The sequence below is a fragment of the Rhizobium sp. YTUHZ045 genome (assembly GCF_051124255.1).
Taxonomy (GTDB): domain Bacteria; phylum Pseudomonadota; class Alphaproteobacteria; order Rhizobiales; family Rhizobiaceae; genus Rhizobium.
Genome location: NZ_CP101434.1, coordinates 1 through 57,671, shown reverse-complemented (window position 1 = coordinate 57,671; position 57,671 = coordinate 1). Strand labels below are relative to the sequence as shown.

The following is a 57,671-nucleotide window of genomic DNA, read 5'->3' as shown; positions in this document are numbered from 1 at the left end:
AGATATATTCTCTGGCGCATCGCCGCCATGGTGCCGACGCTCTTCGTCATTTCGGCGCTTGTCTTCACGATCATCGAGCTGCCGCCCGGCGACTTCTTCGAGAGCCAGATCGCCGAGCTGCGCGCCTCCGGCGAGACCGCCAACCTCCAGGAAATCGAGGAAATGCGGGAGCAATACGGCTTCGACAAGCCGGAGATCGTGCGCTACTTTTACTGGGTCGCCGGCATGCTGCACGGCGATTTCGGCTATTCCTTCGAATACCAGCTGCCGGTCTCGGACGTGGTCGGCGAACGGCTGTGGCTGACGATCCTCGTCTCCTTCACGACGATCCTGCTCACCTGGCTGATCGCCTTTCCGATCGGCATCTATTCGGCGACGCATCAGTATAGCTGGGGCGATTACGGGCTGACCTTTCTCGGCCTGCTCGGCATCGCCGTTCCGAACTTCATGCTGGCCCTGATCCTGATGTATTTCGCCAATGTCTGGTTCGGGCTGTCGATCGGCCACCTGATGGACCAGCAATATCTCAACGCACCGATGAGCTGGGAAAAGGCGAAGTCGATCCTTGCCCATCTCTGGATCCCCGTCATCATCGTCGGCACGGCCGGCACGGCCGGCATGATCCGGCGGCTGCGCGCCAATCTTCTCGACGAGATGCAGAAGCAATATGTGACGACGGCCCGCGCCAAGGGCCTGCATCCGATGCGGGCGCTGGTCAAATATCCGCTGCGCATGGCGCTCAATTTCTTCATCGCCGACATCGGCTCGATTCTGCCGTCGATCATCTCGGGCGCCGAGATCGTCGCCATTGTCCTGTCGCTGGAGACGACCGGGCCGATGCTGATCAAGGCGCTGCAGAGCCAGGACATGTATCTGGCCGGCTCCTTCCTGATGTTCCTTGCTTTTCTCAACGTCATCGGCGTGCTGATCTCCGATATCGCCCTCGGCTTCCTCGATCCCCGCATCCGACTGCAAGGCAGGAGCACCAAATAATGTCGCCCCTTCCCGCACCCGGCGCGCCGCTGCCGCATTACGTCTCCACCGCGCCCTTCGATCCGCACGCGACCGAGAGCATGACGGCGGCGCAATCGCGCATCCATCTCGCCTCGCAGAAACAGCTGATGTGGTGGAAGTTCAAGCAGCACAGGCTCGCCTTGATCTCCGGCATCTTCCTTGCCGCCATCTACCTGATGATCCTGATCGTCGAGTTCCTGGCGCCCTACGGCCTGCACACGCGCAATGTCGATTTCATCCACGCGCCGCCCCAGCGCGTTCATTTCTTCGACAAGGGTGAGTTCGTCGGTCCCTTCGTCTACGGCCGCAGCATGACGCTCGATCTCGACACGCTGCACCGCGTCTATACCGACCGGCCGAACGACGTTCAGCCGATCCGCTTCTTCTGCCGCGGCGATTCCTATAAGTTCTGGGGCCTCGTCGCCTCGAACTATCATCTCGTCTGCCCAGCGATCGGCGGCCAGATGTTCCTGCTCGGCACCGACCGGCTCGGCCGCGACGTGCTGTCGCGCATCCTCTACGGCGCGCGCATATCGCTGACGATCGGCCTGATCGGCATTTCGATCAGCTTCGTCCTCGGCATCGTCATCGGCGGCCTTGCCGGCTACTGGGGCGGCGTCTTCGACCTCATCGTCCAGCGCCTGATCGAGGTGCTGCAATCGCTGCCGAGTCTGCCGCTGTGGATGGCGCTCGCCGCCATCATGCCGGTGACCTGGAGTCCGATCGTCATCTATTTCGGCATCACCGTCATCCTCGGCATCATCGACTGGACCGGGCTGGCGCGGGCCGTGCGCTCCAAGCTTCTCGCGCTGCGTGAGGAGGATTACGTACAGGCCGCGCAGCTGATGGGCGCCAGCACGCCGCGCATCATCGGCCGCCATCTGGTCCCGGGCTTCATGTCGCATCTCATCGCTTCGGCGACGATTTCGATCCCCGGCATGATCCTCGGCGAGACCGCGCTCTCCTTCCTCGGCCTCGGTCTTCGGCCGCCGATCACCAGCTGGGGCATTCTGCTGACCGAGGCAAAAAGCGTCAGCGTCATCGCCTTCTATCCTTGGCTGCTCTTTCCGATCATTCCTGTTGTTCTTGTCATTTTGGCGTTCAACTTTCTGGGAGACGGCTTGCGCGATGCGGCAGATCCCTACAAATAGCGGGAAGCTCGGCGGCGCCTTCCGGCACCGCGCCCGCCTCTTGGCCTCCGGACGGTGGGGGTACTAATTCATGTTGTTCACCCCGGAGGGAACACCCATGGCCAGACGTCTCGAAGATGCTCGCATCCTCATGTACAGCCACGACACGTTCGGCCTCGGCCACCTCAGGCGCTGTCGCACCATCGCCCATGCGCTGGTCGAAGACTATCGCGGCCTCAACATCCTGATCATTTCGGGGGCGACGATCGCCGGCGCCTTCGATTACCGCGCCCGCGTCGACTTCGTGAAGATCCCGAGCGTCATCAAGCTGCGCAACGGCGAATATACGTCGCTTGCCAGCCATATCGATCTCCACGAGACGCTGAAGATGCGCGAATCGAGCATCCGCCATACGGCCGAGACCTTCCAGCCGGATATCTTCATCGTCGACAAGGAGCCGATGGGATTGAAGGGCGAGGTCGAGGATACGCTCGCCTATCTCAAGGCCCGCGGCACCGTGCTGGTGCTGGGGCTGCGCGAGATCATGGACGCGCCGCATCTGCTCGAGGCCGAGTGGAAGAAAAACAGCATCATGCAGAAGATCGACCAATATTACGACAGCGTCTGGGTCTACGGCCCGCCTGACTTCTACGATCCGCTCGTTGGTCTCGACGTGCCGGCCAGTCTGCGTCGGAAAATGGATTTTGTCGGCTTCCTGCAGCGCAGCGTTTCCAAGGGCAAGAGCTCGATCAACGCCCGCAAGGACAATTACCTGCTCGTCACCACAGGCGGCGGCGGCGACGGCTCCGATCTCGTCCACGACGTCATGAACGCCTACGAGGCCGATCCGACGCTGACGCAGAAGGCGCTCGTCGTGCTCGGGCCCTATATGCCGGCCGCCGAGCGCGCCAAGCTGGTGCAGAAGGGCGAAGCCATTCCCTATATAGAGGTGATCGAGTTCGACAATCATATGGAAGAGTTGATCGCCGGCGCCACCGGCGTCGTCGCCATGGGCGGCTACAACACCTATTGCGAGATCCTCTCCTTCGACAAGCCGGCCCTTATCGTGCCGCGCGTCAAGCCGCGCGAGGAACAGCTGCTGCGCGCAAAGCGGGCAAGTGAGCTAGGCCTCGTCGACATGCTGCTGCCGGAACAATCGGCCGATCCGGCCATCATGGCCGCGGCGCTGAAGCGCCTGCCCTCCCGGCTGCCGCCGTCGAAAAGCGGCAGCAATATGCATCTCGAAGGGCTGGACCACATCTCGCAGACTGTCGGCCGATGGCTCGACGGCCGCGCCACCCGCCTTGCCGTCGTCGGCGCAGAATAGGGCACAGAATTGCCGCCACGCCGCAAGATCCTCGTCGTGCTGAAAGGCTATCCCCGCCTTTCCGAGACCTTCATCGCCCAGGAACTGCTCGGCCTCGAAAGAGCCGACTTCGACCTGACGCTGATTTCCATGCGCCGACCGACCGACAAGAAGCGCCATCCGGTGCATGACGAGATCAAGGCGCCTGTCGTCTATCTGCCGGAATATTTGCACGAGGAGCCGATCCGCGTGCTGAAGGGCCTCGCCGCCGCCTACGGCAAACCCCGCTTCAAAGCGCTGATCAAGCGCTTCTTCGCCGACCTAAAGCGCGATCTCTCCCGCAACCGCTTCCGCCGCCTCGGTCAAGCGCTGGTGCTGGCGCGCGAATGGCCGGATGGAGGCGAGTGGCTGCATGCCCATTTCATCCATACGCCGGCCTCGGTGACGGAGTATACGAGCATCCTGACGGGCACGCCCTGGACCTGTTCGGCCCATGCCAAGGACATATGGACCTCGCCCGACTGGGAATTGAAGGAAAAGCTGAAGAGCGCCCGCTGGACCGTCACCTGCACCCGGACCGGCTACGAACACATGCGCATGCTGACATCGCGCAAGCAGGCCATACATTTGAGCTATCACGGCCTCGATCTCGCCCGCTTCGGCCATTTTTCCGGTGCACATTCTGAGAGAACCGGCAACGACCCGGCCGATCCGGCCTTTATTCTCAGCGTCGGCCGCGCGGTCGAGAAGAAGGGCTACGACGTGTTGCTGCGGGCGCTGGCGCTGCTGCCGGCTGATCTCCATTGGCGCATGGAGCATATTGGCGGCGGCGACGAGCTTGCCAGGCTGAAGGCGCTCGCAGCCGAGCTCGGCCTCTCCGGCCGCATTGTCTGGAAGGGCGCCATGGCACAGGAAGACGTGCTCGATCACTACCGCCGCGCCGATCTCTTTGCGCTCGCCTGCCGCATCGCCGCCAACGGCGACCGCGACGGTTTGCCGAACGTGCTGGTCGAGGCCTCGAGCCAGCGCCTCGTCTGCATCTCCACCACGGTATCCGGCGTGCCGGAACTGCTGACGGACGGCGAGAACGGCCTCGTCGTGCCGCCGGAGAACCCGGCACTGCTTGCCAGCGCGCTGGAGGCGGCGATTCGCGATCCGGCGCTGCGCCAGCGCCTTGGCGACGCCGCCGAAAGGCGGGTGCGCGAGGACTTCGATTATCATTCCAGCATCAGGCAGCTCGCCGGCCTGTTCGAGGCCGAATGGCAGAAGGCGTCATGACGGCACCGCGCATCTTTTTCTATGTCCAGCATCTGCTCGGCATCGGCCACATCGCCCGCGCCAGCCGCATCGCCAATGCACTCGTCAGGGATGGCTTCGACGTCACCGTCGTGACCGGCGGCCTGCCGGTGCCGGGTTTTCCCGGCGAGGGTGTGAAGACCGTCGCCCTGCCGGCGGTCGTCGCCAGCAATGCCGGTTTCTCCGGCCTTGCCGATGCCGATGGCCGGCCGGCCGGCGAAGAATTCCTGGCCGCTCGCCGGAACTTGCTGCTCGACGCCTTCCATGCCGCAAGGCCCGATGTCGTCATCATCGAGGCCTTCCCCTTTGGCCGGCGGCAGATGCGCTTCGAACTCCTGCCCCTGCTTCAAGCGATCGAAGAGGCCGAACCGCGGCCAAAACTCGTCAGCTCGGTGCGCGACATCCTGCAGGAAAACCGCAAGGCCGGCCGCGACGCCGAGACGGTCGCCCTGGTCAAGGATCACTTCAATGCCGTGCTCGTCCATGGCGATCCCGGCTTCATCAGGCTCGAGGATACCTTCCCGCTGACGCCTGAGATCGCCGACAGGCTGCGGTATACCGGCCTCGTCGCGCCGCCGCCGGCGCCCGAACCGACGGAAACCTTCGACATCATCGCATCGGCCGGCGGCGGCGCGGTCGGCGCCGAGCTGATCGGCGCGGCGAAGGAGGCGGCGGCGCTGCTGCCGGGCGATCTTCGCTGGCTGCTGATCTCAGGTCCCAACCTGCCGGAGGCCGATTTCGCCAGGCTGTCGCGGGACGCAGCCCCGAATGTGACGCTGGTGCGCTTCCGTAAGGATTTTCCCTCGCTCTTGCGCGGCGCCAGGGTGTCGATCTCGCAGGCCGGCTACAACACCGTCGGTGACCTCCTGCGCACCCAGTGCCGGCCGATCCTCATCCCCTTCGTCGCCGGCGGCGAGACCGAGCAGACGGTGCGCGCAGAACGGCTACAGGCGCTGGGTCTTGCAGATATCCTGCCGGAACAGGGGCTGACCTCAGGCCATGTGAAAGAGGCTGTCGAAAAGGCGCTGGCAGCGCCTCGCCAGGAGCCGGTCTCGCTCGATCTCGACGGGGCGGAGAAGACGGCCGCCATCATTCGCTCCATGATTGCCGAATCCCTCGCCTAATTTAAAAATCCTGTGATATAAGCAGAGTTCCGGCGAGAATCGGCCTTTCTGCAGCCGGTCCCTTCGCCTTGTTTTGATTGCGATATCGGCGGTCCGGCTGCATGGTCCTGTTCTCAAGAATCCCTCCCGTCCCCGCGCCCCCATCCCGTTTCCCAGCAAGCTGACGGTTAGCCATGGAAAAGAGCCTCGCCCGCTATATCTGGAAAAACACGCGGCTGCAGCAGCTGTGGATCCTGGCTGTCGTCGCGGCCTCGATGATCCCCTATTTCCTGTCCTTCGATCTGCCCAAGCAGATCGTCAACGGACCGATCCAGGGCGACGGCTTTGAAGGCCCCGGCGCAACCCAGACCTTCATGCATATCGCCTATGACATTCCGCTGATCGGCCATGTCGAATTCTTCAAGGGCGTGCAGCTCGACCGTTTCCAGATGCTGATGGCTCTCAGTCTGGTATTCCTGGCGCTGGTGGTGCTGAACGGGCTCTTCAAGTTCTACATCAACACCTATAAGGGCCGGCTCGGCGAACGCATGCTGCGGCGCATCCGCTTCGAACTGATCGACCGGGTGCTGCGGTTTCCGCCGGCCCATTTCAAGCGGGTGAAATCGGCCGAGATCGCTACGATGATCAAGGACGAGGTGGAGCCGATGGGCGGCTTCACCGGCGACGCCTTCGTCTCGCCTGCCCTACTCGGCGGCCAGGCGATCACCGCGCTCGCCTTCATCATCGTGCAGAATTTCTGGCTCGGCATGATCGCCGCCGCCATCGTCGGCGTCCAGGCGGTCGTCATCCCGCGCATGCGCAAGCGCCTGCTGGATCTCGGCCGCCAGCGGCAGCTGACGGCGCGCGAGCTTTCCGGCCGCGTCGGCGAAATCGTCGAAGGCATCGGCACAATCCACGGCAACGACACATCCAACCTCGAACGCGCCGATATCGCCTGGCGGCTCGGCCGCATCTTCTCGATCCGCTACGACCTTTACCAGTGGAAGTTCCTGGTGAAGTTCATCAATAACTTTCTCGCCCAGGTCACGCCTTTCCTGTTCTACGCGATCGGCGGTTATCTCGCGCTGCAGGGCCGGCTCGACATCGGCCAGCTCGTCGCCGTCATATCAGCCTACAAGGACTTGCCCGGGCCGCTGAAGGAGCTGATCGACTGGGACCAGATGCGCCAGGACGTGCAGGTGAAATATCAGCAGGTCTACGAGCAGTTCAACGTCGAGCCCTTGATCGAGAGCCACATCCAGGAATTGGCGACCGCACCCGTGGGCCCACTGACCAGCGCACTCGTCGTCACCAATCTGACGCTCTCCGACGACAGCGGCGCCCGCCTTGTCGACCACGTCTCGGTCGAAATCAAGCCGAACGAGACTGTTGCGATCGTCGGCCCGAACGGCAGCGGCGCCGAAGCCTTCGCCGAAGCGCTCGGCCGGATGATCTGGCCCGACTCCGGCCGCATCACCATCGACGGACGCGACCTGCTCGAGCTGCCGGAATCGATCACCGGCCGCCGCATCTCCTATGCCTCGGCCGACACCTTCTTCTTCCATGGCACGCTCGCCAGCAATCTGCTCTACGGCCTCAAGCACGCGCCGATGATCGACGCCGTCTACGACGAGAAGGAAGCGCAGGAGTATAAATGGCATTCCATCGAGGCGGTGAAGGCCGGCAACCCGACGCTCGACCTCAACAGCGATTGGGTGGATTACCAGGCGGCCGGCGCCAATGGGCCGGAAGATCTCCTGAAAGCGATCCGGCCGGTGCTCGACGCCGTGCAGATTTCGCAGGACATCCTCGATCTGGCGCTGCGCTCGAACGTCAATACCGAGGTGCATGTGGCGGTCAGCGACCATGTCGTGGCGCTGCGCGCGTCGCTGCGCGACCGGCTGCGCGACGAAGGTCTTGACGGCATCGTCGTGCCTTTCGATTTTGACGCCTACAACGCTCAGGCGACGGTCGGTGAAAACCTGCTCTTCGGCACGATGAAGCGGCCGCTGATGACCAATCGCCGGCTGGCCGCCCATCCCTATTTCCAGCAGCTGTTCCGCGAGACGGGCCTCAGCACCGATCTCTACGCCATGGGCCTCGAGATCGCCGAAAACGCCGTCGAACTCTTCCACGACCTGCCGCCGGATCATCCTTTCTTTCAGCAGCTGACGTTCATGACGGCGGACGACATTCCGACCTATCAGGCGCTGCTGCAGAAGCTGCAAAGCCGCCGCTTCGAGGATGCGACACCTGAGGAGCGCTCCGCCATTATCCGGCTGAGCTTCGCCTATATTGAGCCGCGCCATCGCTTCGGCCTTTTGACCAACGAGCTGATGGACAAGATCGTCAGCGCCCGCAAGCAGTTCCATGCGCATATTCCGGCCGATCTCGCCGAGCTGATCGAGCGCTACGACGCCGAGCGTTTCACCCCGTCGGCAAGCCTGATGGACAATGTGCTCTTCGGCCGTATCGCCTATCAGCAGGCGGACGCCTCCGACCGCATCCGCGCCATCATGGGCGAGCTCTTCGACGCGCTCGACCTTTATGACGATGTTCTGTCGATCGGCCTCGAATTCGACGTCGGCTCCGGCGGCAAGCGTCTGACCATGGTGCAGCGCCAGAAGCTGAACCTGGCCCGCGCGCTTCTGAAGCGCTCGGACTATTTCGTCTTCAACCGGCCGCTGTCGGCACTCGACCAGCGCGTTCAGGATCAGATCACCCGTAACATCATCGAAGACCTGCATAAGGAAGGTGAGCGCCCGGCGATCATCTGGGTGCTTTCGAATGCGCGGCTTGCCGAAATGTTCGACCGGATCCTGCTCTTCGACCGCGGCGGGCTGGCGGAAGCGGGAAACTATCCGGAACTTTCCGAGAAAAACGGTATGTTCAAGGAACTGTTATCGTAATATTCTATGGGGGCGGCGATGGTAGGCGTTCCCGGGGGAACGCCCGGAATTGAGACGCCTGGTTCCAAGAACCCTGCGTCAGGGGATTGAAACGCTCATGCTGTTGAGAGACGAAGTCGAAATGCTGCGCCGGGTGCCGATCTTTTCCAGGATTGCACCAGCGAAACTCAAGCTTTTGGCCTTCACCTCCGACCGCATGACCTACAAAGCCGGTCAGGATCTCTTCCACCAGGGCGATGTCGGCGACGCCGCCTATGTCATCCTCTCCGGCAGCGCCGATATCATCGTCTCCTCGCCGGCAGGCGAGATCAAGGTCGCCGACGTCGAGCTCAATTCCATCGTCGGCGAAATCGCCATTCTCTGCGATGTCTCACGCACGGCGACAGTGCGGGCCACCTCGCCCCTCGAAGTATTGCGCATCAGCAAAGAGCACTTTTTAAAGCTGCTGAGCGACTTCCCCGAAATGGCCGTGGAAATCATGCGCGTGCTCGCCGACCGCCTGAATCACACGACGGCGGAATTGACCGCAGCGCGGGCGGCAAAGCAGCCGCAGATGGCGCAGTAAGATCAAATCAAGATTTCGGCGGCCCTTTCTGCGCGCCACGGACGAGGCGCAGCATTTCGACCTGTTTGATGTCCTGACGTGTTGTATTTGCAATGTCCAGCAGATGCAGGCGGCAGGCCACCGCTGCTGCAGCCTTTGTGCCGCGTGGCTGCCCCTCACCCTAACCCTCTCCCCGTAAACGGGGCGAGGGGACGTGCCCAGCGAGAGGCTGGCGGGGAACAGAGGGCTCGCGGCTTGCCCCCTTCGCCCCGCAGGCGGGGAGCAACCATGTTCAATTTTTCCGGTATTGGGGCGTCCATTCGGTCTTGCGAAAGAGGATTGTGTTGGCGAGGACGATGAGTTTTCGGGCGACGGCTATGACGGCGCACAGGTGTTCCTTTCCGTTCTGACGCAAGCGCGTGTAGAAAGCGGCGAGATCCGGATTGTGCCGGGTTGCCGTGAATGCGCACATGAACAGGCTCTTTCGCAGGCGTTCGCGACCACCCTGGATGCGGCGTCTGCCGTGATATTTTCCGCTATCGTCGTCATAGGGTGCGACGCCGGCAAGGGCGGCGATCTCGGCGCGGCTGGCATGGCCGAGTTCGGGCAGCCGAATGATCAAGCACAGGGCGCTGCGCAGCCCGATCCCCTTGATGGAGATCAGCAGATCGAGCCGTTGCGCCAGGTCGCAATCGTCGCGAACCGTCTTTTCGAGCCGCAGCAGATGGGCCTTGCGGCAGGTTTCGAGGCGGGCGACCTCGCGCAGGTGGCGGCGTTTGATCGCCTCCGACAAGGCGGTCTCGGCAAAGGTCTTGACCAGCGCGATCTGCTGCTCGATCTGTTCCAGATAGGTCAGTTCGGCGGCCATCTTGTCGAAGCGTGCGTCCGGCAGCGCCGGCAACTGCTCGAGACTTGCCGTGAACAACGCAATCAGCACGGCATCGAGCCGATCGTTCTTGGCCCGCTTGAGCCGGCTCTTGGCAAAGAAGCGCAATTGCGCCGGCTGCAGACGCGCCGCCGGCCGCTTGCCGGCCCGCAGATGCGCCAGCAGCCGCCATTCATAGCCGCCGGAGGCTTCAAAGCCGATGCGGCTGACGTCATGCTCTCGAAGAAAGGCGTCAAGCGCCTTCAGGCCAGCGGTGTCGTACGTGACCCTCAGCCTTGCCTTACCGGGATGGAGGGCGATGTCGAGATGGCTTTTGCCGACATCGATTCCGGCACAAATCATGCTATTATCGGTCATCTTCGTCGTCCCTGTCTTGGATACGAACCCCAAGGTTCCTGCAACCACACGGGCCAGATGAAGAGCCGGTTGCGATCCTGCTCCCCACAGCCCAAAACGGCTAAGAAGGTGACGATCCGACAACCAGCTGCCGGGCGGGCGGCCACCCGCCCGGCAAGCATCAATATCCTACATTTTTCTTATCCAAGAAGGTGCTGGCAGGCGGATGAGGGGCTGGTGTCCGAGGCGCGAGCCCGTGTCCAAATCCGCCTATTGACGCTGCTCCAGCGCCCTGCTGAAAGGCGAGTGCTGCCGCGCGCAGATGGCGCCGGACAGTAGTAATCGACGAAATTCAGGCCGAAGCGGCCAAGCGACACAGAATACGCCCTATTCAAACGGGCCTCGGCCTTCGACAAAGGCGGCAATATCCGACCTCAACGCAGATCGCGCTGTAAGCGCATCGAGCCGATAAAAATCATGCTGCTTGCCGGCGTAGATTTTCCAGCACTGGGGAACAGCGTTGTTCCAGCTTTCAGTTGGCCGGTATGGATCGAGCTCTCCCCAGAAGACCATGGTTGGTATATCGAGGGGAGACGTTTCGAAGCGCAACCTGGTTGATGACACGCAGATCAGCGCCTGGAGTTCAAGACCCTCTCTGACCGCATTCCACAGAGCCGTCCCACCGGCGCTAAAACCGATCCCCAAGCACCCGCGTCCGTCGATCTCACGAAGTGCCCGGATCGCATGCCGCATGCCGTCCTGGTTGAAGAGATGGTCGTGAAGCGCGTCCCCACGTAGATCAGGACGCCCACTCAGGTCGGCCAGTTGCAAACCATGGCGCTGAAAGCTGCCAGCATCCAGCGGCTCGACAAAGGTTTCGGGAAAGCCGTGGATATCGCCAACGACCAAATGTTGCATTTCGACGATGCCGCTCTTCTCTGCGATAGATGCTAAGGCAGCCGCCGGTTTCCCGGCGGACTGTCTCGATCCTATTCCCGCTGTTCCAGCGCCTTGCTGAAGGCGAGTGCTGCCAGCGTGCAGATGGCGCCAGAGAGAAGGTAGTAACCGACGAAGGTCAGGCCGAAACGGCTGGAGAGGCTGAGCGCCACCAGCGGCGCAAAGCCTGCGCCGACCAGCCAGGCGAGATCCGAGGTGAAGGCTGCACCGGTATAGCGATAGCCGCGGCCGAAACGCGACGAGATCGAGCCTGTCGCCTGGCCGAAGGACAGGCCGAGCACGCCGAAGCCGATGATGACGAAAGCGTCGTGGCCATTATTGCCGGAGGCGATCAGGATCGGCCCGATAAAGCTGAAGATGGCGATGATGACGGCGCAGATGGCAAGCTGGGCGCGGCGCCCGATGCGGTCGGCGATCAGGCCCGAGGCGATGATGGCGATGACGCCGACCATGGCGCCGATCACCTGCACCACCATGAAAGTGCCGATCGGCTGGTTGCCGTAAAGGCTCATCCAACCGAGAGGGAAGATGGTGACCAGGTGGAACATGGCGAAACTGGCGAGCGGCACGAAGGCGCCGATCAGGATGTCGCGGCCGTGAACGCGCAGCACCTGGAGGATCGGTGCGGCCTCCAGCTCATGCTGCTCCAAAAGCGTGCCGAATTCCTTGGTCATGACCAGGCGCAGACGCGCAAACAGCGCCACGACGTTGATCGCGAAGGCGACGAAGAAGGGATAACGCCAGCCCCAGGAGAGGAAATCCTCGCTGGACAGGTTGGCGACGAAATAACCGAAGAGCGTGCTTGCCAGCGCAAAGCCGATCGGCGCGCCGAGCTGCGGGATCATCGCGTACCAGCCGCGGTGATTGGGCGGCGCGTTGAGCGCGAGCAGCGATGCCAGACCGTCCCAGGCGCCGCCGAGCGCGAAGCCCTGGCCGAGACGGAAGAGCGCCAGCAGGGCGATCGACCAGACGCCGATCTCAGCATATCCGGGCAGGAAAGCGATCGAGGCCGTGGAACCGCCGAGCAGGAAGAGTGCAATCGTGAGCTTCGTGCCGCGCCCGTACATCCGGTCGATGGTCATGAAGACGACGGACCCGACGGGGCGGGCGAGGAAGGCGAGCGAGAAGATGGCGAAGGAATAGAGCGTCGCCGTCAGCCTGTCCGGTGCGAAGGGAAAGACGAGCTGCGGAAAAACGAGGACCGAGGCGAGGCCATAGACGAAGAAATCAAAGAATTCCGACATGCGGCCGATCACCACGCCGATGGCGATACTGCCCGGCGAAACCGGCTTGTCGTCGTGAATGCGCCGCGCGTCGCGTTCGAGCGACGACGACGACGGTCCGTAATGCGATGTTGTAGCCATGAAAAACGCCTCCTCGTTAAGGCGCTTCCGGCAAGGCGCCCCAGGCTGATCTTGATCAAACCCGCAGGCTTATCAAGTCCGCAATATGGAAATAGTTCATCATCGCGGCGCAAATCGAGCCGTGTCAGGAAAAATTGCGTGGCCCCAGCCGCTATTTTTCCGGTGCAAAAGCTGGCCTGTCCGGCTCTTGCGGATATATTGAGGGGACATGCGCGCGCAAAAAATCCTTCTCGTGTTCATCAGGATTTCAAAGCGGTAGCGCAACATGATTTCTGCCGCGCTGCGGCATCTTTGCTGCACTGCGACTTTCCGCCTCATGTCGCTATCGGGTTCAGTGCTTTAGTCGCGGTCAAAACGAAACAACAAGAGCTTAGAGACGTGCAAAAACTCGTGAAGTTTTCCCGCCTTCTATCCGTCTTGCCGCTGCTTTTCCTGGCAGGATGCAACATGGTGGTCATGGCGCCCTCAGGCGACATCGCCGTGCAACAGCGCGATCTCATCGTCATCTCGACGGTGCTGATGCTTTTGATCATCGTCCCGGTGATCTTCCTGACGCTGCTCTTCGCCTGGCGCTACCGCCGCTCCAACACGGCCGCCGCTTACGCGCCGGAATGGCATCATTCGACCCGCCTCGAAATCGTCATCTGGGCGGCCCCCCTGGCGATCATCATTGCGCTCGGGGCCGTCACCTGGATTTCCACGCATAAGCTCGATCCCTACCGACCGCTCGACCGCCTCGATGCCGAGCGCGCCATCCCGGCCGATACCAAGCCGCTGACCGTCGAGGTGGTGGCGCTCGACTGGAAATGGCTGTTCTTCTATCCCGAACTCGGCATCGCCACAGTCAACGAGATGGCCGCCCCTGTCGACACGCCGATCAATTTCAAGATCACCGCCTCCTCGGTGATGAACTCCTTCTACATCCCGGCTCTTGCCGGCCAGATCTACGCCATGCCCGGCATGGAGACGAAGCTGCACGCCGTCATCAACCGGGAGGGCGAATATGAAGGCTTCTCCGCCAATTACAGCGGCGCCGGCTTCTCGCACATGCGTTTCAAGTTCCATGGCCTAACCCGCGAAGGCTTCGACGCCTGGATGGCCAAGGTCAAGCAGCAGGGCACGATGCTCAACCGCGACGCCTATCTGAAGCTCGAGAAGCCGAGCGAGAAGGAGCCGGTGCGCTACTATGCAGGCGCCGACGCCGATCTCTACAACGCCATCCTCAACATGTGCGCCACGCCAGGCAAGATGTGCATGAACGAGATGATGCACATCGATATGATGGGTGGCGGCGGCAAGGAAAGTGCTGAAAATCGCGAGAAGCTGCAATACGACAACCGCCATGCCGGCGAAGGCGTCGTCGAGCCTGGGGCCACCGTGCCGGCAACAGGCGTCCCGGCAAAGGCAGAGCCGCCGCGCAATTCCGGAGGCAGCATGCAGCACGACATGCCCGGCATGCCCGGGATGGATATGCAGCATGACGGCCATTCCATGCCCGGCTCGGGCAACGGCGCCGATCCGGCGCCGACGCAGCTCAACAACAACAATTAACCTGGCGCTTTGCGTCGCAAGACATAATGAACGGGTTGTTCCATGTTTTCCAATCCTGACCTCCTGAAGTTGATCTTCGGCCGGTTGACCCTCGACGCCATCCCCTATCACGAGCCGATTCTGGTCGTGACCTTCATTGGCGTCGTCATCGGCGGTCTCGCCGTGCTCGGCGCCATCACCTATTTAAAATTCTGGGGTCCGCTCTGGCATGACTGGATCTGCAGCGTCGATCACAAGAAGATCGGCATCATGTATGTGATCCTCGCAGTGATCATGCTGCTGCGCGGCTTTTCCGACGCGATCCTGATGCGCGTCCAGCAGGCGATCGCCTTCAACGGTTCGGAGGGCTACCTGCCGCCGCACCACTATGACCAGATCTTCACCGCCCACGGCGTCATCATGATCTTCTTCGTGGCGATGCCCTTCGTCACCGGTCTGATGAACTTCGTAGTGCCGCTGCAGATCGGCGCGCGCGACGTCTCCTTCCCCTTCCTCAACAACTTCTCCTTCTGGATGACCACTGCCGGCGCGATCATCATCATGCTGTCGCTGTTCATCGGCGAATTTGCCCAGACCGGCTGGCTCGCCTATCCGCCGCTGTCGGGCGCCGCCTACAGTCCGGGCGTCGGCGTCGACTATTATATCTGGGGCCTGCAGGTGGCGGGTGTCGGAACGACGCTGTCGGGAATCAACCTGATCGCCACCATCGTCAAGATGCGCGCGCCCGGCATGACCTTCATGAAAATGCCGGTCTTCACCTGGACAGCGCTCTGCACCAACGTGCTGATCGTCGCCTCCTTCCCAATCCTGACGGCAACGCTCGCGCTGCTGTCGCTCGACCGCTATGCCGGCACGAATTTCTTCACCAACGACCTCGGCGGCAATCCGATGATGTACATCAACCTCATCTGGATCTGGGGCCATCCGGAGGTCTACATCCTGGTGCTGCCGGCCTTCGGCATCTTCTCGGAAGTCGTCGCCACCTTCTCCGGCAAACGCCTGTTCGGCTATGCCTCGATGGTCTACGCCACCTGCGTGATCATGATCCTGTCCTACATCGTCTGGCTGCACCATTTCTTCACGATGGGCTCAGGTGCCAGCGTCAACTCCTTCTTCGGCATCACCACGATGATTATCTCGATCCCCACGGGAGCGAAGATCTTCAACTGGCTCTTCACCATGTATCGCGGCCGTATCCGCTACGAGGTGCCGATGCTGTGGACGGTCGGCTTCATGGTGACCTTCGTCATCGGCGGCATGACCGGCGTCATGCTGGCGGTGCCGCCGGCCGATTTCGTGCTGCACAATTCGTTGTTCCTCATCGCCCATTTCCACAACGTCATCATCGGCGGCGTTCTGTTCGGCATGTTCGCCGGCGTGAACTACTGGTTTCCGAAGGCCTTCGGCTTCAAGCTCGATCCCTTCTGGGGCAAGATGAGCTTCTGGTTCTGGCAGATCGGCTTCTGGTTCGCCTTCATGCCGCTCTACGTGCTCGGCCTGATGGGCGTCACCCGCCGCATGAGCCAGTTCGAGGACCCGTCACTGCAGATCTGGTTCATCATCGCCGCCTTCGGCGTCGGACTGATTGCGCTCGGCATCGCCGCTTTCCTGATCCAGATCGTCGTCAGCTTCATGAAACGCGAGGAACTGCGTGACGACAGCGGCGATCCCTGGGACGGCCGTACGTTGGAATGGTCGACCTCCTCGCCGCCGCCGGACTACAACTTCGCCTTCACGCCCGTCGTCCACGACCATGACAGCTGGTACGACATGAAAAGGCGCGGCTACGAGCGCCCGCTCGGCGGCTTCAAGCCGATCCACATGCCGAAGAATACCGGCACCGGCGCCATCCTGTCGGCAATCAGCGTCGCGCTTGCCTTCGGCCTGATCTGGTACATGTGGTGGCTGGTGATCGTTTCCGCCATCGCGCTGCTTGCCGTGGCGATCGGCCATACCTTCAACTACAAACGCGACTTCTACATTCCCGCCGGCAAGGTGACCGAAACGGAGGGCAAGCGCACGGCGCTGCTTGCCGAGCAGGTGTAATGACCATGAGCGATCAAACCATCGATACGGCCGAAAAGCCTGAATTCTACCTGACGGAAGACCATCATCCGGAGGGGAGCACCAATCTCGGCTTCTGGCTCTACCTGATGAGCGACTGCCTGATCTTTGCGGTGCTGTTTGCGACGCACGGCGTGCTCGGCCGCAACTATGCCGCCGGCCCGTCGCCGGCCGATCTCTTCGATCTGCCGATCGTCGCCCTCAATACCTCGATGCTGCTCTTCTCCTCGATTACCTACGGCTTCGCCATGCTGCAGATGGAGCGGAACGCCAAGGCGGAAACGCTGTTCTGGCTCGCCGTGACCGGCCTGTTCGGCGCGGCCTTTATCGGGTTGGAACTTTACGAGTTCATCCACCTGATCCACGAGGGCGCCGGGCCGACGCGCAGCGCCTTCCTCTCCTCCTTCTTCACGCTTGTCGGCACCCACGGGCTGCACGTCACCTTCGGCATCATCTGGCTGATCACGCTGATGGTCCAGGTGTCGATGCACGGGCTCATCGAGGCCAACCGCCGCCGCCTGATGTGCCTTTCGATGTTCTGGCACTTCCTCGACGTCGTCTGGATCGGCGTCTTTTCCTTCGTCTATCTGCTCGGAGTTCTCGGATGAGTTCGCAAGCACCCACCCATGAGGATGCCCACGAGGCGCATCACGGCCACAGCCACGGCCACCAGGCCGGCCATGGCACGTTCCGCAGCTATATGGTGGGCTTCGCGCTCTCCGTCGTCCTGACCGCCATTCCCTTCTGGCTTGTTATGGCCGGCGTGTTCGCCAGCCCGGCGCTGACGGCGGTGCTGGTGATGGGTATCGGCGCCATCCAGATCGTCGTCCATATGGTCTTCTTCCTGCACATGAATCCCAGGAGCGAAGGCGGCTGGACGATGATGGCGCTGATCTTTACCCTCATCATCGTCGCCATCGCGCTCTCCGGTTCACTCTGGGTCATGCATCATCTCAACTCCAATATGATGCCGATGAGCCCCGAGATGATGAAGAACATGCCGTAACGGCAAACGAAGGGCGGCGGCAGCGCCGCCCTGAGACCAATGAGCGAAGCCTCCACGCAAAAATTGGAAAGACGGCATTTCCGGGCAAAACGCGCGCTTTTCGCCGTCTGCCTGGCACTGCTAGCCGCCATCCTGTTTGGACTCGGCACTTGGCAGGTTCAGCGGCTGGGCTGGAAGCGCGACCTCATCGCCCGCGTCGATCAGCGCGTGCACGCAGCCGCCGTGCCGGCCCCGGGGCGCGCCGACTGGGACAAGGTCAATGCCGGCAGCGACGAATATCGCCGGGTGACTGTCGATGGAACGCTGGCAAACGACAAGGAAACGCTGGTCTACGCCTCGACCGTTCTCGGTCCGGGTTATTGGGTGATGACGCCGCTGATGCTCGCCGACGGCACCGCCATTCTCGTCAATCGCGGCTTCGTGCCGACGGACAGGCGCGACCCCGCCTCGCGCCGCGAGGGTCAGCTGTCTGATGTCATCGAGATCACCGGGCTGCTGCGGATGACCGAGCCGAAGGGATCGCTGCTCCAATCAAACGACGTCGCCGCCGACCGCTGGTATTCGCGCGATGTCGCCGCGATCGCCCAAAAGCGCGGCCTCGGCGCAGTCGCGCCCTATTTCATCGATGCCGACGCCGCTGCCAATCCCGGCGGTCTGCCCGTCGGCGGCCTGACGATCATCCATTTCCCCAACAACCATCTCGTTTATGCGATCACCTGGTACGGGCTGGCGGTGATGGTGCTGGTATTCCTGGTGTTTGTTGTTCGCGGTGAGATCGGAAGAGGCCGCCGGACGTAAGTCGCTGCCGCTTTGCAGCGGTGCAAGCGCTCCGGCAAGCAACAGTTGCACAGCGGTCGTCTCCGCGCTTCGGATTAATCTCTTGTAAAGCGATGTCCGATACTGCTTGCCTGAACAGAACATATAAAGCTGCACATGAGCCGGCCGGATTACATCCCCAGTCTCGATGGTCTGCGCGGTCTCGCCGCGATTCTGGTCGTGCAAGCGCATATCGGGCTTGTCTTTCCAAACACAGGTTTGCATTTCATCACAATGGGCAGCGAAGCCGTCGGCCTGTTCTTCGCCCTCAGCGGCTTTCTGATGGCCCATCTCTACGGCTCACGACCGGTCACCAAGGAAACCGTCCTGGATTTTCTTGTCAGCCGCTTTGCCCGCATCTATCCGGTCTATCTGGCTGCAGTCCTGCTCGTGGCGGCGCTGTCCGGCATGCAAAGTCTAAACTTCGTTCAGCCGATCATCGGCGGCACGGAGTTTCTCCGCCATGTCTTTCTTATGGGCTCGAGCGGGGTTTTCTGGTCAATTCCACCTGAAATTCAATTCTATCTGTTCTTCCCGATCCTTTGGCTCTGCTTGACCCGCCCGCAGCGATATAGCGGTGTGATCGCAGGTTTGGCGGTGCTGGTCGTGGTGGATGGTCTGCTCGAGCTGCCGGGACCAGGTATACTGCTTCTTTCCAAGCTCCCCTATTTTCTGTTCGGCGCGCTTGCCGGGGCGATGCATTCCTGCTGGGAAAGGTGGAGGCCATCCGCCTCCACCGGCGCTTTCACGCTGTTCCTTCTGGCGGTGTTCTTCACGTACAGGCATGTCTTGCCCGGTTTCTCCCATGAATTCTGGGGGCTTCAAAGTGCGCTCGCGGCAGCCGTCATCGTGGCGCTCGCCGCTCGACAGCCTCCGATCGCAGCCCATGTCCTGGCAGCGGCACCCATGCGGTTCTTCGGGGCGATCAGCTTTTCGCTCTATCTTTTCCACGTCCCCATCACGTTCCTTGTACGCCGGGCTTTCGACGGTCTGATTCCGGAACCGGTACTCGTCCTGGTGGCGCTTGGCGTTGCGGCTGCAGGAGCATGGTTCATTCACGAGACGATAGAAGTCCCGAGCCGACGCCTGCTCGTCGCGTGGTGGCGGCATCATCGGCGGCGCGCAGCCTCGCGCGAAACTCCGGCTGAGACGATCGAACAGGCGATCCTCGACCTGCAAGAGACCGAAAAGCGCTTGCTGGACGGCGCAACTGCGGCCACGACGGGTAAACAGCAAATTCCGACGACCTCAGAACTCGGAGCCGGCCGCACTGTCATTCAGGATAATGGCGACGAGAAGCTTCGCGCCTAAAGCGCCGGTCAGCTTACGGCTAAACCGCAATCCGACTGATCGCTTCGGCAAGCTGCGCCTGCGAGAAGGGCTTGCCCAGGCGGGGCAGATCGGCGGCACCGGGCCCATCGGGCAGATCGGCGTAACCGGTGGCGAGAATGATCGGCATCTCAGGCCACTCGTTGCGAATCGCTTGGGCGAGCTGCGCCCCCGTCATCCGTGGCATTGCGTGATCGCAGATGACCAGATCGACCGGTTCCTTGCGCAGAATGTCGAGCGCCTCCGGACCGGCCATCGCCTCGAAAACGGTGTGGCCGAGATCCTCCAGCATCAGCGTCGTATTCATCAGGACCAGGCCGTCGTCATCGACGGCGACAATGCGCAGCCCCTGCGGTGCGTTATCCGGTTTTTGCGGCATGTCGGCCGGTGCTTCGGCAGTCTGTTCGGCAATGACGACAGGAAACCATAGCTCGGCCGTCGTGCCTTCGCCCAGCGTGCTCTTCAGGATGAGCCGGCCGCCGGACTGGCTCGCGAGACCTTGCACCATGGAAAGGCCGAGGCCCGTGCCCTTGCCGACACCCTTGGTAGTGAAGAACGGCGTGACCGCCTGCTCCAGCGTCTTCGCATCCATGCCCTCGCCTTCATCGATCACCGCGATTCTTATATAGCGGCCAGCCGACAGCGGCCCCTTGCCTGCGGTTATCGTTTCCTCGGATGCGCGAAGCATGATGCGGCCGCCGGAAGGCATGGCGTCTCGCGCGTTGACGACGAGATTGAGGATCGCCATCTCCAGCTGGTTAGGGTCGGTGAGGATTGTCGGCAGCCTGACCGGGAAGGACGTCTCGATCGTGGTGAGGGGGCCGAGCGACCGGCTCAGAATTTCCATCATGCCGCGCACCAGGCCCGGGACGTCGATCGGCTCCATGTGCAGCTCCTGCCGGCGGGAAAAGGCAAGCATGCGCTGCGTCAAGGCAGCACCCCGCTGGGCGCCCTGCATGGCATTGTCGACCAGCGACGTCAGCGAGCGGTCCTGCGGCATGCGCTTCTTCAGGAGTTCGAGACTGCCGAGCACGGCCATCAGCAGATTGTTGAAATCATGGGCGATACCGCCGGTCAATTGGCCAATCGCCTCCATCTTTTGCGATTGGAAAAGCTCTTCGCGCGCCTGCTCCAACGCCCGCTGCGTCTCCATCTTTTCGGTGATGTCGCGGGTGATCTTGGCGAAACCTAGTACTTCGCCGTCTTCGTCGCGGATAGCGTCAACGACGACACTCGCCCAGAAACGGCTGCCATCCTTGCGGACACGCCAGCCCTCCCTTTCGAACCGTCCTTCGGCGCGCGCGACCCGGAGCGCCTTCTCCGGCAGGCCGGCCGCGCGATCCTCGGGCGTATAGAAGGTCGAGAAATGCCGGCCGATGATTTCATCGGGCCGATAACCCTTGATGCGCTCGGCGCCGAAATTCCAGCTGCTGACATTGCCGTCAGGATCGAGCATGTAGATCGCATAGTCCGAAACGCCCTGAATCAGACGGCGAAATTGCTCCTCGCTCTGACGGATCGCGTGTTCGGCGGCCCTGCGTTCGGTCAGATCGCGGGTGATCTTGGCAAAGCCAACCAGTTCGCCGGAGGGATGGCGGATGGGATCGATGACCACATGCGCCCAGAAGCGGCTGCCGTCCTTGCGCCGGCGCCAGCCCTCCCCCTCGTACCGGCCCTCTTCCACCGCCGTGATAAGCGCGCGCTCGGGGATGCCCGCGGCTCGATCCTCGTCCACATAGAAACGGGAAAAGTGCTCGCCGAGAATTTCCGAAGGTTTGTAGCCCTTGAACCGTTGAGCGCCGGTATTCCAGCTGGTGACGATGCCTTCCGGGCTCAGCATGTAGATGGCGTAGTCGGTGATGGCATCGACCAGAAGGCGAAAGCGTCCCTCTTCATCAAGAGACGTATCATGTCGATCCAGCACTTCCATCTGCCCCTCTCGGTTACCAGCGCTCTTAACGCTACACCGGGCAGAAGGTTCCGAAAATATCACACTTTTCACATGGCCCTGACCTGTGGATGGAACCGCTCACCGATGTGCTCGGCAGCAGCATAGGCCTGCGAGACGATCTCCGGCACGAGATCGATATCGGGAAGACTGCCGAGGCCGAGCGGACCGACGGCAAAAAGCCCGGCAACCGTCGAACCGTCCGCCAGGAAGGGCTCGCCGCGCGCATTGACCGCCAGCCCGAGCGAAAGTTCGTCCGGCATGGCGAGACCGGCGGAAAACAGGCTCTGCATCAGCGGCGCGGAAAGATCCGGCGCCCGGCAGCGGCAATCGATGATGCGCTCGGCATGGATGACCTCTTCGACAGAGGAGCCGGCCGGCGTGAAGAACAGGCCGCTCAGCCCCTGGCGGCCGGCCCGGCCGCGGCGCAGCACCGTGCGGCCTTCGGCAAGCTCGCGTTTCAGGCGCAGGTGCATGGCCTCCGGCAGGCGATTGCGGTGGCTGTCGTAGATCGCCCGCAAATGACGGTTGAACTGATGTTTGTCGCGGGCCGGCAGCGATCTCCACAGAGAGCGGGCATGTTTCCTCAGACCGTTCATCACCGATTGCCAGCTTCGCCCCTCTTCTTCCGCCTCGCGACAGGCCTGGCGGATGAAACGCACAATGTCGGGCAGGCTCTCCGGCAGCGCTTCGGCCGGAAACACCGGATCGGCGGAATTCGGCGTATGGCTCTGGGGCAGGAAGCCGCGCCGGGAAATGATCGTCACCTGGCCGGCATAACCAGAATCGCGCAGCTGCAGCAACTGATCGACGACGCGAATGCCGCTGCCGAGCAACACGGCATGCGGCCGCGCGACGAGGCGCTGGGCCCTGACCGGCGACGCGCCCGGCCCCTCGGCATCCGGATCGCCCAGGCCGTAGCCGGTGGCGAGAATCACCGTATCGAACAGCGGATTGGCTGGATTGGCGCTTTCGAGCAGGAAGCGGTTGCCGTGGCTGCGGCGGATCGCCACCACGGGATCGTTGCAGACCTGGACGGTGATGTCCCGGCGCGCCGCGAGCGCTTCCGAAAAGCGCTGGTAGACATAATCGCTGAAGATCTCCTTCGGCACGAAGATCTGCCGGAAACCGGGAATGGCGGCCGGCACGGCGGCGCGGAAAGCGGCGTTGCTACAGAGCCAGTCGTTGAAATCGTCGCTGTCGCCGACCGAAACAGAGAGATCACGCACGCGGGTGTTGAGGATCGTCGAGGCGCGGGCCGAGGCCAGCGCCTGGCCGCCGCTGACCGACGAATTCGGATCGAACAGTTGCAGATGGAAGGGTGCGCGCACCGTCTTCATCAGCGCAATGGCCGTCATCATTCCGGAGAAGCCGCGCCCGACGATCGCTATGCGCGGCACGGCCGAGATCTGCGCTGCCGCCTTGGCTCTTCCGGAAAAAAGTCCCTGAACCGTCATCGCAACTCCTTTGCGCTTCATTCGCAGCCTGGGGTCGATCGAGGTTTCAACGCGTAAACAGCGGATCACGCGTTGATGAGGGTCACGCGGCCATTGACGCCGCAGCTCGGGGTCCAACCGGGGAACCCCGCCAAGAACACGAGGGATCCCCTCGCCGATAGTCTATTAAACTGGTCGTGTATGAAAGCGCTAAACGGCATCCCTGGCAAGGGCTTTTATTATTTGTTACCATAAATCATTGATATAATTGTAAGTTTGTGTGAAGCCCTCAGCTGCCCTCGCCCGGATATTGCTTCGCCTTCAGGAGACCCGCCAGATGCGCCGTGTTGCGCGCCAGCATATCGACGGCCTTCGTCACGACCTTCGGCACCTTGTCGAGATCGACGAAATTGGTGGAGCCCATCGCCTCTCCGACCCAATAGGCGACGGCATTCGCCGGAATGGTGAAGCCGACGTCGTTCAGCGCCTGGTAGAGTTCGGCCGACACGTGATGGGCGCCGTCCTCGTTGCCGACGACGGCAACGGCCGCGACCCTGCCGTAGGACACCATGCGGCCCTGATCGTCCGTCTCGTCGAGGAAGGCATCCATGCGCTCGAGCACCCGCTTGCAGACGCTGGATGGCTGGCCGAGCCAGATCGGCGTCGCCATCAACAGGATATCCGCGGCGAGGACCTTGGCGCGAATATCGGGCCAGTCGTCGTCAGCGCCTTCGTCCGAGGTGACGCCCGGCTTGATGTTGAAATCGGCAAGCCGCAGCACTTCGGTCCTAACGCCGTATTCAGCCATCGCCTTGTCGACGAGAGCGATCATCCGCTCGGTCGACGACGGATCCTTGGCATCGCTGGCCTTCAGCGTCGCGTTGAGAGCAAGGGCTTTCAACGGCATCGGTCTCTCCGTAACGGTTGCCTGACAGGGGTTTGCTGCTGCAACCCATCCGAGCGCCGATTGTTCCCGCGGGGACGCGGGGGAACCTCACGTAAAAATAACCAGTTGGTGAATTCTTTACTTGAACGCCCGGTTGGAATCGGCAAAAATGACGGTGCTATCAATCCCTTCATGGATTTGCCGTCTTTTCGGGCCAGCGTCCGAGCACCACATCTATTGGAAAAATACCGTGAGCAGCGATGCGTCAACACGCGCGACGAAGCCTTCGGCTTCGATGGCGCTTGCAACTGCGGCAGGCTGGGGCAGAGGCCTCTATACGCTGGTGCGCATCACCGTGATGGCCTTCCGCCATCCCTGGCAGGCCGGCTTTGCGATCGGCGCCACCCTCATCGCCTCGACCTTCCAGCTGATGATTCCCCGCCTTCTCGGCCAGGCCGTCGACCACACGCAGACGGCGATGGGCGGCGGCGCGGCAGGTCAGGCGGCGCAGGACGCGCTTCTGACCACGGCGCTGCTGCTGCTCGGCGCCAGCGTGCTGCGCGGTCTCTTCACCATGGTGCAGAACTATTTCAGCGAATCCGTCGGCCACCACATGGGCTACGAGCTGCGGCTGGCCTGCTACGAAAAGATCCAGCGCCTCTCCTTCAGCTTCCATGACACGGTCCATTCCGGCGACCTGATCACCGTCGGCCTGCTCGATCTCGAAGGCGTGCGCATGTATTTTTCGACGGCGCTGGTCCGCATGATCCTGCTGTCGATCCTGATCGGCATCGGTGCCTATATGCTGCTGTCGACCGACGTCGTGCTCGGCCTGCTGGCGCTGTCCTTCGTGCCTTTTGTCGGCTGGCGCTCCTCGGTGACGCAGCTCAGGCTGCGCGCCACCTGGCTCGACCTGCAGGAGCGGCTTTCGGTGCTGACCCGCATCATGGAGGAGAATCTCGGCGGCATCCGCGTCGTGCGCGCCTTTGCCGCACAGGAGCACGAATTGTCGAAATTCGAGGCGGCCTCGAAGAACGCGCTGGCGCTCGCCCATCAACGCGTCGGCATCCGTGTCGTCAATACCAGCGCCATGACCTTCTCCTTCTTCGCCGCCATGGGCCTTGTCCTCTGGGTCGGCGGGGGCAAGGTGATGTCGGGCGAGATCACCGTCGGCACGCTTGCCTCGTTTCTGACCTTCATGACCATCCTGCAGATGCCGGTGCGCCAGCTCGGCCTGATGGTCAACGCCTTTGCCCGCGCCTCCACCTGCGGGTCGCGCCTCTTCAACCTTCTCGACCTTGACATCGCGATCAAGGACGCGCCGGATGCCAGAGAATTGGCGGTGACGGACGGCGTGCTGCGCTTCGAAAATGTCAGCTTCGCCTATCCCGGCGCGGAAAAGCGCACCGTGCTTCACGACGTCTCCTTTGAAGCCAGGCGCGGCCAGACCATCGGCATCGTCGGCCCTCCCGGCAGCGGCAAGTCGACCATCGCGCATCTTATTCCGCGCTTCTACGATGTCAGCCGCGGCAGGATCACCATCGACGGCCAGGACATCCGCAAGGCGACGCTGCAGTCGCTGCGCCGTTCCGTTGCGGTCGTCCAGCAGGATTCCTTCCTGTTCACGACGACGATCGAGAACAACATCGCCTATGGCGATCCCTGGGCGAAGGAAAGCCGCATCGAACGCGCCAGCGAAAGCGCTCAGCTGCACAATTACGTGCTCGGCCTTCCCACCGGTTACGGCACCGTCGTCGGCGAGCGCGGCGTGTCGCTCTCCGGCGGTCAGCGGCAGCGGCTGTCGATCGCCCGCGCCCTGATGCTGAAACCGGCTGTCATGGTGTTCGACGATTCGACGGCGGCGATCGACGCGGCCACCGAGCAGCGCATCCGCAGCGCCATGCGTCGCTATGCCGCCGACCGCGTGACGATCATCGTCGCTCATCGCCTGAGCTCGCTGATGCACGCCGACCTGATCCTGTTCGTCGAAGACGGAAGGATCGTCGAGCGCGGCACGCATCAGACGCTGCTTTCGCTCGGCGGGCGCTACAAGGCGCTCTACGACCTGCAGGTGCGGCCGGGCGACGAGGTGTTGAGCGCGTAATCATACCCGCTTCTCCCCAACTGGGAGAAGTGCCGAGCAAAGCGAGGCGATCAGGGGGCGAGGCGCGACGAGTGTCTTGAGCGGAAGCGAAGGGCAAATAGGGCGTGCCGTGCGGCCCCCTCATCCGCCTTCGGGCCACTGACCGGGGTCGAGCCGCGGGTCGACTCGTCCTTCGGCCCCCCCCGCTGGGGAGAAGGGGGACAAGCAATGGGATGCAGGCCACCCGACGTCATGGCCGCAGGAGGAATGTGATGGCCGAGGAACTGGAAACCGAGCGTCCCGACGTTCGCGAGGATGGCCGCCGCCCGCCGCGGGCGGTGGTCGGTTCGCATCGCGTCGAGGAGGAAATGTTCGGCAAGGCCTTCGACGGCAATATCATCAAACGGATCTGGGCTTTCGTTCGCCCTTACCGTACCCAGGTCCTCTGGGCTGTTGTCGCGGTATTGACTTTCACCACGATGCAATTGCTGATTCCGCTGATCATCCGCTACGCCATCGACCACGGCATGTCGCCGGGCGGCAATCATGCGGCGCTGATCTGGGCGATCGCCGCCTTTGCCATCGCCATCCTGATCAACTATGCGGCAAGCTACGCCCAGGAGACGCTGGTCGGCAATGTCGCGGAAGAGGTGCTCTTCGACATCCGCAAGGCGATGTTTTCGCATCTCCAGCGGGTTTCGCTCTCCTTCATGGACAAGACCGAGGTGGGCCGGCTGATGTCGCGCCTGCAGGGCGACGTCAACTCGATGCAGGAATTCCTCGAAACCTCGGTGCTGTCAGTCGGCGACATCGTGCTGCTCTTCGGCATCATCTTCGTGATGCTCTATCTCGATTTCAAGCTGGGGCTGCTGACCCTCTCCGTGCTGCCGGTGCTGTTCATCGTCCGGCTATTCTGGCTGCCGCTCGCCCGCAAGTCCTTCATGGCCGCGCATGAGACCAATTCGGTTGCGAATGGCGCGCTCGCCGAAGCCATCCACGGCGTGCGCGCCGTCCAGAGCATGGACCGGCAGGGCGTCAACTTCATGCTCTACGACGACAAGGCGCATGCCAATCTCAAGACACATCTGACCGCGGCGCGTTATGCCCAGGTGATGGTGCCGATCGTCGACAGCCTGACCGGCGTGGCGATGGCACTCGTCATCGTCGTCGGCGGCGCCCGCGTTCTCAACCAAGCGCTCGATGTCGGCGTGCTCGTCGCCTTTCTGTTCTATATCCAGCGCTTCTTCGACCCCATCCGTTCGCTGACGTTGCAATATTCGGTGATGCAGCGCGCCATGGCCTCGGGCCAGCGCCTGACCGAAGTGCTCGACGTGCCTGTTGACATCAAGGACGCACCCGACGCCAAGGCATTGTCGCGCGACATGGACGGATCGGTGGAATTCAAGGATGTCGTCTTCGGCTACAATCCGAAGCATCCGGTGCTGAAACATGTGAGCTTCAAGGTCAATCCCGGCGAGACGGTGGCGCTTGTGGGTCCGACGGGATCGGGCAAATCGAGCTGCATGTCGCTGATCCATCGCTTCTACGACGTGCAGCAGGGCCAGGTGCTGGTCGGCGGCCACGATGTGCGTGACCTGACGCAGGATTCGCTGGGAGCACAGATCGCCATGGTGCTGCAGGAGCCCTTCCTCTTTACCGGCACCGTCTTTGAAAACATCCGCTACCACAAGGTAGATGCGACCCGCGAGCAGGTGATCGAGGCGGCCAGGGCCGTCGGTGCGCATGATTTCATCATGCGTCTGGCCGATGGCTACGACAGCGTTCTCGGCGAGCGCGGCGGCAATCTCTCCCTCGGCCAGCGCCAGCTTTTGAGCTTTGCCCGCGCCCTTGTGGCGGATGCGAAGATCCTGGTGCTCGACGAGGCGACGGCCAATATCGACAGCTATACCGAGATGCTGATCCAGAAGGCGCTGGTGAAGCTGCTCGAAAACCGCACCGGGCTCGTCATCGCCCACCGCCTGGCGACGATCCGCGAAGCCGACCGCATCATCGTGCTGCAAAACGGCGAGATCATCGAAAGCGGCGACCACCGCCAGCTGATGAAGAACGGAAAGCTCTATTCCAAACTCTATAACCTTAACTACGCCTCGTTCGACGATATTCCCGAGGACGTGCTGGAGGAGACAACGGCGGCGCAGTCGGCGACTTGATGGCGCGTATGACTAGAATTAACCACTTGTCGCAAAGTTTGAACGAACAAACGCGTTGCTGCCGCATTTCCCTTTTATCCGGGGCAAATGCCACTGAGGAGAATGTCATGAAGAGAATCATTAGCAGCCTGTTGATCGCGACGGCCCTTGTTGGATCGGCTATCCAGCCTGCTGCCGCGCGTGACCGCCATCACCACAACGATACCGGCCGAGTCATTGCCGGAGGCGTTGCCGCAGGTGTGGTGGGCGGCCTTATCGGCGGCGCGATCGCCAATAGCGGCCCGCGCTACTACGTCGATGGCCCTCGCTATGTCGAGCCGGCGCCGAGGTGCTGGTATGAGGACCGCGACGTCCGCAACCGCTATGACGGCTACTATCACACCGAAACCGTGCGGGTCTGCGAATAGCCCCTGAATTGTTGCGGCGGCGTTGGTCTTAATCGCCCCCGGTTTGTCTCCAGCCGAGGCTGCGTCCCGCAGCCTCGGCTTTCTTGTTCAATATCAGCGACATCCCTTCAAGAGACGAGCCTCTCATCCGGCTGCCGCCACTTTCTTGCTCCCCGTAAACGGGGCGAAGGGACAGTACCGCAACCTCTCCGTCCCCCTTGGCCCCTCGCAGGGCACGTCCCCTCGCTCGAGAGGGTTAGGGTGAGGGGCAGCCATCGGTACAGCCCGGGTCCCAACCGGCATGCCGCGACGGCGTTTTCGTATAAATTCCCCCGACCCTACCGCCTGTCATCCGGCTGTCAGAGACAAGCAATAGCTGACAGCCGATGAATGATGGTCCCGTGAACGGCGGCAAGGTGCCGAAAAAAGAGCGTATGCGCTTCGTCAGCGCCGAACAGGTGGCGCAGCTGGCGGGCGTTTCGCGTTCGGCTGTCTCGCGCACGTTTACGCCAGGCGCGAGCGTTGCGCCTATAACGCGCGAGAAAGTGCTGCGGGCGGCTGAAGAGCTCGGCTATCACGTCAACGACCTGGCGCGCGGCGTGCTTGCCAATCAAAGCCGCCTCGTCGGCATCGTCGCCACACGGCCGGAAGTGGGTTTTCGCGCGCATCTGGCCGCCGCCCTTGCCAAAGCGCTGATCCGGCGCGGCAGCATTCCGGTCCTCATCAACACCGGCCAGACGGAAGACGAACTGCTTGCCGCCCAGAAGATGCTGATCGGCCACCGCGCCGAGGCGATCATCATCCTGTCCGGCTCGCCGCCGGCGAGTTTCCTCGAACTCGCCCAGTGCAACGGCCAGCCGCTCGTGGTCATCGGCCGTTCGGAGCCCGACGCCGATCATGTGCGCGCCGGCAATTCCGAAGCCTCGCGCAAGGCGGCGGCGGTCTTTTATCAAAACGGCAGACGTCGGCTGGCAGTGATCGGCTCCAACTCGGGAACGCCTGCTATCCTGGAGCGCGAAAGCGCCTTCGTTTCGGCGGCCGAGTCGCTCGGTGCATCAGTCGTCGTCGCACGCGGCGGCGATTCCGACTATCAGGGCGGCGTCACCGCCGGGCGCGCCCTCTTCTCCGAAAGAATAAAGCCCGATGCTATCTTCTGCGCCAACGACCTGATCGCCTTCGGATTGGTGGATGTCGCGCGCCTGGAAGCGCGGCTAAGCATTCCGCAGGATATCGCCGTCATCGGCTTCGACGACGTGCCGGAATCCTCCTGGCTGAGCTACCAGCTGACCACCTTCCGCCAGGACGCGCTGGTCATGGCACAGCGCGCCGTCGATCTGATGGAGCGGCGGCTCGAAAACCCGGACTCGCCGCCGGCTTCCGAACGCGTCATTCCGGAACCCGTCATCCGCCACAGCTTCAAAACCTAACATCTCTTACCGCTTCTCGCGGGCGCAATCCTGTGGCAAGAAGGGCTTGATGCGATCGGGTGGGGAGGAAAGTCGCCTGAGATGAAAGGAATTCGCCAGCTCGCCGAGCACCTCGACATTTCGATCGGGACCGTGTCCCGGGCGCTGAACGGCAAGCCGGATGTCAATGAAGACACGCGCCGGCGCGTGCTCGCCGCCGCCGAAGAGCTCGGTTATGTCGCCAACCAGTCGGGCCGCAGCCTGCGCCAGGGCATGACCAATGTCATCGGGCTGATGCTCGAGGTGAGTCGCGAGACGGTCGAAAACAGCGACGACTTCTTCCTCGGCGTTACCGATGGGCTGCAGAGCGTCTTTTCCCGCCACAAGCTCGATCTGGTCATGCTGCCCTGCCCCGACGACGAGGATCCGCACGAATATCTGAAGCGCATGGTGGCGCGCCGCCTGGTCGATGCGCTGATCATCTCGGCGACGCGGCGCACCGACCGGCGCATCGAGCTTCTGGAAAAGGCCCGTATCCCCTTCGTGGCGCTCGGCCGCAGCGCGTCGGGCGGCAGTTATACCTGGATGGATCTGGATTTCGAGGGCGTAGCGGCACGCGGCGTCGACCGGCTCGTTGCGAAGGGCCACCGGCGGATTGCCGTGGCTGCCCCCTCCTCCGACATCAATCTCGGCTATATCTTCATCGACAGTTACCGTCAGGCGTTGAAACGCCACGGCATTCCCTTCGATCCCGCCCTCATCATCCGTGTAAAGTCGAGCGAGCAAGGCGGCTACCAGGCCGGCCACGAACTGCTGATGCTGGAAGAGCGGCCGACCGCGATCATCCTGATCCACGAACTGATGGCGATCGGGCTGTACCGGCGGCTGGCCGAGGCCGGCATCGTGCCGGGTCGCGACCTCGCTGTCGTCGGCTTCCGCGAAGAGCCGCGCACCCATTTCCTGCAGCCGACGCTGACCTCCTTCCGCATGTCGCTGCGTGATCTCGGCGCCCAGCTCGGCGAAACCCTGCTCGCCACCATGCCGGCCTATGCCGAGCATTATCCGCAGGGAGCCCGCAACAGGATCTGGCCGATGGAGCTTGTTCCAGGCGAAAGCGACGCTTTCACGCTGGCGGGCTGAGACCAGGGCCGATTTCAGGCCCGGCTCGGCGCCGACTGCTCCCGGCTCGCCAGCTGATGTGCGACGACGAAGACCATCAGGGCGCCGGCAGCAAGGCAGCCGGCCAGGAAGAACATTGGCGCGACCGTGCTGCCGCTCTCATCCTTGATCCAGGGCACGACGTTCTGGGCGACGAAGCCGCCGAGGTTTCCGACCGAGTTAATGGCGGCAAGGCCGGCCGCCGCACCCGCCCCTTTCAGGAAACGCGAGGGTAGGCTCCAGAACACCGGCTGGGGCGCGAAAATCCCGGCGGCGGCGACGCAGAGGAAGGCGAACTGCACCGTATGGTTCGGGATCAGCGCCGACAGCAGCAGGCAGGCAGCGCCGATGAAGGCCGGGATGACGATATAGGGCGTCTTCGATTGCGCCTTGTCGGCCATGGCGGGAATGGCATAGAGCGAGACGGCGACCAGCAGCCAGGGGATGATGTTGAGGAAGCCGTTGACCGTGTTGCTGACGCCGAAAACCTGGACGATGGTCGGCAGCCAATAGCTGAGGCCATAGGCCGACAGCGGAAAGGCGATATAGCAGAGCGCCATCAGCAGGACGCGCGGATCGACAAGCGCCTTGAAACCGTTTCCGGCATTTTCGCCCATGCCGGCATTTTCCGCAGTGAGCCGGCGTTGCAGCCACTCCTTCTCCTCACGGCTGAGAAACCCTGCGCTCTCCGGCCGGCCGGGAAGATAGAAGAAGGTGACGACGCCGGCAATGACGGCCGGCACGCCAGTTGCCAGGAAGACCCATTCCCAGCCGGCAAAGCCATAAAGGCCATCGAGATCAAGCAGCACGCCGCCGAGCGGTGCGCCGACGGCATTGGCGATGGCGCTGAAGATCATGAACAGCCCGACCATCCGCCCGCGATAGGCCGAAGGGAACCAGAGCGTCAGGAGGTAGAGGACGCCAGGGAAGAAACCGGCTTCGCAGACACCGAGCAGGAACCGCAGGATATAAAACATCGTCGCGTTCTGCGTGAAGGCGAGCGCCACGGTGACAAGCCCCCAGGAGACCAGGATGCGCGCGAACCAGACCCGCGCGCCGAGCCTGTCGAGGAAGAGATTGCTCGGGACCTCGAAGAGAAAATAGCCGATGAAGAAGAGCGAAGCGCCAAGGCCATAGGCATATTCGCTCAGCCCGAGCGCATCGACCATCTGCAACTTGGCGAAGCTGACGTTCTGCCGGTCGATATAGGCGATCAGATAGAGGATGCCGAGAAAGGGCATCAGCTTCCAGGTGATTTTCGAAATCAGCCGCTTCTCGTCGACCATCCTCATCCTCCGGTATCACAACGCATCGTCAGGCGTAGATAGTGCAGATCGCCGATAATCAATCGCTCGTTGTACTTTCCCGGAAGATGGCGGGGCCGCACCCGCTGCCGGGTGCAGCCAGTTTTCCGTTATTCGGCGGCGGCAACGGCGCCGCGGCGGCCGATCGTCGCCTGCGTCAGCACGAAGGCCGAGAAGGCGCAAAGCGCAATACCGGCGGCCATCGGAACGGCGGTGCCGTCGAAGAACAGGCTTGAAATAACCATGGCGACGGCGGCGATGACGAAATGCAGCGTGCCCATCAGCGACGAGGCGGTGCCGGCGATCGCGCCGTGTTCCTCCAGCGCAAGCACCGCGCTCGTCGGAATGACGAGGCCAAGGAAGCCGTAGCCGATGAACAGGAAGGTCGCCATAACAGGCAGCTGGTTGAAGCCTGCAGCCATCACCACAGCCATGACGATCATGGCCAGCGCAAAGGCGCTGACGGCAATCCGCATGACGCGCACCAGGCCGAAACGCTCCCCGAGCCAGCCCGTTGCCTGCGATACCGCGAAGAAGGAGACGGCATTGATCGAGAAGGCGAGGCTGTATTCGGTCGGCGTCAGCCCGTAATGCTGGATCAGCACGAAGGGCGAGTTGGCGAGATAAACGAGGAAGCTCGAAATGCCGAGGCCGCCGATGAAGGTCAGCGTCAGGAAATTGCGATCGGCGAGCAGCAGGCGATAGGCCTTCATGGCGCTGCCGAGGCCGCTGCCGTTTCGCTCCTCGCCCGGGCGGGTTTCCTCAAGCTGGGTGGAAAGCAGGAGGAGGCCGATCACCGCAGCGCCGGTCACGGCCCAGAATACGCCGCGCCAGCCTGAGAGCTCGATGACGGCGCTACCGGTCAGCGGCGCCAGGATCGGCGAGATCGAGAAGACCAGCATCAGCAGCGACATCAGCCGCGCGGCCTGGACGCCGGTGTGCATGTCGCGGACGATGGCGCGCGGAATGACCATGCCGGCGGCACCGCCGATGCCCTGGACGAAACGGAAGGCGATCAGCGTTTCGATATCGGTCGCAAAAGCGCAGCCGATCGACGCGACTGCGAAGAGACCGATACCGAGATAGAGCGGCAGCTTGCGGCCCCACATGTCCGACAGCGGCCCGTAGACGAGCTGGGCAAGCGCAAAGGAGATGAAGAAAGCGAGCAGGGTCAGCTGGGTGACGCTGTTATCGGCATGCAGGTCCTGGCCGATGGAGGGCAGCGCAGGCAGATACATGTCGATGGCAAAGGGACCGATGGCCGACAACAGGCCAAGAATGAGGGCAATGCGAAAGAAGGAAGCCGTCATAATGGTAATCTTTCGTAAAAGCGCAGCGGAAGCGCCGGATCGTCGCTCCGCACTCTTTGGAATCGACGCATCCTGCTCTCCGAAAATCAGTGCGATTTTCGCGCCGATGCGCTGGGTTCAATGATGATCGTTCGCGCGAAGATGAAGTTGGGAGATCTCCAGCAACGAACTCAAGAGTGTCAATAAATTTGGACACGCCTGTAAAATTAGACGCCATTGTCTAAATCGTCAAGACGTCTTATCTTCGCTCGATGAAAGATAGCATGACACCGGCAGTCCGGATGATGGGGCATACGCAGCGTGGACAATGCGCCAAGCGTATGTCGATCCTCGACGCCGCCGCCGATGTCTTCTGCCGCCAGGGTTTTGCAGCCGCCAGCATCGACGAGATCGCCGCCGTCGCTTGTGTGTCCCGCCAGACGATCTACAATCACTACCGTGAAAAGGAGACGCTCTTCGTCGCCGTGGTCGAGGATGTGATGAACCGCGCCAACGCCATGCTCTTTTCCGTGCTGTCGACTTTTCCTGACAGCGCCGACGATCTGGAGGACGCTCTGACGGCGTTTGCCGTGCGCCTCAACAAAAATTGCATCTGCAATCATGACGGAAAATTCCTGCGCAAACTGGTGCAGACGGAAGGCGAGCGATATCCGCACCTCTTCGAAGGCTGGCGCCAGCAGGGGCCGGGCAAACTGACCACTGCGCTTTCCGCGCTTCTGGCGCGGCTTGCCCACAAACAGGCGCTGGCTATCGATGATTTCGACGTCGCCGCCCGGCAGTTCGTGGCGCTCGCCAATGCAGACCTGCAGATGATGACGCTGTTCGGCGGCACACCCAGCAATGAAGAACTGGAAAAGGCGGCACGCAATGCGGTGCGGACCTTTCTGAAGGCCTATGGCAGGCCGAAAGCCGAAAAAGCCGGCGGAGAGCCGCAGCTCGCGGCCATACCAGGCTGATCACACCCTGTGATCACCTAAAAACCGTCATCTGCGCCGGCACGACCGCAAACATGCCGACACGGCGCGCCGCAAGATATTTCAACAGCTGTTCGACAAGCGAAGGCATCACCGGCTTCTGGACGACGCCGACCGCTCCTTTGACGCCGTCGGCGACGGTCTCGGGATTGCCCGTCATGAAGACGACGGCGATACCATGCTCTTCCGCCAGCCGCCTGCCGAGCTCAGGCCCGGTCCGGCCATCGGCGAGATTGACGTCGACGAAGGCGATATCGGCGGACGGCGCCAGCCGCAGCGCCTGTTCGCGGTCATTCGCAAGGCCGGCGACCTGCATCCCAATGCCTTCCACCGTCGCGCCGAGATCGAGCGCGATCAGGAATTCATCTTCGACGATCAACACTCTCTGCTTCATGAGATCATCTTGTTGGTAGCGCCGCACGACATTGGTGGCCATGATCCGTCCTCTTGTTACGCATATACTTCGAAAGAAGGAGCCGCTTCGGCAGTCTGTCCCTGCCGAAACTCATTGTCGTAACGGGGAACCTGGCGATATGTTCCGCGGTGGAACGCGATTTTCGCCATTTAACATGTTGTTAACGTTTATAAATTCTTAACAGGAAAAGCCGCAAAAACAAAACCCGCCGCTTAATCATTTGAATTTTACCTGCCTACTTCTGGATGAGAGCGGGCAATGATACGATCAGATTATTCCATCGGCTTGGGCGATTGAGGATCACGTTGCGAACCAAACTTATCGTCCTTTTCATCGTGGCCGTCAGCCTGTTCGCCTATACCAAAGTGATGGCCAGAATCGGCTCGGGCTTGCCGCCCGCGGATGCACCTCCGGAGCAACGCGCCGACCTCATTCGCGTTTACAAGTCCGAACGCCGCATGGTCCTTTTCAGAGGCGACGCTGCAATCTCGGCCTATCAGATTTCCCTTGGAAGTGCTGCCGATGCGGGTCCCAAGCAACGCGAAGGCGACGAGAAAACACCGGAAGGGCGCTACGAGATAGACTGGCGCAATCCGAAATCCGTGGCGCATCTCAGCCTGCACATTTCCTATCCGAATCCGAATGAGCAGCATGAGGCTGAAGTCAATGGCTATCCGCCCGGCGGCAGCATCATGATCCACGGGCTGCCCAATGGCTGGGGCCTGCTCGGATGGATCCATCGCCTGTGGGACTGGACGGATGGCTGCATTGCGGTGACCGATGCGGAAATGCGCGATATTTGGGCTCGCGTTCCCGATCATACGCCCATCGACATCATGCCTTAAGCGGCTGCGGTCGGTTCACCGGCATCGACCCCGAAACCGAGCAGGCTCAGATCAGCCCTTGGTCTTCCCGACGAGCACCGGCTGGCTGCGGTAGTCGGTGGGAAACAGCGACTTCAAATTCTCGATCTTCGGCAGGTCGTTGTTGACGATATAGGGATAGGTCGGATTGCGCGTCAGGAAATCCTGGTGATAGGCCTCGGCGGGATAGAAGCCGGCGGCCTCGGACACCTTGGTCACGATCGGCTGCGGGAAGACGTGCGCCTTGTCGAGCTGATCGATATAGCGCTCGGCCACCTCTCGCTGCTCGGAAGCGGTGACGAACAGCGCCGAGCGGTACTGGGTGCCCCGGTCCGGTCCCTGGAAATTCAGCTGCGTCGGGTTGTGGGCCACCGAGAAGAAGATCTGCAGCAACCTGCCGTAGCTCACCTTCTTCGGATCGAACCTCACCTCGACGGCCTCTGCGTGACCGGTCGAACCGGTACTGACGGTTTCGTACTGTGCCGTTTTAGCCTCGCCGCCGGCATAACCGGAAACGGCGCTCTCGACGCCCCTCACATGCTGAAAGACGCCCTGGACGCCCCAGAAACATCCCCCGGCGAAAATGGCGGTTTCAGTAGCGGACCCGGCGGTTTCGTCAATGGTCGGCGGCGGAATGACGACCGCTTCCTCAGCGGCACATGCCATGCCCGCACCGAGCGAGACGACGACAGTGACGAGGAGCGAGGTAAGGTTGGAAGAGATGGGCATCGCGCTACCTCCTGAGGGTCGCTCAAATCCTTGCTCATCCTTGTAAAAGCGGCAAATCACAAGACGTTCACTCACGCCGATGTGACAACTAAATGAAAGCGTGTGCTTGAAGGCGAAACAGCGCTCAAGTTGAGTTGACAATCTCGTGAGGAGTGAGGAGAGTGCCGCCGATCTGAGCCAGCATTCCGGGGGGAACCTATGTCCGTGCGCTCGTTCTTTGCTTTCGCCACCATCGCATTTTTTTCCGCGATCGCCGTCGGTCTTCCGGTCGCCGCTGCGGAGACCAAGCGTGACATCCAGACGATCAAGGATGCCGATTTCTTCGGCTTCGATCTTCGCACCGAACAGAACGTCTCGCTCGATCAATGCAAGACCTCCTGCATCGGCGACAAGAGCTGCAAGGCCTTCACCTACAATCCCAAGGTGAAATGGTGCTTCCTGAAGTCCGATTTCAAGACGATGAACGCCTTCCCCGGCGCCGTCGCCGGCAAGATCGTCGAGACATCAGCCAAGCAGGAGCCGGATCTCGGCGCCGCGCCGCGTCTGAGCTTCCTGAGCAACGACCTCATTCAGCAGGCTCACGACTTCAAGGACAATCTCGCGCTCGCCGACGACCAGCAGGGCCAGGGCGTCGACAGCCTGACGGCCAATGCCCGCATCGATCTCACCGGCAACAATCTGGCCGACGCGCTGAAGTCCTTCCATGGCGCGCTGTCGATCACCCCTGACGACGCCGATCTCTGGCTGGAAACCGCCCGCGCCGCCGCTTCGCTCGGTAGCGCCGAGACCAACACATCAGGCCAGGCCGTGCTCGACGCGCTGAACGGCTACGAGCTGACGCGCACCAAGCCCAAGCGCGCTGAGGCGCTCGCCGTCCTCGCCGACGCCCTGGATCGAAACGCCAATTACCGCGCGGCGCTCAACGCCTACAAGGCGAGTCTGGCGCTGGTTGCCTCCGAGGATGTGCAGGCGGCTTACCTGCAGTTGAAATCGACGCAGGGCTTCCGCATCACCGAACACACGGTCGACGCCGACAGCGCCACGCCGCGGGCCTGCGTCACCTTCTCGGAGGCGCTAATCAAGACCACCGACTACACGCCCTTCGTGACGCTGAACGGCGAGGCGCCAAAGGCGGTCGAAACCAAGGATAAGCAGATCTGCGTCGAGGGCCTGACGCACGGCCAGACCTACAAGATCGCCTTCCGCAACGGCCTGCCGTCATCGGTCGACGAGACGCTCGATGCACCTGTTACCATCGACGTCTATATCAAGGACCGCACCCAGATGGTGCGCTTCACCGGCGACAGCTTCGTGCTGCCCTCGACGGCGCGCCGCGGCATCCCGATCGTTTCGGTCAACCTGACTTCCGCCAATCTCAAGCTCTACCGTATCGGCGATCGCGCCATCGCGCCGCTCTTGACCAACTCGCAGTTCCTGAGCCAGCTCGACGGCTACAGCGCCCAGAATATCGAGGATCAAAGCGGCGAACTCGTCTGGCAGGGTTCGATCGACATCGCCAACGAGCTCAACAAGGACATCATCACCAGCTTCCCCGTCGACGAGGCGCTGCCCGAGCGCAAGCCCGGCATCTACGTGATGACGGCGACGGCGCCGAATGGACCGACGCAGGAGTGGGATTCGCAGGCGACGCAATGGTTCCTCGTCTCCGACATCGGCGTCACCACCTATGCCGGCACCGACGGGCTCAATGTCTTTACCCGTTCGCTCGCCTCGGCCAAGCCGATATCGGGCGTCGAATTGCAGCTGCTTGCTAAGAACAATGAAGTGCTCGGCACCGCCACCACCGACGAAAACGGCCGCGCCACCTTCACTGCCGGCCTCATCCGCGGCACGGCGGCCCTGACGCCCGCCGTCATCACCGCGAAAAACGGCGCCTCGGACTACGTCTTCCTCGACATGACGCGCGCCGGCTTCGATCTCTCCGACCGCGGCGTCACCGGCCGCGCCTCACCCGGCGCGATCGACGTGCTGACCTTTACCGAACGCGGCATCTATCGCGCCGGTGAAACGGTCCACGCTCAGGCGCTTGCCCGCGACACCGACGGCAACGCCATCGAGAATCTGCCGCTGACTTTCATCTTCAGCCGCCCTGATGGCGTCGAAGACCGCCGGATCGTCAGCCAGACCAGCAATCTCGGCGGTTATTCCGTCGATTTCACCACCCAGGCAAACGCCATGCGCGGCACCTGGACGATGAACATCTACACCGATCCGAAGGGCAGCGCGATCGCCAGCAAAAGTTTCCTCGTCGACGACTTCGTGCCCGATCGCACCGACATGGAGATCAAAACCGAAGCCAAGGAGATCGGCCCGGATACGCCGGCGAACATCACCATCTCAGGCAAGTATCTCTATGGCGCGCCGGCCGTCGGCCTGACGCTCGAGGGCGACGTCGTCGTCAAGCCCACGCGTGAGAGCGCCGCCTATAAGGGCTACCTCTTCGGGCTTGCCGACGAGGAGGCGAACGAGGATTCGCGTCTACCGATCGAAGGACTGCCGGAACTCGACGAAAACGGCGAAGCTTCGACGGACCTCACCGTCGGCGACCTGCCGGCAACGACGCAGCTGCTCAACGCCACCGTCTATATACGCATGCAGGAAGCAGGCGGGCGTGCCATCGAGCGCTCGCTTGTCCTTCCGGTTAAGAACGAGCGCGCCTCGATCGGTATCAAGCCGGAATTTTCCGACGAGTTGCCCGAGAATTCCATCGCCAATTTCACGGTGATCGGCGTCAATGCTAACGGACAGAAGCAGGAGATGAAGGACCTGCGCTGGAAGTTCTACAGCCTCAACCGCGAATACCAATGGTACCGCGAAGGGACGGCCTGGAAATACGAGCCGGTCTATACCGCCGAGCAGGTTTCCAACGGCAGCGTCGACGCGACGATGGATGGCGGCAAGATTTCCGTGCCGGTAACCTGGGGCCGCTACCGCCTCGAAGTGGAAAGCCCTGATGCCGACGGCCCTACGTCCAGCGTCGAATTCGACGCCGGCTGGTTCGTCGCCTCGACCTCGACCGAAACGCCGGATGGCCTGGAAATCGCCCTCGACAAGGACAGCTACAAGATCGGCGAAACAGCCAAGCTGAAAATCACGTCGCGCTATGGCGGCGAACTGATGGTGACGGCCGGAACCGAAAAGCTCGTGGCCGTAGAGAACGCCACGATCGGCGAGACCGGCGGCGAGATCGACATCCCGGTCACGGCGGACTGGGGCGCCGGCGCCTATGTCACGGCGACGCTCTTCCGCCCAGGCGACGCGCAGGACAGCCACATGCCGATGCGCTCGATCGGCATAAAATGGCTGAAGGTCGATCCCGAACAGCGTGCACTTGCGGTAAAGATCGATACGCCGGAAAAGATGCTGCCGCGCGGGCCGCTTGATATCGGCCTGCAGGTAACCGGCGCCGGCGCCAACGAGGATGCCTACGTGACGGTTGCCGCCGTCGATGTCGGCATTCTCAACCTGACGCGTTATGAACCGCCGAACCCCGAAGACTGGTACTTCGGCCAGCGTCAGCTAGGTCTCGAGATCCGCGACCTCTATGGCAGGCTGATCGACGGCTCGCTGGGCGCGACCGGCAAGCTCAGGAGCGGCGGCGACGGTGGCGCCATTGCGCTGCAGGCAAGCCCGCCGACGCAGAAGCTCGTCGCCTTCTTCTCCGGCCCCGTCAAGCTCGACTCCGAGGGCAAGGCGAAGGTCTCCTTCGACATTCCGCAGTTCAACGGCACGGCGCGCGTCATGGCAGTCGCCTGGTCGAAGACTGGCGTCGGCCACGGCGTCAAGGACGTCATCATCCGCGATCCCGTGGTGGTGACGGCGAGCCTGCCGAAATTCCTCGCTCCCGGCGACAAGGCCAAACTGCGCCTCGACATCGCTAATACCGATGCGCCGGCCGGCGACTACAAGCTGCAGCTGACCGGCAACGACGCAGTCGGCATCGAAGCAGCATCCGCCGCGCAGACGATCCGCCTCGAAGCCGGCGCGAAATCCGAACTGACGCTTTCGCTCATCGGCAATCAGCCGGGCGCCGGCAGCGTCTCGATCAACCTTTCGGACGCCTCCGGCCTTTCACTCGACCAGGTCATCGACGTGCCGGTGCGCCCCTCATCCCTGCCGATCACCCAACGCAGGGTGCTGGCGCTGAAGCCGGGCGCCAAGCTGACGGTGGACAAGAACCTGTTGGCCGACAGCGTGCTGCCCGGCGCCTCGATCAGCGTCAACGTCACCCGTTCGGCGGCCTTCGACATTCCGGCGCTGCTGATGACGCTCGACCGCTACCCCTTCGGCTGCGCCGAGCAGACCACCAGCCGGGCGCTGCCGCTGCTCTACTTCGCCGAAGTGGCGAAACAGGCCGGCATCGAAAATGATGACGACGTTCACAGCAGAGTGCAGGACGCGATCTATCGGGTGCTCTCCTACCAGGCCTCTGCCGGCAGCTTCGGCCTCTGGGGTCCGGATTCCGGCGACGTCTGGCTCGATTCCTACGTCACCGATTTCCTGACGCGCGCCCGCGAAATGAAATATGACGTCCCGGAAAAGGCCTTCGTGCAGGCGCTCGAAAACCTGCAGAACACGCTTTCCTACACCACCGACATCAAGGGCCAGGGCGACCAGATCGCCTATGCCATCTATGTTCTCGCCCGCAACAAGAAGGCCGCGATCAGCGATCTGCGTTATTATGCCGACACGATGATCAACGACTTCCCGACGCCGCTTGCCAAGGCGCATATCGCCGCCGCACTGGCGCTTTATGGCGACGCCCAGCGTTCCAAGAATATTTTCATCGACGCGCTGCAGATGTCGCAGCAATCGATGGTGTCGCGCGTCAACCTGTCGCGCACCGATTACGGCACGATCCTGCGCGACGGTGCGGCGATCCTGGCGCTCGCCGCCGAAAGCCGGCCGGTACCGCCTGTCATCCCGGATCTCGCCAAGGCCGTTGCCAAGGAATGGGGCCGCAGCAAATATAAGAGCACCCAGGAAGAGGCCTGGATGCTGCTTGCCGCGCGCGCCCTCCAGGGCGGTGATGACGGTCTGAAGATCGATGTCAATGGCGCCGCCCACAGCGGCGCCTATATGGCACGCATGACCGGCGATGCGCTCGCCGATCATCCGCTGACGCTGACCAACCAGACGAACGACTCCGTCTCCGCTGTCGTCACCACAGTCGCCGCCCCCACCGTGCCGCTGCCGGCCGGCGGCGACGGCTTCTTCATCGAGCGCAGCTATTACACGCTTGACGGCGAGGGGGCCAATATCAGCGAGGCGAAGCAGAACGAGCGCTACGTGGTCGTAATCCACGTGCGCGAGACCAATGACTGGCAATCGCGCATCGTCATCACCGACCTTCTGCCGGCCGGCTTCGAGATCGACAATCCGAATCTCGTCGACAGCGCCCAGATGACGAATTTCGACTGGATCGGCGAAATATCAGCCGCCCATACCGAGTTCCGTTATGACCGCTTTGTCGCCGCCTTCAACCGCGCGCCGGGCGACGAGCGTGAATTCAACGTCGCCTATGTCGTGCGCGCCGTCACCCCCGGCACCTACGACCATCCGGCGGCAAGCGTCGAGGACATGTACCGGCCGGAGCTTTCGGCCCGCACGGCGACCGGCAAGATGGAGGTCGTAGCAGCGCAAAAATGAGGCTGTGGCACAAGCTCGCGATCGGCTCCGCCGCCGGCATCCTTCTTGCCGGCGGGGCTCTCCTCGTGCTCGACGCCGCCGACCGCGCCTTTCCGCCGCCGCTCGACAAGGCGGCTGTGGTTTCACCCGAGGTGCTGGATGCCGATGGGCAGCTGTTGCGCGCTTTCGCGACGCCGGAGGGCCGTTGGCGGCTGAAGACTGTGGTCGCCGACGTCGATCCGCAATTTCTGCGCATGCTTGTTGCCTATGAGGATCAGCGTTTCTACGATCACTGCGGCATCGATATCTGGGCGCTCGGGCGCGCCAGCCTGCAGTTCGTCCGCAACGGCCACATCGTCTCCGGCGCCTCGACGCTTTCGATGCAGGTGGCCCGGCTGATCGAGCCGCGCGCCGAACGCTCGTTTTCAGCAAAGCTTCTGCAGCTCGCACGCGCCGTGCAGATCGAACGGCGGCTGTCGAAGGAAGAGATCCTCGACCTCTATCTGACGCATGCGCCCTATGGCGGCAACCTCGAGGGCGTGCGCGCCGCAAGCCTTGCCTATTTCGGCAAGGAGCCGCGCCGCCTGACAGTGGCCGAGGCGGCGCTGCTGGTCGCCCTGCCGCAATTGCCGGAACGGCGTCGGCCGGACCGCAATCTCAAGGCCGCGCAGGAGGCGCGCAAGCGCGTGCTCGACCGCGTCGCAGTGGCCGAGGCCATCGGCGACGGCGAGGCGGAACGGGCCGAAACGGTCGCCATTCCCCCGCGGCGCCTGCAACTGCCTGCCCTTGCCGCCCATATCGGCGAAGCCGCTTTGCGCAAGGAGCCTCTGGTCCTCAAGCATCAGACGACGTTGAAGAAGCAGGTGCAGCAGGGGCTGGAATCCGTGGCGCGCGCAGCGACGACGAAGCTAGGGCCGAAGCTTTCACTCGCCATGGTGATGGCGGATGCGCAGACCGGCGCGATTGTCGGTGAAGTCGGCTCGGCTGATTATTTCGACGCCAGCCGCTCCGGCTGGATCGACATGACCCGCGTCAACCGCTCGCCGGGCTCGACGCTGAAGCCCTTCATCTACGGGCTTGCCTTCGAGCAGGGCCTCGTTTCCCAGGAGACGATCATCGAAGACCGGCCGGCCGATTTCTTCGGCTATCGGCCGCGCAATTTCGACATGAGCTACCAAGGCGATGTCACCGTGCGCGAGGCCTTGCAGCTCTCCTTGAACGTGCCGGCCGTCAAGCTGCTTGACGCCGTCGGGCCGTCGCGGCTGCTGGTGCGCTTCCGCCGCGCCGAAGTGCGTCCGGCCCTGCCGCCGAATGAAACGCCCGGACTGGCGATCGGTCTCGGCGGCGTCGGCATCACGCTGAAGGATCTGGTGCAGCTTTACACTGCGCTCGCCAACCGCGGCCAGCCGGCACGGCTCGGCGACGGTGTCACCGGCACACCGGGCAAGCTCGACGGTGAACCGCTGCTGGAACCGGTCGCGGTCTGGAACGTCGCCGATATCCTCTCCGGCGTCATTCCCCCCGCCAGCGCGCCGCAGCGCGGCATCGCCTATAAGACCGGGACGAGCTACGGCTATCGCGACGCCTGGTCGGTCGGCTATGACGGCCGGTATGTGCTCGGCGTCTGGGTCGGACGGCCCGATAACAGCGCCGTGCCCGGTCTGACCGGCTATGGCACCGCCGCGCCGATCCTGTTCGAGGCTTTCGCCAAATCCGGCATCGCCACCACGCCCCTGCCCCGCCCGCCGGCAGGCGCCGTGCGCATCGCTCAGTCGGAGCTGCCGATCAGCCAGCGGCGTTTTGCGCTGAATGCCAGCGGCCTGCTCGTCGCTTCCGGCCGCGAGCCAGCGCCGCTGATCGTCTATCCGCCCGAGGGCGCTCATATCGATCTCGGCGCGAAAGCGGGCGACCTGTCGCCGCTGCTGTTGAAGCTGCAAGGTGGCCGCGCGCCCTTCCGCTGGCTTGCCAACGGCAAGCCCTTGCCCGATCTCTCGCGCCGGCGCACCCAGCAATGGCTGCCCGACGGCGGCGGCTATTCGAAACTGACCGTCATCGATTCAGCCGGACGCGCCGCAAGTGTCGGCGTTTTCATCGACTGAAGGAACCAAATTAGTCCGACAACCGTTGGAAAAGGTCTCCCTCCAACGTCAGACGGCCTCATGACTCTTCCGACAGCGACCTACCGGATACAGTTCCGCAACGGCATGACCTTCGATGGTGCCTGCGACCTCGTTCCCTATCTCAAGACGCTCGGCATCAGCCATCTCTATGCCTCACCGATCTTCACCGCTGTCAGCGGCTCGACTCACGGCTATGATGTCATCGACGCCAATGAGATCGATCCGGCGCTTGGCGGTCGCGCGGGGTTCGACCGGCTGACGGAAAGCCTCGCCTCGGCGGGCATGGGATTGGTTCTCGACATCGTTCCGAACCATATGGCCGCTTCGCCTGAGAACGCCTGGTGGCGGGACGTGCTGGCCTTCGGTCCGCAAAGCGCTTATGCCAGTCATTTCGATATCGACTGGAGCGAGCCGCTGACACTGCCGCAGCTCGGCCAGGATTTCGAAGAGGCGCTAGCATCAGGCGAACTGCGCCTCGTGCTCGACGAGACGCACGGCAATTTCGCCTTGGCCAATTTTCCGACGCTATTGCCCCTCAAACCCGGCAGCTACGGCGCGATCGCGAACCGGCTCGGCGATCCGGTCGCAACGCGAATGGCAGAGGCCGCGGCCGTGACGTCAGGCGAGGACTTCGCCCGCGCGCTGCGCGACATCCTCTTCGAGGGCGGCGATCGGGCGGTCCTTCGGGAGAAACTCGAGGACGCCTCGACCGATCGCGAATTCCTCAGGAGCCTGCATGACGAGCAGCATTGGCGGCTGATCCATTGGAAGGAAGCGGCGCGGCATCTGAGTTACCGTCGCTTCTTCGAGGTGACCGGACTGGTCGGCACCCGCGTCGAGGATCCCCAGGTATTCGAGGACATGCATCGGCTGGTGCTCGAACTCGTGCGCCATGGCAAGGTGCAGGGCCTGCGCATCGACCATGTTGACGGACTTGCCGAACCCACGGCCTATCTCGACAGGCTGAGGGCAGCAGTCGGGACCGACACCTATATCGTTGTCGAAAAGATCCTCGGGGCGGGCGAGGTCCTGCCGGAGAGCTGGCCGGTTGCCGGAACCACCGGATATGAATTCATCGCCGCCCTCGGCGAGCTCTTCATCGACGCCGGCGGCCTGCGGATACTGGACGGTGCCTATCGCGGCCTCGCCGGCGAGGCGGGCGATCTCGAGGAGGGCCGGCGGCTAGCCAAACGACAGATGGTCGAGCGCAATTTTGCCGGCGAGACCGGCAGGCTGGTCGCGATGGCAGCGGGAATCTTTCCCGGGATAAACCGGGAAGAAATCGCCACCGCTGTGCGCGAGCTGCTGATCGCATTCCCCGTCTACCGCACCTATGGCGACGGCGGTCCGCTGAGCTGGCAAGATTCGGCCGTCCTTGCCGCGACCGCATCCCAGGTCATGCCGCGTCTCGACGACCGGCGCGCGCTCGATCACGTGCTGAAGCTTCTCGAAGGCAAGATTGACGGTGACGCGGCCCACGAATTCCGGATCCGCTTCCAGCAGCTGAGCGGGCCTGTCATGGCGAAAGCGACAGAGGATACGCTGTTCTACCGCTATAACAGGCTGCTTGCCGCAAGCGAGGTCGGCGGCGAACCCGGAAAGGCACCCGAGGGGCCGGACGGATTCCATCGTCGCATGGCCGAGCGGGCGCGGCTGCAGCCGCATGGGCTTTCGGCAAGCTCCACTCACGACACCAAACGCGGCGAGGATGCACGCGCAAGACTCTACGTCTTGAGCGAGGGCGCGGACGTTTTTGCCCAGGCGGTGGAGCGTTGGCGTGACATGAACCTGTCCTGGCTGAAGGATCTGCCGGGTGGTGCAGCGCCGGAACCGAATACCGAATGGATGCTGTATCAGGCGCTCGCCGGCGTCTGGCCGGAAGAATTCGACAGAGCAAAGGGGGACGACCTCCGCGTGCGCTTTACCGATTACGCGGTCAAGGCGGTGCGCGAGGCGAAATTACGAAGCGACTGGACCGAACAGGATGACGCTTACGAGGAGGCGATCACCGCCTATGCAGCGGCGCTGGTGTCGCCGGACAATGACGCCTTTCTGGAAGATTTCGAACGAGTGCTGCAGCCCTTCATTGCGGCGGGGTACGTGAACAGCCTTTCGCAGACGCTGCTCAAGCTGACCGCGCCGGGAATTCCCGACATTTACCAAGGCGCGGAAGGCTTCGATTTCAGTCTTGTCGATCCCGACAATCGCCGGCCGGTCGATCATGCCAGGCTGACGACCTGGCTTGATGAAGCCGGACCGATCGCCAAGCTCCAGGCGGCGGCCTTGAAGCAGCGTATCATCGCAATCGGTCTGCAGCTGCGCCGGCGGCACCCGGTTCTCTTTGCCCGGGGTGACTATCTGCCGTTGAAGACGACAGGCAGCCGCCGTGATCACGTGCTGGCCTTTGCCCGCGTGCACAACAGCGAATTCGCGATCACCGTCGTCCCGCGGCTGATGTTCGGCTGGCTCGATCCCGGCGTGCTTTTTGCCGGCCCGGAGTTCTGGGAAGAAACAGCGATCGCGGTCCCCTCCCCTCTTCACGGGTTGAAGGCGGATCTCGTGACCGGAAAAACGATCGAGCCGGGAGGCAGCATTTCGGTGGCCGCACTGCTCGGGAGCCAGCCGCTCGGTCTGATCAACCCGATTTGAGGATCGGGCGGGACCTGAGAAATCGGGCAATGCCACCACAGCGACACGCGCAGCGGCAGTTTTCGATAAAATCGACATCGTTAAATTTAGTGCTTGACCTTCCAGTTGCTGGAAGGTGGATAAGTCTCTCCAACTGCCCTTCGGGCATAGGAGATAGTCATGGATACCAAGCACGAACACGGCCACCATCATCATCACAATCACAGCCACGGCAACGGTCACTGCCATTGCGGCCATGATCATCAGGAGAAGACCGCCGAACAGGTGATCCGCGATCCCGTCTGCGGCATGACGGTCGATCCGCAAGCCGGCAAACCCTCGTTCGACCACATGGGCCGTGTCTATCATTTCTGCTCCGAGAGTTGCCGGACGAAGTTTGCGGCTCAGCCGCAGGATTATCTGACGGCGAAGGATCCCGTCTGCGGCATGACCGTCGATCGTTCGACGGCAAAATACTTCGTCAAATTCGAGGGCGAGAAATTCTACTTCTGCTCGGCCGCTTGCCAAACGAAATTCGAGGCCGACCCGTCGGCCTATCGCGGCGGCGCCCGTCCGGCGGCAAAGCCGGCACCGAAGGGTACGCTCTATACCTGCCCGATGCATCCGGAAGTCGTCAGCGACCGGCCCGGCGATTGCCCGAAATGCGGCATGGCGCTGGAGCCGATGGGCATTCCTCCGGCCGATGAAGGACCGAATCCAGAGCTTGTCGATTTCGTCAGGCGGCTTTGGGTCAGCGCCGGCCTTGCCCTGCCGCTGCTGGCGCTCGGCATGGGGCCGATGCTCGGCCTGCCGCTTCGCGAAGCGATCGGCGAACCACGGGCAACCTATATTGAGCTAGCGCTCGCAACGCCGGTCGTGCTGTGGGCCGCCCTGCCCTTCTTCCGCCGCGCCTGGGCTTCTCTCGTCAACCGCAGCCCGAACATGTGGACGCTGATCGGCCTCGGCGTCGGCACCGCCTATGTCTACAGCGTGGTCGCCACGCTTGCGCCCGGTCTTTTCCCGATGAGCTTTCGCGGCCATGGCGCCACCGTGCCTGTCTATTTCGAGGCGGCCGCCGTCATCGTCGCCCTGGTCTTCGTCGGCCAGGTGCTGGAATTGAAGGCACGCGAGCGGACCGGCTCGGCGATCCGCGCGCTGCTCGACCTCGCGCCGAAGACGGCGCGGCGCATTGATGCCGATGGCAACGAGAGGGACGTGCCGGTAGAGGAGATCCAGACCGGCGACCGGCTGCGCGTGCGCCCGGGCGAGCGCGTACCGGTGGACGGTTCCGTCCTGGAGGGCCAGTCGACGGTCGACGAATCGATGATATCGGGCGAGCCCCTGCCCGTCGAGAAGACGACGGGCGACGGGCTGACCGGCGGCACGATCAACAAGAACGGCTCTCTCGTCATGTCGGCGGAGAAAGTCGGCGCAGACACGGTGCTGTCTCGTATCGTCGACATGGTCGCCAAGGCGCAGCGTTCGCGGGCACCGATTCAGGGCGCGGTCGACCGGGTGTCGGCCTTCTTCGTGCCCGCCGTCGTCGCCGTCGCAATGCTTGCCTTCGTCGTCTGGGCAGCGATCGGGCCGGAGCCGAGCCTGGCAAACGCGCTGCTTGCCGCCGTCGCCGTTCTGATCATCGCCTGCCCCTGTGCGCTCGGCCTTGCGACGCCGATGTCGATCATGATCGCGACCGGGCGCGGCGCTGGCGAAGGCGTGCTGATCAAGGACGCCGAAGCGCTGGAGCGCTTTTCCAAAGTCGACACGCTGATTGTCGACAAGACCGGCACGCTGACCGAAGGCAAGCCCGTGCTCACCGACATCGTCGCCGCAGGCGGCGTCGAGGAGAACCGGCTGCTGTCGCTGGCCGCAAGCCTTGAGCGCGGCTCGGAGCATCCGCTGGCCGAAGCGATCGTTGCCGGCGCCGAAGAACGCGGTGCCGCCTTCGTGGAGGTGAGCGGCTTCGAGGCGAAGACCGGCAAGGGGGTCCAGGGCATAGCCGACGGTACGAAGGTGGCACTCGGCAATGCTGCGCTGCTCACCGATCTCGGCGTCGATCCGTCGGCGCTGTCGGAGAAGACCGAAGCCCTGCGCGGCGATGGCAAGACGGTGATGTTCGTGACCCTCGACGGCAAGCTCGCCGGTCTCGTCGCCGTCGCCGACCGGATCAAGCCGACGACATCAACTGCCATCAAGGCGCTGCACGACAGCGGGCTGAAGATCATCATGGCGACTGGCGACAACGAGCGCACGGCGCGGGCGGTCGCGAACAGCCTCGGCATTGACGAGGTCCGCGCCGACGTGCTGCCGGAAGGCAAGAAGGCGCTGATCGAGGAACTGCGCGCCAAGGGCGCGGTGATCGCCATGGCAGGCGACGGCGTCAACGACGCCCCGGCTCTTGCGACAGCCGATGTCGGCATCGCCATGGGCACCGGCGCCGATGTTGCAATGGAAAGCGCGGGCATTACCTTGGTCAAAGGCGATCTCAACGGGATCGTCAGGGCGCGGCGGCTGGCGGAGGCGACGATGCGCAATATCCGCCAGAATCTCGGCTTCGCCTTCGGCTATAACGCGCTCGGCGTTCCGGTCGCTGCCGGGATCCTCTATCCCGTTTTCGGCTTGCTGCTCTCGCCGATGATCGCGGCGGCGGCGATGAGCCTCTCGTCGGTATCGGTGATCGCTAATGCGCTGAGACTGCGCTTTGCAAAATTATAGGAGACGGCCATGAATATCGGCGAAGCATCTGAGCGCTCCGGCCTGCCTTCGAAGACCATCCGCTACTACGAGGATATCGGCCTGATCCGCCCCGAAAGGGGCGGAAACGGCTATCGCGACTATGCTGCGGCCGATGTTCACAAGCTGCGCTTCCTGCAGCGTTCGCGCGGCCTCGGCTTTTCCGTCGAGGAATGCCGGCAGTTGCTGGCGCTTTATGAGGACAAAGCCCGGGCGAGCGCCGATGTCAGGGGCATTGCCGAGACGAAACTCGGAGAAATCGACCGCAAGATCCGCGAGCTGACGGAACTTCGCCGCACCCTCGAGCACCTCGTGCATGCCTGCCATGGCAACGACCGACCGGATTGTCCGATTCTCGAAGAGCTCTCGGACGGTGGCTGACCATCCTGGGAAAGCCGGAAGGCTCTAGCTGACCGTCTGGAACGGCGCCGGCTCGGCGGGCTCGTCCTCGTCGCCGTCGTCAAACACGCCCTCATCGAGGCGGTGCTTGATCGCAAGCGCGTAAATCACGTCGAGAATATTGCGGTCTTTGAGATGAGGATCGGTCAGAGCGAGAAGCGAAGCTCTGACGATCTTCTTGCTGGTGGCTTTCGGGCATCGTGCCTTGACGAAATCATAGAGTGCCTCACTCGTCAGCCCTTCCATGGCGCCGTCCACGAGAGCTTCGTAGACCCGCTTCTTTTCCTTCATCCTATATCGTCCCCTGCAAATCAGCGGGGTGATGATCTGTCATGTAATTGTCATAAACAATCGCCGATTTTGGCATGCGCTGACGGGTGGTATTTCCCCGCATCATTTTTTATGCCGCCGGGAATAAAATCCGCAGCGGTTGCGTATACTCAAGCATGGAACGCAAAGACCGCCCCTTCGATGTCATCGGACAGCTTGCAGCGCTGCGGCGCTATGCGCGCGCTCTGGTGCGCAACTCGGATGAGGCAGAGGATCTGGTGCATGATGCTCTGGTGCGCGCCTTAGAGAAGAGAAAAAGCTTCCGAAGCGGTGGCAATCTGCGCACCTGGCTGCTTTCCATCCTGCACAATGCCCATATCGATCGTCTTCGCCGGAACCGGTCGCTGACTCGTCGCCACGACGAAGCGGCTATCGAAGGCGAGCAGTCGCTGCCGGCCGGCCAGGAACATGCGGTGCGCCTGCAGCAGGTGCGCGACGCCTTCTTCGACCTGCCGGAGGAACAGCGCGAGGCGCTGCATCTCGTTGCCATCGAAGACCTTTCCTATCAGGAAGCCGCCAATGCGCTCGGTATTCCGATCGGCACCCTGATGTCGCGCATCTCCCGTGCCCGGGCGCAACTGCGCGAATTCGAGGAGAAGACGCCGCGCGTTTCGCATCTCAAATTAATCGGAGGGAGCGGCAATGAAAGCAGTTGATCCGATCATCGATGCCGATCTCGATGCCTATGTGGATGGCGAGCTCGATGTCGCCCGCCGTATTCAGGTCGAATCCTATCTGTCGGAGAATCCGGCGATTGCCGCCAAGGTCATGGCCGATCTCAGCATGAAAGGTGAGCTGCGCTTGGCGCTTGCCGGCGAAAATGCCTTCGGCCGTCCTGAGACCCGCGATGCCGCCCGCCGGCTGGAGCGCGGCCTTTCCTATGGCCGTATTCTTCATTCCATGCAGCGCATCGCCGCCGTCGGCATTCTGGTTACCGCCGGCTGGGTGGCGCATAATTCCTTCGGCGCTTTTTCGGCGACCGAGGTGGCGGCTTCTGTTCCGGCGCCTGCTTATGTCGAGGATGCCGTCCGCGCTTATCAGACCGCGGCCCTTCGCGCCTCGATGCCTTCGCAGACCCCGACTAGCTATAGCGCCGAGGACATCCGCGCCGCCACCGCGATCGTCATGCCTGAGTTGCCGAAAGACTGGAAGATCGCCGACGTGCAGATATTCCCGTCCGAATTCGGACCGAGCGTCGAGATGGCGATAACGGTGGCCGATGGAAAACGGCTGTCGCTTTTCGCCGTCCGGCCGGGAGCCTTCGAGGTCCGGCAGGTCAGCCATCTCGCACTCGAAAAAGCAGAAGCCGCCTATTGGCAGATCGGCGACGTCGCCTATGCGCTGATCGCCGACGATAGCGGCGTCAATCTCGATCAGGCGGCCGAACGGCTCGCCCGCTCGCTCTACTAGTTCAAACCGAGGAGATCAGCATGAACCCGATCAATCCCCGCTATGGAGCCGTCGCCGGCTCCCAAGCCCTTTTCGACGAGGGTCTGCGTCAGCATATGCTGCGCGTCTACAACTATATGGGCCTTGGCCTCGTCATCACCGGCATCGTTGCCTTCATCGTCGGCTCGACGCCGGCGCTTTATGTCCCGATCTTCGGCTCACCGCTGAAGTGGGTGGTGATGCTCGCGCCCCTCGCCTTCGTCTTCTTCTTCTCCTTCCGCATCCAGACCATGTCGGCGAGCACCGCTCAGATCACCTTCTGGGCCTTCTGCGCCGTGATGGGCCTGTCGCTTGCCTCCGTCTTCCTGGTCTTCACCAAGACGAGCATCGCCCAGACCTTCTTCATCACCGCGGCCATGTTCGGCTCCACCAGCCTTTACGGCTACACGACCAAGCGTGACCTCTCGAAGATGGGCTCGTTCCTGATGATGGGTCTCTTCGGCATCATCATCGCCGCCATGGTCAACATCTTCCTGGGTTCGAGTGCCCTGCAGTTTGCCATCTCGGTGATCGGCATCGTCGTCTTCGTCGGCCTGACCGCCTACGACACGCAGAACATCAAGGAACAATATTCGGAAAATTACGATCAGGAATCGAACCAGAAGCTTGCCGTTTTCGGTGCGCTCTCGCTCTACCTGAACTTCGTCAACATCTTCCAGCTTCTGCTCAACTTCACCGGCGAGCGGGAATAGGACCGCGCTTCTGGGGGCAATGGAAGCGCAAGAGCGTCCGGTCTGCAATCTGTGACAGGATGGCAGACCGGGCGCTCACTCTCAAAGGTACGGCCGGAGGTCCAACCGGCCGTGTTTTTATTTCAGATGATGCCCCAGGCGCGATAGCGGCCGCGGCCGGTGATTTCACGAATGCCGATCTCGTTGACGAGGTTCAGCGCGCCGCGCGGCGTGATGCGCAGCTGACGGGCGATCATCGCTGCCGACACCATCGGCCGCGACAGGATGAAATCGGCAAGCTCCGGCAGGCTGCTGTTCGAGCGACGGCCGCGAAAGCGCAGCTCCATTTGCTTGCGGGCCAGCGATAACCGGTCGATTTCCTTGAGGCCAGCCGCCGCAGCCAGCTGCATCGCTTCGAGAAAAGCTTGCAGCCGCGTCACCCGGTCACGGGCCCGACGCCGCTCGTGGCGCACCAATTTCAGCCCGCCGTAAAAGGAAAAGAGATGCGAAGCGACCTTGCCGCGGGCGCGCAGGTAGCTTTCGACCAGAAGCCCGCCCAGCCAATGCTGACGCCGCAACGGCTCGATCCTGTCCCAGGCTTCGAACAGGATCACGGCGCCTAGAACCGGCGGCAGGTTGTCGGCCAGGGGCAGCACGCACCGCCACTCCGCAAGCCGCTGCTCCTCATCCCATTCCTCGTCGCCAAGCAGGCCGAGAGGGTCATCGTTGCGCTTGGCCGGAAATATTGCGGCCGCCTCGCCAGGCAGCGCTTTGCCCGTATGGATGTCGATGAGCTTCTGCGAGCGGGCAAGAATGGCATCGATCTCGGCCATTTCGGCGGCGAGCGGCGCGTCTTCATCCTCGCCCTCATCGTCGGCCCCGACCGCAGCCGCCCGGCTCTTGGCTTCCTGAGTGAGGCCCTCCCCTTCCCCTGTGGTCGCGGTCAGCGTTGCCAGCCCCGAGGCGCCGAGAGCCCAGGACGGTTCGCCGGTCCATATGCGCCGACGCGTCCGCAGCACCGAATGGGCGATCGTCAGCTCGTGGCTCGGAGCGCGGCTATCCATATGCGCGTCGTGCAGAACGAGATCCTCGACATGAACGAGCTCGCCGGCGACCCATAACGCACCAGCGGCATCAAAAAAGTGACTGCGTTCGGCAAATCCCTCACCAACCGACGAACGCAACACCCGCTCGTCCAGCCGCGCCACCGCATCCTCCGCGGCGGCAAGCAATGGAAGCAGGGTTTGGAGCATTATACCGTCGATATCATAGCGCATTGTTAAGCTTTACGGTTTTTCACAAATGGAAGCAAAATAGCTATTTCCTTCCGCCATCTATGACATGGTTAACGGTTTGTTTCAACAAAAGCGCGAGGGAAGGAAGCGAAGAAGATGGCCGATCGCCGATCCACAGTCCCTTTAACCTCTGCAACTGGCGCGAAGCTTTTGGGCCGTTCATCCGGTTTTTCTCGCCATCGGACCATTGGCCCGCATCAACGCCATCAGCATCGGACCGAGCGAGAATTCACCGCGCTCCGCCCGCCGCGTCAGATCACGCAGATAGCCGCCCGCCGAATTGATATGGCCGCCGCGTTCCAGAATGCAGGCGATTACCGTGGCAGCATTTTCCGGCCCCATAACATCGCAGGCCTGCTGGTAGGCGCTGGGACTGACGCCGAGGGTGGAACGGACGACGACGGCGGCGGCCATCAAATCCCGCCAGCTGCCGATCCCGCCGCCCGGCCCATAGGCAACAATCTCGGGGCAGGCCTGCAGCACCATGGCCAGGGGGAAGGATTTCGGTGGCTCCCGCCACGGCCGCGGTTCTTCCTCCGACTTTGCGCCCTGCTTCGTTTCGAAGCTTGGTTCAAGTTCAGATATGGGGTGTGGGTTTGAATTATGTATGTGCCGACCGTTTTGGCTGTCTTTGGCGTCTGTTTTTCCTGCTTTTGTCTTCGATTCCAGCGTCTTGACGATCAGCTCGCGGAAGGCTTCGAGATCGGTCAGCACGCTCTCAATCTCGGCGGCCGATGGACGGCGCGGCAGGCTTGCCGAAAGGCGATTGAAATGCTGCTGCATCTCGATCCATTCGCCGGCAATTTCCTCTTCCAGCGCGATCTCGATGAGCTTGGCGATATCGCGCCGGCAAAGGCTCAGCCGCTCCCTCAGACGCTTCCATTCAAGCTTGTCGGCAAGCACCTGCGCCGCGTGGGCTTCGATCTCGCGAGCGCGCACGAGGAGTGGCGCCAGGCTGAAGCCGAAGGCTTCCCCGAGCCCGCCCTCGCCGTTGCGGCGGGCAAAACGTTTTCCGTTCGGACTGTCGCGCCGGATGATCAGGCCGGCCTCCACCAGGATCGCCAGATTTCGCCGTAGCGTGGTTCCGGCCATGCCATGGGTGCGCAGCGACAGTTGCTCATTCGACGGAAAGACGACGAAACCGTTGGCTTCGGCAATCTCGTTCTTCGGATAGAAGGTCAACAGTGCGTTGAGAACGGCAAGCGCACGGTCGGACACGCCGATCATGCTCTTTGCTTCGCAGAGCGCGCGAAAGATCTTCCATTTGTCGACCGATGCGTCCGCATCGATCCTGCTGGCGCTTTCCTGACTTGCCAGCATGCCAAGCGTCATCGACCGCCGCCCGAAGGGCGTCGATACATATTGAGGCTCCATGTCCCTCACCTTTTTTCAAGGCAAAAGAAATCTACCACCCAAAAGGATGCCGAAGATGCTTGACACTGATTCGAGGAAGTGCGATTCTCAGATTGTCCAGATATGAGAAAGGCTTCCGCGACGGCAACGTTCGGAGGCTTTTTTCTTTTGCGGCCTACTCTCCTGCTTGCAACTTGCCGGCCTGATAGGCTTCGTAAAGCTCATCGAGACGGCGTGAAATGTAAGCGCCGAAATCCGGCGCATCGCCTGTTTTCAACGCGATCGTGAAGGAATTGCCGGCGCGTCTGATTCGGCCGGCAATCTTGCCGCCGTTCTTCGGCTTCCAGTCATATTCGGAGGGCTCCGGCTTCGCCTCTTTCCTGGCAAGTTCGGCGACCAGAAGCTCGAATCGGCGGTCGCTCTCCTCCGCCCTGAACCCATCCGAGGCGATAAGCTTCGCAAGCCGCGGCGCCGCCGTCCCATTCCAGACCTGGGCAAGCGCCATCCACTTGCGTCGTCCGATCCCGGGTGCGGCCCCCACCGACCTGATGATCTCGGCCGGAATGGCCCTGGCGACCGACAACAGCTTCGATAGCTCCGTCTTATCAGTAGACAGCGCCTTCATGATGACGGGACGCTCAAAGCCCTTGATCTCAAGATTGAGAGCGAAGACGGCGCGTTCGATATAGGAAAGGTTCCGGCGCGCCGAATTCTCGATGCCCTGCGCAATAACGACATCGGTGTCGTCGAGCTGACGGACGATCGCCTGCACCTTGCGTCCGAGCAGCTTGACGGCCTGCAGCCGGCGATGGCCGTAGGCGATCTGGTAACGCTCGCCGACTTCGGGATGTCGCCGAACAAGGATCGGCACTTCCTGGCCATTGTCGGCAATCGACTGCACCAGCTCGTCCTCAAGATCGAGCGGATGGTCGGCAAGGCGGTCGCGGACGAAGGAAGAATCGATCAGATCGGGATCGAGTTCGACGATGCGCTCGCCGGAGAGCAAAGCTTCCTGCATCGCCCTGCTCTCTTCCTCCATGCGGCCGAGGGTCAGCGCCATTGTCCGCACCGGCCCGGCCGATCCGCGCGAAGACGGCTCCTCGTAGTTGGCCGCGGCCAACTCCTGCGCCGTATCGTCGAACAAGCCTTTCAGGCGATCGCGTCTACTCATGTGCGGCCCCAGGCTTTGTGAATGCCGGCAAGAACCTCGCCATTGGCAGCGTTGACTGATTCCAGCGCCCGGTCATACGTCGAGCGGCGCACCTGCCCCTTCTCAATTTCGTAAAGCGTCTGCTTCGTCAGCCCGGCATCTGCGATTGCTGTCGATTTGAGGATGGTTGCCGTCAGCACGTCGTCACCGAACAGGCTGCGCAGCAGCGCGACGATCTGCGACTGCGGCGCATCAAAGGGTTCGTGGCGGGTGACGACATATTTGATGAAGTCGTGCTGCAGGTCGCCGCCGGCCCTGCGAACCACAGAGAGAAGATCCGAGGTCATCAACAGGAACTGCGACATGGAGGCGACATCGACCATCTGCGGGTGGATGGTGATGAGCAGCGACGTGGCAGCGCAAACGGCACCGAGGGTGAGGTAGCCGAGCTGCGGCGGGCAGTCGATCACCACCACGTCGTAATCGGCCTCGACCTCGGCAATCGCGACGCCGACGCGGCGGAAAAACAGCTCGGCCGGCTTCTGGCGATCATTGAGCGCCCGCGGCGTCTCATGCTCGAACTCCATCAATTCGAGATTGCCGGGCACCAGATCGAGTCCGTCGAAATAGGTCTTGCGGACGATCTCCTTCAGCGGCTTACGAGCCGCATCGTAGCGAATGGCCCCATAAAGCGTATCGCCGTCGGAAAGATCGAATTCCGGCTGAACGCCCAGCATGGAGGAGAGCGAGGCCTGCGGATCGAGATCGATCGCCAGCACCCGGTACCCCTCCAGTGCCAGATATTGCGCCAGATAAAGCGTCGTCGTCGTCTTGGCCGAACCACCCTTGAAATTGGTGACGGCGACCGTCTGCAGCTTTTCGCCGGGGCGACGCCACGGGAGGTAACTCAGCGCATCCTTCGGCTTGAGGTTCGCCATGTAATGGCGCAATTCATTGATCTGCCCGAGCGTATAGGAGCGTCGACCATTTGAGGAAAGCTCCGGCTGCGGCCCCTTGCCATCCAGCGAAAGCTGGCGAAGATAACCATCGGAAACGCCGATCATCTGGGCGGCTTCGCCGGAGGAGAATGTGCGCAGCGTCTTCTGCGCAAGCGGCGGAAACAGCTTGTCGCGGAGCAGCTTCAGTTGGCGCGAAAGCTGGTTCGCATGCCGCTCGATCCGCACGTCCGTCGTTGATACGCTAATGTTGTCCAA

General features: G+C 62.4%; 43 protein-coding genes (1 of these 43 running past the window's edge). 28 read left to right on the top strand and 15 right to left on the bottom strand.

Going from position 1 to position 57,671, the window contains the following annotated elements:
• From NMA58_RS27400 to NMA58_RS27370, 7 genes are all read left to right on the top strand, one after another.
• On the top strand, positions 1 to 993 hold the 3' portion of the coding sequence (locus NMA58_RS27400) for an ABC transporter permease (protein ID WP_085780650.1). The gene continues 6 nt to the left of window position 1, outside the view; the window shows 993 of its 999 coding nt (coding positions 7-999); the start codon falls outside the window, past its left edge; the stop codon is at positions 991 to 993.
• The gene (locus NMA58_RS27395; protein WP_085780649.1) at positions 993 to 2,165 is read left to right on the top strand and encodes an ABC transporter permease; all 1,173 of its coding nucleotides are present in this window, start codon (positions 993 to 995) and stop codon (positions 2,163 to 2,165) included. The genes NMA58_RS27400 and NMA58_RS27395 overlap by 1 nt, the downstream gene beginning before the upstream one ends.
• Positions 2,166 to 2,262: 97 nt before the next feature.
• A complete protein-coding gene (locus tag NMA58_RS27390) occupies positions 2,263 to 3,471 on the top strand; it encodes a glycosyltransferase family protein (RefSeq protein WP_434714661.1) in 1,209 nt (402 codons plus the stop codon).
• Between the two features lie 9 nt (positions 3,472 to 3,480).
• Entirely contained in the window at positions 3,481 to 4,728 is a 1,248-nt protein-coding gene (locus NMA58_RS27385; RefSeq protein ID WP_434714659.1) for a glycosyltransferase, read from the top strand.
• Positions 4,725 to 5,870, top strand: a complete 1,146-nt coding sequence (locus NMA58_RS27380) for a glycosyltransferase family protein (protein ID WP_434714658.1) — start codon at positions 4,725 to 4,727, stop codon at positions 5,868 to 5,870. The genes NMA58_RS27385 and NMA58_RS27380 overlap by 4 nt, the downstream gene beginning before the upstream one ends.
• Before the next feature lie 173 nt (positions 5,871 to 6,043).
• Positions 6,044 to 8,758, top strand: coding sequence for an ABC transporter transmembrane domain-containing protein (locus NMA58_RS27375; RefSeq protein WP_434714656.1), 2,715 nt, complete (start codon positions 6,044 to 6,046; stop codon positions 8,756 to 8,758).
• Between the two features lie 97 nt (positions 8,759 to 8,855).
• Positions 8,856 to 9,323 (top strand): cyclic nucleotide-binding domain-containing protein, encoded by a 468-nt coding sequence (locus NMA58_RS27370; protein WP_004679746.1) that lies wholly within the window; start codon positions 8,856 to 8,858, stop codon positions 9,321 to 9,323.
• Positions 9,324 to 9,594: 271 nt separating this feature from the next.
• Here the strand turns inward: NMA58_RS27370 and NMA58_RS27365 are convergent, their stop codons facing one another.
• From NMA58_RS27365 to NMA58_RS27355, 3 genes are all read right to left on the bottom strand, one after another.
• On the bottom strand, positions 9,595 to 10,545 hold the full coding sequence (locus NMA58_RS27365) for an IS110 family transposase (protein ID WP_434711093.1): 951 nt from the start codon (positions 10,543 to 10,545) through the stop codon (positions 9,595 to 9,597).
• A 366-nt stretch (positions 10,546 to 10,911) separates the two neighbouring features.
• Complete coding sequence (locus tag NMA58_RS27360; protein ID WP_434714654.1) at positions 10,912 to 11,442, bottom strand: alpha/beta hydrolase; 531 nt, start codon at positions 11,440 to 11,442, stop codon at positions 10,912 to 10,914.
• Positions 11,443 to 11,513: 71 nt separating this feature from the next.
• On the bottom strand, positions 11,514 to 12,845 hold the full coding sequence (locus tag NMA58_RS27355; protein ID WP_434714653.1) for an MFS transporter: 1,332 nt from the start codon (positions 12,843 to 12,845) through the stop codon (positions 11,514 to 11,516).
• A gap of 378 nt (positions 12,846 to 13,223) precedes the next feature.
• Between NMA58_RS27355 and cyoA the strand changes: the two genes are divergently transcribed.
• From cyoA to NMA58_RS27325, 6 genes are all read left to right on the top strand, one after another.
• Positions 13,224 to 14,396 (top strand): ubiquinol oxidase subunit II, encoded by a 1,173-nt coding sequence (cyoA, locus tag NMA58_RS27350; RefSeq protein ID WP_430958991.1) that lies wholly within the window; start codon positions 13,224 to 13,226, stop codon positions 14,394 to 14,396.
• A gap of 42 nt (positions 14,397 to 14,438) precedes the next feature.
• Positions 14,439 to 16,442 carry a cytochrome o ubiquinol oxidase subunit I gene (cyoB, locus tag NMA58_RS27345; protein WP_434714652.1) on the top strand — a complete coding sequence of 668 codons (2,004 nt, stop codon included), beginning with the start codon at positions 14,439 to 14,441 and terminating at the stop codon, positions 16,440 to 16,442.
• A gap of 5 nt (positions 16,443 to 16,447) precedes the next feature.
• Positions 16,448 to 17,068 carry a cytochrome o ubiquinol oxidase subunit III gene (gene cyoC / locus NMA58_RS27340; RefSeq protein WP_085781247.1) on the top strand — a complete coding sequence of 207 codons (621 nt, stop codon included), beginning with the start codon at positions 16,448 to 16,450 and terminating at the stop codon, positions 17,066 to 17,068.
• Complete coding sequence (cyoD, locus tag NMA58_RS27335) at positions 17,065 to 17,466, top strand: cytochrome o ubiquinol oxidase subunit IV (protein WP_085780640.1); 402 nt, start codon at positions 17,065 to 17,067, stop codon at positions 17,464 to 17,466. Before cyoC ends, cyoD begins: the two co-directional genes overlap by 4 nt.
• A gap of 39 nt (positions 17,467 to 17,505) precedes the next feature.
• A complete protein-coding gene (locus tag NMA58_RS27330; RefSeq protein WP_434714651.1) occupies positions 17,506 to 18,264 on the top strand; it encodes an SURF1 family protein in 759 nt (252 codons plus the stop codon).
• 135 nt (positions 18,265 to 18,399) lie between these two features.
• Positions 18,400 to 19,593: an acyltransferase family protein gene (locus NMA58_RS27325; protein ID WP_434714650.1), complete on the top strand. Its 1,194-nt coding sequence runs from the start codon at positions 18,400 to 18,402 to the stop codon at positions 19,591 to 19,593.
• Between the two features lie 19 nt (positions 19,594 to 19,612).
• Here the strand turns inward: NMA58_RS27325 and NMA58_RS27320 are convergent, their stop codons facing one another.
• The 3 genes from NMA58_RS27320 to NMA58_RS27310 all read right to left on the bottom strand — a co-directional run bounded on the left by NMA58_RS27320 (position 19,613) and on the right by NMA58_RS27310 (position 23,902).
• Positions 19,613 to 21,541, bottom strand: a complete 1,929-nt coding sequence (locus NMA58_RS27320) for a PAS domain S-box protein (RefSeq protein WP_434714649.1) — start codon at positions 21,539 to 21,541, stop codon at positions 19,613 to 19,615.
• A 68-nt stretch (positions 21,542 to 21,609) separates the two neighbouring features.
• Positions 21,610 to 23,016: an FAD/NAD(P)-binding protein gene (locus tag NMA58_RS27315; RefSeq protein WP_434714648.1), complete on the bottom strand. Its 1,407-nt coding sequence runs from the start codon at positions 23,014 to 23,016 to the stop codon at positions 21,610 to 21,612.
• Positions 23,017 to 23,284: 268 nt separating this feature from the next.
• Positions 23,285 to 23,902, bottom strand: a complete 618-nt coding sequence (locus NMA58_RS27310) for a flavodoxin family protein (RefSeq protein ID WP_434714647.1) — start codon at positions 23,900 to 23,902, stop codon at positions 23,285 to 23,287.
• Between the two features lie 274 nt (positions 23,903 to 24,176).
• Here NMA58_RS27310 and NMA58_RS27305 point away from each other — a divergent pair, with 274 nt between their 5' ends.
• The 5 genes from NMA58_RS27305 to NMA58_RS27285 all read left to right on the top strand — a co-directional run bounded on the left by NMA58_RS27305 (position 24,177) and on the right by NMA58_RS27285 (position 31,067).
• Positions 24,177 to 25,985 carry an ABC transporter ATP-binding protein gene (locus tag NMA58_RS27305; protein ID WP_183702243.1) on the top strand — a complete coding sequence of 603 codons (1,809 nt, stop codon included), beginning with the start codon at positions 24,177 to 24,179 and terminating at the stop codon, positions 25,983 to 25,985.
• A 251-nt stretch (positions 25,986 to 26,236) separates the two neighbouring features.
• On the top strand, positions 26,237 to 28,135 hold the full coding sequence (locus tag NMA58_RS27300; protein WP_434714646.1) for an ABC transporter ATP-binding protein: 1,899 nt from the start codon (positions 26,237 to 26,239) through the stop codon (positions 28,133 to 28,135).
• Between the two features lie 107 nt (positions 28,136 to 28,242).
• Positions 28,243 to 28,542: a hypothetical protein gene (locus NMA58_RS27295; protein ID WP_430958983.1), complete on the top strand. Its 300-nt coding sequence runs from the start codon at positions 28,243 to 28,245 to the stop codon at positions 28,540 to 28,542.
• Between the two features lie 365 nt (positions 28,543 to 28,907).
• Positions 28,908 to 29,948, top strand: coding sequence for a LacI family DNA-binding transcriptional regulator (locus tag NMA58_RS27290; RefSeq protein ID WP_434714645.1), 1,041 nt, complete (start codon positions 28,908 to 28,910; stop codon positions 29,946 to 29,948).
• Between the two features lie 81 nt (positions 29,949 to 30,029).
• Positions 30,030 to 31,067, top strand: a complete 1,038-nt coding sequence (locus NMA58_RS27285; protein ID WP_097598791.1) for a LacI family DNA-binding transcriptional regulator — start codon at positions 30,030 to 30,032, stop codon at positions 31,065 to 31,067.
• A gap of 14 nt (positions 31,068 to 31,081) precedes the next feature.
• Here the strand turns inward: NMA58_RS27285 and NMA58_RS27280 are convergent, their stop codons facing one another.
• Positions 31,082 to 32,371: an MFS transporter gene (locus tag NMA58_RS27280; RefSeq protein WP_434714644.1), complete on the bottom strand. Its 1,290-nt coding sequence runs from the start codon at positions 32,369 to 32,371 to the stop codon at positions 31,082 to 31,084.
• Between the two features lie 128 nt (positions 32,372 to 32,499).
• Entirely contained in the window at positions 32,500 to 33,699 is a 1,200-nt protein-coding gene (locus NMA58_RS27275; RefSeq protein ID WP_434714643.1) for a multidrug effflux MFS transporter, read from the bottom strand.
• Positions 33,700 to 33,950: 251 nt separating this feature from the next.
• Between NMA58_RS27275 and NMA58_RS27270 the strand changes: the two genes are divergently transcribed.
• Positions 33,951 to 34,655 carry a TetR/AcrR family transcriptional regulator gene (locus tag NMA58_RS27270; RefSeq protein ID WP_434714642.1) on the top strand — a complete coding sequence of 235 codons (705 nt, stop codon included), beginning with the start codon at positions 33,951 to 33,953 and terminating at the stop codon, positions 34,653 to 34,655.
• A 13-nt stretch (positions 34,656 to 34,668) separates the two neighbouring features.
• On the opposite strand, the gene NMA58_RS27265 is transcribed toward NMA58_RS27270, so the two are convergent.
• Positions 34,669 to 35,109 carry a response regulator gene (locus NMA58_RS27265; protein ID WP_434714641.1) on the bottom strand — a complete coding sequence of 147 codons (441 nt, stop codon included), beginning with the start codon at positions 35,107 to 35,109 and terminating at the stop codon, positions 34,669 to 34,671.
• 284 nt (positions 35,110 to 35,393) lie between these two features.
• On the opposite strand from NMA58_RS27265, the gene NMA58_RS27260 reads away from it, so the two are divergent.
• Positions 35,394 to 35,933, top strand: coding sequence for a L,D-transpeptidase family protein (locus NMA58_RS27260; protein ID WP_434714640.1), 540 nt, complete (start codon positions 35,394 to 35,396; stop codon positions 35,931 to 35,933).
• Positions 35,934 to 35,984: 51 nt separating this feature from the next.
• Here the strand turns inward: NMA58_RS27260 and msrA are convergent, their stop codons facing one another.
• On the bottom strand, positions 35,985 to 36,680 hold the full coding sequence (msrA, locus tag NMA58_RS27255) for a peptide-methionine (S)-S-oxide reductase MsrA (RefSeq protein WP_434714639.1): 696 nt from the start codon (positions 36,678 to 36,680) through the stop codon (positions 35,985 to 35,987).
• Between the two features lie 198 nt (positions 36,681 to 36,878).
• Here msrA and NMA58_RS27250 point away from each other — a divergent pair, with 198 nt between their 5' ends.
• From NMA58_RS27250 to cueR, 5 genes are all read left to right on the top strand, one after another.
• A complete protein-coding gene (locus tag NMA58_RS27250) occupies positions 36,879 to 42,350 on the top strand; it encodes an MG2 domain-containing protein (RefSeq protein ID WP_434714638.1) in 5,472 nt (1,823 codons plus the stop codon).
• Positions 42,347 to 44,428, top strand: coding sequence for a penicillin-binding protein 1C (gene pbpC, locus NMA58_RS27245; protein ID WP_434714637.1), 2,082 nt, complete (start codon positions 42,347 to 42,349; stop codon positions 44,426 to 44,428). Before NMA58_RS27250 ends, pbpC begins: the two co-directional genes overlap by 4 nt.
• Positions 44,429 to 44,488: 60 nt before the next feature.
• On the top strand, positions 44,489 to 47,098 hold the full coding sequence (treY, locus tag NMA58_RS27240; RefSeq protein WP_434714636.1) for a malto-oligosyltrehalose synthase: 2,610 nt from the start codon (positions 44,489 to 44,491) through the stop codon (positions 47,096 to 47,098).
• Positions 47,099 to 47,257: 159 nt separating this feature from the next.
• Positions 47,258 to 49,792 carry a heavy metal translocating P-type ATPase gene (locus NMA58_RS27235; protein ID WP_434714635.1) on the top strand — a complete coding sequence of 845 codons (2,535 nt, stop codon included), beginning with the start codon at positions 47,258 to 47,260 and terminating at the stop codon, positions 49,790 to 49,792.
• Between the two features lie 9 nt (positions 49,793 to 49,801).
• The gene (gene cueR / locus NMA58_RS27230; protein WP_434714634.1) at positions 49,802 to 50,191 is read left to right on the top strand and encodes a Cu(I)-responsive transcriptional regulator; all 390 of its coding nucleotides are present in this window, start codon (positions 49,802 to 49,804) and stop codon (positions 50,189 to 50,191) included.
• A 24-nt stretch (positions 50,192 to 50,215) separates the two neighbouring features.
• On the opposite strand, the gene NMA58_RS27225 is transcribed toward cueR, so the two are convergent.
• Positions 50,216 to 50,500 (bottom strand): hypothetical protein, encoded by a 285-nt coding sequence (locus NMA58_RS27225; RefSeq protein ID WP_434714633.1) that lies wholly within the window; start codon positions 50,498 to 50,500, stop codon positions 50,216 to 50,218.
• Between the two features lie 155 nt (positions 50,501 to 50,655).
• Here NMA58_RS27225 and NMA58_RS27220 point away from each other — a divergent pair, with 155 nt between their 5' ends.
• From NMA58_RS27220 to NMA58_RS27210, 3 genes are read left to right on the top strand one after another with little or no spacing between them, the layout of a single operon-like run.
• Positions 50,656 to 51,195, top strand: a complete 540-nt coding sequence (locus tag NMA58_RS27220; RefSeq protein WP_430958973.1) for a sigma-70 family RNA polymerase sigma factor — start codon at positions 50,656 to 50,658, stop codon at positions 51,193 to 51,195.
• Entirely contained in the window at positions 51,182 to 51,949 is a 768-nt protein-coding gene (locus NMA58_RS27215) for an anti-sigma factor family protein (protein WP_430958972.1), read from the top strand. The genes NMA58_RS27220 and NMA58_RS27215 overlap by 14 nt, the downstream gene beginning before the upstream one ends.
• 20 nt (positions 51,950 to 51,969) lie before the next feature.
• On the top strand, positions 51,970 to 52,680 hold the full coding sequence (locus tag NMA58_RS27210; RefSeq protein WP_430958971.1) for a Bax inhibitor-1/YccA family protein: 711 nt from the start codon (positions 51,970 to 51,972) through the stop codon (positions 52,678 to 52,680).
• A gap of 122 nt (positions 52,681 to 52,802) precedes the next feature.
• Here the strand turns inward: NMA58_RS27210 and NMA58_RS27205 are convergent, their stop codons facing one another.
• The 4 genes from NMA58_RS27205 to repA all read right to left on the bottom strand — a co-directional run bounded on the left by NMA58_RS27205 (position 52,803) and on the right by repA (position 57,671).
• Positions 52,803 to 53,936, bottom strand: a complete 1,134-nt coding sequence (locus tag NMA58_RS27205; protein ID WP_434714632.1) for an RHE_PE00001 family protein — start codon at positions 53,934 to 53,936, stop codon at positions 52,803 to 52,805.
• 177 nt (positions 53,937 to 54,113) lie between these two features.
• Positions 54,114 to 55,328 carry a plasmid replication protein RepC gene (repC, locus tag NMA58_RS27200; RefSeq protein ID WP_434714631.1) on the bottom strand — a complete coding sequence of 405 codons (1,215 nt, stop codon included), beginning with the start codon at positions 55,326 to 55,328 and terminating at the stop codon, positions 54,114 to 54,116.
• A 154-nt stretch (positions 55,329 to 55,482) separates the two neighbouring features.
• Positions 55,483 to 56,478, bottom strand: coding sequence for a plasmid partitioning protein RepB (repB, locus tag NMA58_RS27195; RefSeq protein WP_434714630.1), 996 nt, complete (start codon positions 56,476 to 56,478; stop codon positions 55,483 to 55,485).
• The gene (repA, locus tag NMA58_RS27190) at positions 56,475 to 57,671 is read right to left on the bottom strand and encodes a plasmid partitioning protein RepA (protein WP_085781242.1); all 1,197 of its coding nucleotides are present in this window, start codon (positions 57,669 to 57,671) and stop codon (positions 56,475 to 56,477) included. The genes repB and repA overlap by 4 nt, the downstream gene beginning before the upstream one ends.

Coding starts and splice junctions, on each gene's coding strand:
- NMA58_RS27395 (WP_085780649.1), top strand. CDS start 993: ATGTCGCCCCTTCCCGCACCCGGCGCGCCGCTGCCGCATTACGTCTCC.
- NMA58_RS27390 (WP_434714661.1), top strand. CDS start 2,263: ATGGCCAGACGTCTCGAAGATGCTCGCATCCTCATGTACAGCCACGAC.
- NMA58_RS27380 (WP_434714658.1), top strand. CDS start 4,725: ATGACGGCACCGCGCATCTTTTTCTATGTCCAGCATCTGCTCGGCATC.
- NMA58_RS27375 (WP_434714656.1), top strand. CDS start 6,044: ATGGAAAAGAGCCTCGCCCGCTATATCTGGAAAAACACGCGGCTGCAG.
- NMA58_RS27370 (WP_004679746.1), top strand. CDS start 8,856: ATGCTGTTGAGAGACGAAGTCGAAATGCTGCGCCGGGTGCCGATCTTT.
- NMA58_RS27365 (WP_434711093.1), bottom strand. CDS start 10,545: ATGACCGATAATAGCATGATTTGTGCCGGAATCGATGTCGGCAAAAGC.
- NMA58_RS27360 (WP_434714654.1), bottom strand. CDS start 11,442: ATGCAACATTTGGTCGTTGGCGATATCCACGGCTTTCCCGAAACCTTT.
- NMA58_RS27355 (WP_434714653.1), bottom strand. CDS start 12,845: ATGGCTACAACATCGCATTACGGACCGTCGTCGTCGTCGCTCGAACGC.
- cyoB (WP_434714652.1), top strand. CDS start 14,439: ATGTTTTCCAATCCTGACCTCCTGAAGTTGATCTTCGGCCGGTTGACC.
- cyoC (WP_085781247.1), top strand. CDS start 16,448: ATGAGCGATCAAACCATCGATACGGCCGAAAAGCCTGAATTCTACCTG.
- cyoD (WP_085780640.1), top strand. CDS start 17,065: ATGAGTTCGCAAGCACCCACCCATGAGGATGCCCACGAGGCGCATCAC.
- NMA58_RS27330 (WP_434714651.1), top strand. CDS start 17,506: ATGAGCGAAGCCTCCACGCAAAAATTGGAAAGACGGCATTTCCGGGCA.
- NMA58_RS27325 (WP_434714650.1), top strand. CDS start 18,400: ATGAGCCGGCCGGATTACATCCCCAGTCTCGATGGTCTGCGCGGTCTC.
- NMA58_RS27320 (WP_434714649.1), bottom strand. CDS start 21,541: ATGGAAGTGCTGGATCGACATGATACGTCTCTTGATGAAGAGGGACGC.
- NMA58_RS27315 (WP_434714648.1), bottom strand. CDS start 23,016: ATGACGGTTCAGGGACTTTTTTCCGGAAGAGCCAAGGCGGCAGCGCAG.
- NMA58_RS27310 (WP_434714647.1), bottom strand. CDS start 23,902: ATGCCGTTGAAAGCCCTTGCTCTCAACGCGACGCTGAAGGCCAGCGAT.
- NMA58_RS27305 (WP_183702243.1), top strand. CDS start 24,177: ATGGCGCTTGCAACTGCGGCAGGCTGGGGCAGAGGCCTCTATACGCTG.
- NMA58_RS27300 (WP_434714646.1), top strand. CDS start 26,237: ATGGCCGAGGAACTGGAAACCGAGCGTCCCGACGTTCGCGAGGATGGC.
- NMA58_RS27295 (WP_430958983.1), top strand. CDS start 28,243: ATGAAGAGAATCATTAGCAGCCTGTTGATCGCGACGGCCCTTGTTGGA.
- NMA58_RS27290 (WP_434714645.1), top strand. CDS start 28,908: ATGAATGATGGTCCCGTGAACGGCGGCAAGGTGCCGAAAAAAGAGCGT.
- NMA58_RS27285 (WP_097598791.1), top strand. CDS start 30,030: ATGAAAGGAATTCGCCAGCTCGCCGAGCACCTCGACATTTCGATCGGG.
- NMA58_RS27280 (WP_434714644.1), bottom strand. CDS start 32,371: ATGGTCGACGAGAAGCGGCTGATTTCGAAAATCACCTGGAAGCTGATG.
- NMA58_RS27275 (WP_434714643.1), bottom strand. CDS start 33,699: ATGACGGCTTCCTTCTTTCGCATTGCCCTCATTCTTGGCCTGTTGTCG.
- NMA58_RS27270 (WP_434714642.1), top strand. CDS start 33,951: ATGAAAGATAGCATGACACCGGCAGTCCGGATGATGGGGCATACGCAG.
- NMA58_RS27265 (WP_434714641.1), bottom strand. CDS start 35,109: ATGGCCACCAATGTCGTGCGGCGCTACCAACAAGATGATCTCATGAAG.
- msrA (WP_434714639.1), bottom strand. CDS start 36,680: ATGCCCATCTCTTCCAACCTTACCTCGCTCCTCGTCACTGTCGTCGTC.
- NMA58_RS27250 (WP_434714638.1), top strand. CDS start 36,879: ATGTCCGTGCGCTCGTTCTTTGCTTTCGCCACCATCGCATTTTTTTCC.
- pbpC (WP_434714637.1), top strand. CDS start 42,347: ATGAGGCTGTGGCACAAGCTCGCGATCGGCTCCGCCGCCGGCATCCTT.
- treY (WP_434714636.1), top strand. CDS start 44,489: ATGACTCTTCCGACAGCGACCTACCGGATACAGTTCCGCAACGGCATG.
- NMA58_RS27235 (WP_434714635.1), top strand. CDS start 47,258: ATGGATACCAAGCACGAACACGGCCACCATCATCATCACAATCACAGC.
- cueR (WP_434714634.1), top strand. CDS start 49,802: ATGAATATCGGCGAAGCATCTGAGCGCTCCGGCCTGCCTTCGAAGACC.
- NMA58_RS27225 (WP_434714633.1), bottom strand. CDS start 50,500: ATGAAGGAAAAGAAGCGGGTCTACGAAGCTCTCGTGGACGGCGCCATG.
- NMA58_RS27220 (WP_430958973.1), top strand. CDS start 50,656: ATGGAACGCAAAGACCGCCCCTTCGATGTCATCGGACAGCTTGCAGCG.
- NMA58_RS27215 (WP_430958972.1), top strand. CDS start 51,182: ATGAAAGCAGTTGATCCGATCATCGATGCCGATCTCGATGCCTATGTG.
- NMA58_RS27210 (WP_430958971.1), top strand. CDS start 51,970: ATGAACCCGATCAATCCCCGCTATGGAGCCGTCGCCGGCTCCCAAGCC.
- NMA58_RS27205 (WP_434714632.1), bottom strand. CDS start 53,936: ATGCGCTATGATATCGACGGTATAATGCTCCAAACCCTGCTTCCATTG.
- repC (WP_434714631.1), bottom strand. CDS start 55,328: ATGGAGCCTCAATATGTATCGACGCCCTTCGGGCGGCGGTCGATGACG.
- repB (WP_434714630.1), bottom strand. CDS start 56,478: ATGAGTAGACGCGATCGCCTGAAAGGCTTGTTCGACGATACGGCGCAG.